We start from the raw sequence: 45,337 nt of genomic DNA on the forward strand, positions 1-45,337 counted from the left end.
CTGGAGAGAAAAGGCGAGAAAAAACAGAAGATTCTGGAGAATAAACTGATAGAAGAGCATCTTGGGGACTTAACGAAAACAGAAGTGGAGTTGGAGAAGCTGCCCGAGGAATAATAGTGAAGATAAAAGTAAGGCTCCTTTCAGGGGGTGTTAAAGAAGAAAACTTGGAGGTTTCACCGGATTCTACATACGAAGAACTGCTTGATTCCCTTCACATTAATCCCGAAATAGTTCTTGTTTTCCGAAGCGGCGCTCCTGTACCTCTGGATGAGAAAGTGTCGCAGGAGGACGTTGAAGTACTGAGGGTTGTGACCGGAGGATAAAGGGCACCCATGCAGTTGACAGACGCCTATGGAAGGACAATAAACAGCCTGCGAATATCCATCACAAACCGCTGCAATCTGAATTGCATTTACTGTCATCGTGAAGGCGAGAGCCGGGATATTAAAACCGAGATGACAGCCGACACTATAACAAATATAGTCGAAGCTTCTAAGACTTTTGGCATAAGCAAGGTAAAATTCTCGGGAGGGGAACCTTTAATGAGGGATGACTTTGAAAATATAATCCAATCCCTTCCTGAGCTAAAGGACATCTCGGCTACGACCAACGGGATTTTTTTATCAAAAAGGGTGCAGAGCCTTGCAAAGAGCGGGCTTTCCCGTATCAATATAAGCCTTCCCTCTCTTTCGCCTGAAAAATACAGAAAAGTCACGGGAGGTGATGTCAGCAGCGTACTGGAAGGGATTGAAGCTGCGGTCGATTGTCTGGCGCCAGTCAAACTCAATATGGTGCTGCTCAAAGGTATAAATGATGACGAAATAGAAAAAATGATGGATTTTATACGCAGGTATGAAGGAAAGGTTATCCTGCAATTGATAGAATTGATGGATTTTCGTAAAGCGGCAAACTACAAGCTCGACATCAATGAAATAGAAAAGTTCCTGGAATCAAAAGCCTCGGATATTAAAGAACGGGCGATGCACAGGAGAAAGAAATACTATATAGATGGGGTTGAGGTCGAACTTGTGCGCCCAATTGATAATTCGCATTTCTGTGCCAATTGCACCAGGCTTCGCGTCACTTCGGATGGGAGGCTGAAGCCCTGTCTTTTCAGGAATGATAATCTTGTGGACGTAAACAATAAAGAGCCTGAAGAGATAGTAGAATTGATGAAGCTGGCAATGGATATGCGGGAGCCGTTTTATAAGGGTTGATTATAATGCTGTTTTTCAGTGTGGACTTTATTGATAAAACTGTATTCAAATATTTCACTTTCGGGTATTTCCTTCAAGATGTATTTTAACCTGTGAAGCACAGGCACAAAAGCCATCGTGGAGGCAACGAACTCATGCGATAGCGCAGCGCAGTATTTTGGTGAGACACGGTACGCTTCAAGAACAAAATCCTCGTCCACGATTCCTGTGAGTTGAGAGACTATTCTTGCAGCATCCAGAGGTTTTTCCCTTATGAAATTACTTGCCATTTCATGCATTTCGAGAAAGCTCAGAATCATATCAGGATACTGCATCAATTCTTTTCTGATAACTATGCCGTAGCTTGGGTTATTCCGCCAGAGAGCATGCGGCGGAATTATAATTTTTGCATTGCAGGCACGCGATGCTGCCACGGCAAGTGAGGGCGTCCCGACTGCTGCTTCTATCTCCCCATCCACCAGCGCCTCAAGCACAAAGTCTGTCCATGCAAAGTTCTTCACCTTGATATCGAGCTTCGCCTTCTCAAGAGCATTGTTAATGATGACATCATGGATAGAGCCTTTTGGAGGAGAGCCGATGATCTTTCCTTTAAACTGCGCCAGCGTGGAGTTGAAATCCCTCAGTTCTTCGAGTGTACTGTAATCCTCCTGAGCAACCAGCACAGTCCCCTCAACATGACCGCCTGCCACGCATATGATCGGAACTCCTCTATCAATGCCTATAATGGCAGGGGGAAGACCGATATAGCCAAGGTCGATTTCCTTATTTTCAAAAGCCTTTACAATATCGGGTCCTGAGGCAAAGAGCTTCCAGTTTGCATGGATGCCTGCTTTTTCAAGCCAGTCTGTGCCCATCAGGATGAAGGAGGTGTGGTACACGGTGGAAAGATGACCGATTGTGACAGTTTTAGAGTTAGGCATGATATTTCATGTGGCAACAAGTCGTGATGCGAAGTTATTATTCATATCTGCCCTCTTAATCTACAAATAATAATGTTAATTCCTCTAATACGCTATAAGCTTGCTCATGTGAACAAATCCTGAATTCCACACGACTCAATAATACCCCACATCCACCACATATTTCTCAGCCAGCGCAAGTATCCTTGCAAGCAATTCGCTCCACTCCATGCTGATTTCCTGTTCGCCTCCCATTAATATCTCGAACACTTCTCTGCCCACGATATCATCAAATCCCGGCTTGACGCGAATTACAACCGAACCCATAGGAACCACCGCATTCCCGAGCACGCCATCCATATCCCCGTCCACAATCCCGATAACTGGAATGCCAAGGCGTGCTAATATGTCAGCCGCAATTGCGGTGGTGTCATCTCCAACTGTGATAACAAGCCCCGCATCCTTTACAAGCTCAAATGTGGACTCTGCGCAGTGGTCGATGATGGCGATTCTGGAACATGGTGTCCTGCACAACATTTTTCGTATCCTGGGTTCGTGCAGGCTTCGCCTGATGTTTCCTGTCTTGACCCTTGCCGTGAAAAGATCAGTTCTCCTGTTTTTTAGTTTTTCAAGACCGTGCGGCTTTGCTTTTATGCCTCTAAGCTCAACAATCCTGCCGTCCCTGCAAACGATTTCAGGTTCATGATGTGTAATCTCCCCCACAACAATTCCATCGAGGCGTATGTTTTCACCCACAAATGCGCCCGATATACGGCGGATAACAAGGTCGCCGTCTGTTCTGATATGCGAGGGTGCCGGGCAGCCTGACTCGATTGGGAGGTCGTATGTTTCACGCAGCATGTGCCTGACATATTCTGCGCAGCGTTTTGCCTCCTGAGTGTAGTAAATTATCCTGCCGCCGCAGTCCGGGCGCTCGATATGGACAAGGGGAATCTGTGAGATTTTCGATGCCACTATTTGCCCGAAAGAGCGTCCGGTATCAAGGGTTTTTCCGTGGTTGAGAAGTACAGCAAGGTCTATGGCGTCCTTTATAGAAAGAATGGTTTCGCTCGGAGTGAGCCCCTTTGATATGCCGATTATGTCTTCAAGACCTGCATCGAGCACTGCAGTCCGTCCCATGGTTCCCCCGAGCTTTGCCGTCACATCGTGCTTCCTCTTGAACATATCGATTATCCGCTTTGCTGACCCCGTATCGACAATCTCAGGACCGTGGAGTATTATTCCTATGCGCATGCTAACTTGCAGGATAAAGATTTATGTATAGAAAATAATGATGTGTTTATGAAACTCACAGATATTATTATTGCAGTCATTGCTTTAATTCTTGCTTATTTTATAATTCGGATTTTATGGGTGATTACAGTATTTGTTATAGAAATAGTTGTAATTTTAATAGTTGCATATATAGTGTACTTTTTTTTGAAAAAAATATTATGATAAAACTCATATCGTTAATTAGCCATATTGCCTGTTAAGGAAATAATGCACGAGGAAAATAACAATCCAGAAAACAACAGCGCCCAAGAAAGCACCCTGCCAATCCACAACCCTGTTTTGCAGCAGGTATTTTAATATGATATATATGATAAAATATAGTACTGCAGCAGCGGAAGCAGTAAAAAATGGACTCTTTTTTTCCATGATTTCAAGTAGTGAGCTAATACCCCAAATATCTTTCCCTTTTTTCTTTCAAAGGCTGCGAATAATTATTTGAAATAGAAAGATAGGTATTTAACTATCGCTGACCAAAAATTACAGGGAATATCTTGAATAAAGAAAAAGAATCAATATCGATTTTAAGCCGGCGAAGGTTTTTGCTCTATCTTGGCATCTTTCTTGGTATAATACTCGCAGGTTTAAGCCTACTTAAAAATATAGGGATAAATACCATAAACACATTCAGGATACGGAGCATAGAGGAGACACCTACGTTTGACCCTGATACGTGGAAGCTTACAATCGACGGGCTTGTAAGCAAAACACTCACCATCAGCTATGAGGAACTCTTAAAGCTTGAAAGTGAAGAACAGGTTACTGAATTTCACTGCGTGGAAGGCTGGTCTGTGGAAAATGTGAAATGGAAAGGCGTGCGGTTAAAAGTGCTTTTTGAGATGGCAGGTCTTGCTCCAGATGCTGCATTTGCAACATTCCACTCTGCAAGCGGCATATACAAAGACAGCCTCTCGATAAAAGAAGCTCTTGAACCTTATGTCATGCTGGCTTACATGCTGAACGATGAAGCATTGCCGCAGGAGCAGGGCAGGCCGTTGCGCCTTGTGATGCCCCGGATGTTCGGATATAAGAATGTGAAATGGGTCAACAGGATAACCCTGACAAATACACAGGAAATAGGCTACTGGGAAAGGTTTGGCTATAAGGTGGATGGAGTGTCTTATCCGTGAGAATATTGAGGTTCGATACCAATACAAGAGTATTACACTGGTCTCATGCCATAATTTTCATCTGGCTCCTTATAACAGGCATCGGTATATTTATCACGCCAAAATCGCTGCTTGGCGACCCTCTGGTAAAAATGGTTCACCTGTATGCTTCCCTTCCTTTTATTTTATTGCCTCCCATGATATATGCCCTCAGCAGCATATCAACCCGGAATGATATTCAAGAACTGATATCATGGACTTATGACGATCTTAGATGGTTCATCGAATTCTTAAGAAAAAAGAAGACCCATGTCGCAGGCAAGTTCAACGGCGGTCAGAAAGTGAATTTACTTGTGACCCTGCTCCTTATCACAGGGCTTTCTATATCGGGTTATGTGGTCTGGATGAAGTCGATGTTCAGCCGCAGTTTTGTGGAATTGAACTTCATTGTGCATGATTTTTTTGCGATAATCTCCATATTGCTGTTGACAGGACATATTATTTTCACGCTGTATTACAGCGAATCGCTGCGCGGCATTATTTATGGTGAAGTGGATGTGAGGTGGGCAAAGGGGCATTACCCCGATTGGTTCTTACGGAAAAGTCCGTGAGGTGGAAAAAGGATATATTTACAGAGGGCATACTAACTTCGATGAAAATAGCAATCCTGATACTTTTTATGGTGTTAGTATCAATGCTCCCGCTTTCAGAGGGAAACCAAAGCCGCCCTTTTGACATCACGTCGCTTGTCATCAATTTCGACAAAAAGGATGCAGTTTTCACCGTGAATTACGACCTTGGCAGAATACCAAGAATGTATATCCTAATGTTCGGCAGTAAAAGCATAGAGCCAAGAATAAAAGCTGTATTCTCGAATTTCGACTACGAGATAATAAAAATGGACCAGGATAAGGCAATTCTCAGGGTTAACAACGTTTCGAGGCTTGAAAAGGGTTTTTATTTACATGATTCGCGCAGGCTTGGAGCCAGCATTAACGCAATAATTGTATATACGCCTGACTCGCCCCGCACCAGCGAATATTCCAACCTGAATTCTACACCCAATACATTCTACCGCTCATGATGCTTCTTTTTCTGGAAAACAGAGGGCAGATGAACGAGATACGTGCCGTCCTCTTTAAGCGCCATGACGATCTCGTCTCTTTCCAGCAATGATTCAAGATTCAATTCGTATGAACCCGGGGATAATATCCTCACAGATTCCACCCTCTCGCCAATTTCCTGCGGTTTCGCTTCGGATTTCGTTTTTGATTCGGGCTCCGTTTTATTGCCGAGAAGCTCATCCACCTCCTTGATAAATTTCGAGGCTGCGGACGGAATTGCTTCAGTCTGTGCTGTTTTTTCAGGCTGTGATTCTGGTGTTATATCCCGCACATAAAGGAACTTGTTCCAGCCGCATTTCGGGCAGCCGTTCAGTATTATGGCTGCGCCGTCCTTGAAAACGTTCTCACATCTGGTACATTTATGCGGCATAATTTAAGGGGCTGAAACAAGGGCGCTTATCAAATCCCTGTCCTTTTTTATGGTCTTTAACTGGGAAGCGAGACCAATGACTGTAAGCCTGGTCTTGAGAGAGGTTTTTCCCAGCAGTTTATTCAAAAAAGTATCGCTCTGCTTTACGGGATAGCTCTCGATCTCAATCCCTGAGAAATCATCCGGTGATATCTCGGTCATGGTCAGCTCTATGAGTTTTGTCTGCTCGTTCGGCGTGAGTCCTTTCTCAAGTATGAGAATTTTCCCGTTTCTTACCTCATCCAAGATCAACCGCACCTTCTCCATCGAGGTCATGCCATCGAGTTTATCCTCTGATATTAGATCCATTTGAATTCCGTTCATAAAGCGACACCTCGCTTTATCCGGTATAGGGTATGCTTCGCATACCCTTCTTTTGATAAAACTTTCTTAAAGTTTTTCATTATTAATCACCCGAAGTGTTCTGCAATCTGTTGATACAGCAGCTCTATGTTCTGTCCCTCAAGAGCGGATATGGGCACAAGGGGATGCTGCGGGAAGGCGCTGTGAATCCTTGCCGGGGAGGAGTTGGGGAGGTCAATCTTGTTGGCAGCTATCAAAAGCGGTAGTTTCCGCGCCTCCATGTTGCCTATTACGACCACATTCACCTGCGTGTACGGGTCTTCCGTAGCGTCCATCACGAGTATCACGCCATCGAGGTCATCGAGCCATTTGACGGCTTCAATCACCCCTTCGGTGGCTTCTTTAGCACGTCTTTTGGATTCCTCCTCGCTAAGACCGAACGCCATAAAATCGTGAAAATCAATCTTGGTAGCAAGCCCGGGGGTATCTATGATGTCAAGCGTCACAGACGAACCGTTGCATTCAATGGTAACGCCTTCCCGCCTTCTTGCCCTTCTCGTTTCATGCGGGATATGTGATACCGAGCCCATGGCATCGCCAGTCCAGTCCCTCACAATCCTGTTTGCAAGCGTGGTTTTCCCGGCGTTGGGAGGACCGTATATTCCGATTCTCGCCTTCCTTTTCTTGAATAATTTTTTAAACCAGGTAAAATTCAGCCCCAGCCTTTTTATTATGCCCATAGTTAGTATGCCTCATTATTTAATATCGGTTCTCTCTTTTTTAGTTTTCCCTCAGTTATTTCATCATAATATGTTTAATCTTAAATATTTTTCCATGAAAATAATGACGCTATTGCAGTCTTACTAACTCAATTTCAACATTGTTTTACATCAGCCACTTTCTATCACAGCCAGACCTGGAATTTTCCAGACACCCTTTTCTATTTTGGTAGCATGCAGGCTTTTGAGATTTTTTCCAAAACTGTTCAATAATTGCGTAAAGAAGTTATCTTTTTCGTAAATTATCTCATTAGCTTCGTAAATTTCAAGCATTAATGGAGCAACTGAATCTATTGCATGTGAAATTTCATCCTTGCTTACAAGAGCCATATGAATTGAAGTAGCGTATTTTAATTCTATGTCTTCTGTAAGTTCCAGAGTCATTTTATCGTGCGCTCGCCAGTCTTTTATGAGAGTTTCGCAGACTACAAGGACATCTATGTCGGAGGTGTTTGTAAAGTTGCCTTTGACGATGGAGCCGAATAATACGACGGCTAAGAGGTCTTGGTTGAACTTTTGTTTTAGTACGTCTGTCAATACTGAGATGAGTTTAGCGCGCTTTTGCATGTTCCCTTAAATCTGATGAACCAAGGATATCTGTTCTTTTTTCACGGGTTCATCAAACTCCGACAGCTTCAACTGCCTCCTGGAGCAGCGCTCACCCGGAATTTCAACAGGATAAATACCGCTCAAACATCCCACGCATAGGTCATCCATGGGAATTCCTATTGATTTCACAAGACCCTCGATACTTAAATATCCCAGGGAGTCGGCGTTAATTAGAGCCTCCACCCCTTTTACGGCTTTATGCGCAGCCACAAGTTCATCACGCGTAGCCATGTCGATTCCAAGATAGCACGGCGAGATAATGGGCGGGCTTGCTACCCTCATGTGCACTTCTCTTGTCCCGGCTTTTCGGATTAAATTTATTATTCTTCGAGAAGTTGTGCCGCGGACTATGCTGTCATCGACAAGCACAATGCTTTTCCCTTCGATATTTGGTTTTATGGTATTGAGCTTCAGCCGCACAGCAGTCTCTCTCATATCCTGACCAGGCATGATGAAAGTCCTTCCGATGTAGCGGTTCTTCATCAGTCCTTCCATATAATCTATGCCTGACTTCTTTGAGAAACCAATTGCATAGGTGATTCCGGAGTCTGGCACCGGGGAAACGATGTCTGCCTTAACCGGATGTTCTTCAAAAAGCGCTTTGCCTATACGAAGCCTCACATCATACACAAGCTGCCCGTCGATGACAGAATCAGGCCGTGCAAAATAGATGTATTCGAAAACGCAGTGGGCGCAATTCTTTGATTTAACAAGCTCGTGGCTTTCGTATGTCCCGTTGGAGAAAATCAGCATCTCCCCTGGAACTACGTCGCGGATGAACTCGCCATTCAGGATATCGATTGCCACGCTCTCGGAAGCCACCACAAAACCATCATCTATTTTTCCAAGGCACAGCGGCTTTACTCCAAGCGGGTCGCGTACGATGACAAGCCTGTTGTCCACCAGAATGGCGAGCGAATAAGACCCGACAAGTTTTTTCATCATATCCCTGACAGCATCGGGAAGCTCGTTGTGCATGAGTTCTTTAACCAGAAGATGCGCAATGACCTCGGTATCGGAATCCGAGAGGAATATTCTTCCTTCCTTTTCAAGCTCATTCCTCAGTTCTTTTGAATTTACAAGATTACCGTTATGCGCAATTGCTATAGTGCCGCTTTTGAAACTCACGAGCAGTGGCTGGCAGTTCTCGATCTTCGAACCCCCGGTGGTGGAATAACGCACATGCCCTATACCCACATAGCCTTTTAGTTTCTGTATATCCGCCTTGTTAAAAACATCAGGCACGAGCCCCATGCCTTTTAAAGTCTGTACATTGGTGCCGTCATGGACTGTTATGCCAGCGGATTCCTGTCCTCTGTGCTGGAGGGCATAAAGTGCATAATAGATTGACAGCGCGGCATGTGCTTCATCTTTAAAAGAGACGCCCACTATGCCGCATTCTTCATGCATATTTTAATAACCGCATTTTTCTTGCCATTTGTACGATCTCATGCGTGCTGTCTTACCGAATCCGCATGATGCGCACATTTTTGTATGGGTATTGAATGAAACGCTTCCGCATCTTCTGCATTTTACATGGGTCTTATGCTGCCGCTTACCCATTGAAGGCGTACCTTTTGACATTTATTATCACCTTTTTATGGAGAAATGAATACTATATTATCCCCTCGGACCACTGCTGTTCCGAGTTTCCGTGTTCCGCTCTCTATTATTTCCTCGGCATTTGCAAGCACGATATTCATATGTATGTCGTAGCCCTGTAACTCGCCTCTGAATTCCCGCGAGCCTTTTAACCGAATCAGTACTGATTTATTCAATGCATTATTTAGAATGTCGAGGGGTCTGTTTCCCATAAAACCTTCCTTAATATTAATAAGCCATTAGTTCAATAGTATTCCAGAGTGGCTCGGAGAATACTTAAAACTATTGGTGACTAATGAAAAACTTTAAGAAAATTTTATCAAAAACTGTTGCGTCAGTTTACACCGCGCACACGTATGGCGAAGACATACGTGGACACGCCCTCCCGAGGCGTGACTCGGGAAGAGTATGCTTTGCATACCCTATACGTCATAAAGGGGCGTAACCCTTTATGAAGATAAAATCGCGGAACGTGCTGAGAAAGACAGACCAAAAAGCCCTCGTCAATGACATAGTGGAAGCCTTCGGGGATGCATCAGCATTTGAGGATAAGAAGCTTGAGTACGTCGAGTCCGATGAGTGTGATTTCATATTCGTGGACGGCGAACCATTATTGTTTAAAATCGAAGGAAAGATATTCCCCACAGTAAAGGGTGCTCTCAAACTGAATCCTGTGAGGCGTAAAGTTGTAGTGGACCCCGGGGCTGTGAAGTTTCTTATAAACGGGGCAGATGTGATGAGTCCTGGAATAGTTGCTGCAGACCCTTCTATAAAAGAGGGCGACCTTGTTATAATTGCAGAAGAGGCACATGGAAAGGCATTAGCTATCGGAAGGGCACTTATGCCGGGCAGGGATATGGTGGGAGGAAAAGGCAAGGCGGTCAAATCCATCCACTATGTTGGAGATGAAATATGGAAGCTTGAACAGAAATAGATAAATAGATATAAACAGTAAGGAGTAAAGGTGATGATTTCATGGCTGCAAAATTTTTAGATAAGTTCCTTGGAAGCGGGAAAAAGGTAAAATCAGAGGCAGAAGATTATCAAGAACTTGATTTATCAGAATTCGAAGAGGGTTTTAAGGGTGAGCCTACAGGCACTTATATCCGCATAGCAGAGCTTTCAGGGCTCGACATGATGCCTGAATTAAAGAAACAGGTTTATAATGGGAATATACTTATGATCGATGTCTCACCTGCAAGAAAGGATAAACTGGTTTTCGACAGGGCGATTAAAGACTTAAAGCAGGTAGTTAACGATGTCCACGGCGACATTGCAATGATAAAAGAAGACCAGGTCATCGTGACCCCGCGCGGAGTGCGCATTGATAGACAAAAATTAAAGTGAACTCTGAACCAATTCACCCATTAACTGTTACCAGAAGCGTTTGCCCGCTCTGTCATAAGGAACTCCTGACAAACTGGGTTCCGAATAATATTCCTTTTTTCGGGGAAGTGATGCATATTACTTCCCTGTGTGAATGCGGATTCCGATATTCGGATACTTTAATACTGGCACAGAGTAAGCCTGTGCGTTACGAATTGAAAATAAAAAACCAGGACGACCTTGACGCGCGGGTGGTGCGTTCCACGTCAGGGACGATAAGGATTCCTGAACTCGGTGTAAACATAGAGCCTGGCCCCGCCTCTGAATCTTTTGTCTCTAATATCGAAGGCGTGCTTGACAGGGTTGAAGAAATACTTGGAATGGTGACACGCTGGGACGAGAAAGAAAAAACAGAGCGCGCACTGGAACTTCTCTCGATTTTGGAAAAAATTAAGGCAGGTAATTATGAGATAACCGTTATCATCGATGATCCTCTTGGAAACAGCGCCATAATTGCAAAAAATGCCAGGAGCAGGGAACTTACTGACGAGGAGACAACTCATATTAAAACCGGCATGATAATTTTTGAGAAATAAAAGCATTTTCATAAGACAAAAAGCGTATTTCGTTATCCTTCAGCTCCTGAATTCAATAATAGCAGGGAAAAAATATCCCGATATGCTGCTTGGCGGGATTTTTAAAAATGAAACTTTTCCATCCGCCGAAAAAGCAACCATCGTAGAGTTCACCTACGGAATCCTGCGCCACAGGGGACGGATTGACTTTATTATCGAACATGCATCAAGAGCCTCGCTTCCCGATATTGATTTAAATATTCTCAACATACTCAGGATTTGCACTTACCAGGCAGTGTTTACCGGGGCATCGAATACCGGTGTTATAAATAACGCGACGGCACTTTGCGTGGATGAGAAAAGGTTCGAAGGTTTTGTAATAAGGACGGTCGAGGGGATAATAAAAAATAACAATAAAATACTCTTCCCGGATAAAGAAAATGCACCTGTAGAATATATTTCGGTTTATCATTCACATCCTGCGTGGATTGTGGATAAATGGTTGAAAGAGTTTCATGAACCAGGGGTGGTGGAAGTGCTATGCTCTGCCAATAATCACGAACCTCCTTTAACAATACGCGCCAATCCCCTGAAAACAAAACGCGAATCTCTCCGGGAGTCTCTTGACCATGGGGGGTATACTTCATCGCCAACTATGTTCTCGCCTTTCGGGCTTGTTGTTGATAAAAAAGAGGATATCTTTAAAACAGATGCCTTTGCGAATGGGGCTTTTGAGGTGCAGGACGAGGGAAGCCAGCTTATTACTTTGCTTACAGGGGCAAAGCCAGGAGAATTTGTTGTGGATGCATGTGCGGGAAACGGCGGAAAGTCCCTGTTCCTTTCAGGACTGATGAAGAATAAAAGCACTGTTATTGCTTTTGAAACCAGCGCTTCAAAGCTTGAAAACCTTCGGCGGAGGGCAGCGAGGGCAGGCGCTTTGAATATCCGGACTGTTCAAGCAGACAGGCTTTTTGAATACAAAGGCCGGGCTGATTGCGTATTGATAGACGCCCCATGCTCAGGGATGGGAGTGTTCAGGAGGAACCCTGATTCGAAATGGAGGTTGACTCAGGAGGATATAATAGAGCTTTCTGCAAAGCAAAAAGAAATAATACGGGAATACAGCGGTCTTGTAAAACCTGGCGGGAGGCTTGTCTATGCAACATGCACCATCAACAGGGAAGAAAATGAGGAGGTTGTGCGAGGGTTTCTTGAGGAGAGAAAAGATTTTTACATAACCCCTGCTTCTGAAATGAACCCTGAAATATTTGGCAGATTTACGGAAGGAAAAGGATTTTTCAGGTCGTTGCCGCATGTTCATGGTACGGATGGTTTTTTCGGGGCTGTGATGAGACGAAATTGAATGGGCATGGACAAATTAATATACCATCTCCCCCTTCAAAAACGCCGCCGACCTCTTATCCGCTGGCGCCATAAAAATCCCTTCAATGCTATTAACTTCAATCAATTCCCCGTTCAACAGGATGCCCACTCTATCGGCGATGCGCTTTACCTGCGGTATGTTATGCGTTGCAATAACAATGGTGGTTCCGAGATCGTTTCTTATGTGCTTGATTATTTCCTCTATCTTTGCCACGTTAGATGGGTCAAGATTCGCAGTGGGCTCGTCAAGAAGAAGTATCTCCGGGTCGTACACTATCGCCCTCGCAAATGCCATGCGCTGCGCCTCACCTCCCGAAAGCGTCCGGGCTATTTGCTTTTCCATGCCAGAAAGCCCCACTATATCCAGGGCGCTGCTGACCTTTTTTTCTATTATCCTTTTATCCATTCCACGTACCTTAAGACCATAAGCCACATTATCAAAAACCGAAATATTAAAAACAGCAGGGGTCTGGAAAAGCAGCGACATCTTTTTCCGAACTTTTTTTCCGTCATGGTCGCCATTTAACAATATTCCTTCAAACACAATCCCTCCACTTTTGGGTTTTTCAAAAAGGTTCAATATCCGAAGAAGAGTTGTCTTGCCCGCGCCGCTCGGTCCGATCAAGGCGAATATCTCAGCCCGGTTAATCACAAGGTTTACGTTTTTCAATACTTCCTTGCTTCCAAAGGATTTGCAGAGGTTCTTTATCCTGATTAATTCCTCAGCCATTTCAATCCTTCCTCTGGAAGAAGTTTGCCAGGAGATTCACAGAAAGGACAAGTGAAATAAGTATAATCCCAAGGGCAATGGATGTTGAAAAATCACCTTTACCTGTCTCTAAGGTTATAGCAGTAGTAAGTGTTCGCGTGCGCGATACTCCTTCCCCTATTCCGCCTATACTTCCTGTTCCAGCTATGTTACCCCCTACAATGAGAATTGCGCCCACCTCTGCAAGCGCCCTCCCGAGTCCGGCAAGTACGGCTGTGATGATGCCGAATCTTGCCTCTCTCAAAATCGCGACCGCAGCGTCTTTTTCGTTGCCGCCGAGCGTATAAACAGTCTCGATTATCGGTTGAGGAACTGCTTTTATTGCAGCAAGGGATATGCCTGTTATTATGGGCGTGACCAGTATGTACTGAGCTAAAATCATGGCTTCCTGCGTATAAAACATTTTAAGGAACCCAAGAGGACCTGCAGGCACAATCATCAAAAAAACAAAGAGTCCAACAAAAACGGATGGCAGCCCCATACCTGTATTGATAAGCGTAATCAGCGCCTGCCTGCCCCTGAAGTGCAAAAAAGTCAATGCAAATGCCAGGGGGATGGCAGTCAGGGTTGCAAGTATGATAGCAGAGCCGGATACTTTTATTGAGACGCCTGTTATGCTCAGGATATATGGATTTGCGCTGAATATCAGCTCAAACGCCTTTGTAATCCCCTCATACAGGAAGTCAGCACTGCTCATTACTCCTTAATACCTGTGGACGGCACGAAAAGCCCTTCCCCGTATTTGTCCTTGCCATAATTCCTTATGATGTCCTGTCCCTGCGGAGATGTCACATAGTTAATGTATTTCATTGCAAGGTCGTATTTCACGTTCGGGAACATGGCAGGGTTCACAGCCATGACGTGATATGGATTGAAAAGAAACGCCTGGTCGGATTCAAAAAGAATCACGAGCTTTATTTTGTCTTTCATCGCAAGGTATGTTCCCCGGTCAGAGAGTGTATAGCCGCCCTTAATGTCGGCAGTTATTATGGTATCGCCCATACCTTTGCCCACCGATTGATACCATGTTCCAGCAGGCGTGATGTTTGCGGCTTTCCAGATTGATAATTCCATTATATTCGTTCCTGATTCATCCCCCCTTGAAATAAAAGGGGACTGCGTGGCAGCGATTCTCCTGAATGCATCCGTGGCATTTGTTGCATTCCTTATTCCCGCAGGGTCGTTCTCAGGTCCGATGATGACGAAGTAATTGTACATCATGTAACTTCGGTTTATGAAACTCCCGTTGGCAACAGCCTGTAATTCCAGTTGGACTGCGTGCACCATCACAACGTCTGCAGCTCCGAGTTCTCCGGTTGCGACAGCCTTCCCTGTCCCTTCACATACGGTTAATATCCTGATATTATTTTCATCTTCGAACTTTTTGTTCAGCACATCGAGCAATCCCGTATCGCAGGTGGAAGTGGTAGTGGCAAGACGTAATTCCTGTGGAGCGGATGCCGTTGATGTTGTATTTCCAGTCGGCGCCTGCTGTACGCAGCCTGCAAATATTGCGAGCAAAACTGAAACTAATATTATCTTTGTAAACATTTTTTTCATATTGTTACCGCCTTATGTTCGCTCAAACATAACGCATGCTAATAAAAGTTTCGAAAAAAATGCAACATATTATTGTAGCTTTCGCTCATGGTGCGTATATCTCCAGTTCTGAGCGGCAATTATTCTTTCCCGATCATCACTTCTGTTGCCTTTACCACTGCCGTCACTTTATCATCTTTTTTGAGATTTAAAGCCTCAACAGCTTCTTTTGTGATGACAGCCGTTATCGTTGCTGGTTCGACTGCAATTTTAACTTTTGCAATTAGACCTTCCTTCTCAACCTCGATTACCTTGCCCTTCATCTGGTTCCTTGCAGATATTTTCAACCCAATCACCTCCCAGAATGTTTTGTCATAAACTGTCTGCGCAAGAATGTTTTGATATATACTGTATTCATCGAGCAGGTTTATCGCTTTTTCGGTCAGGAATGTGCCCTGGGCTTTCCCACCGCGTTTTTTTATTATTACAGGCTCACCCACGCTCTCTTCGATTTCCTTCAGCAGGAGCCAGGCATGCTTGTATGAAATTTTAACTTTCTTACATGCTTTATTGAGCGAACCCTCCTTTTTGATGCTTTCCAGGAGGGCTGCCTTTCCCTCCCCCATGATCGGCTCATCTTTCCTGTTTACAAGCCACAGTTTTGTTTTAGCCTGCGTTCGCTTCATTGTGATATTTAATGACCTGAAAAGGATTAAATATAATGGTCATTCATAAATAATCCTATGGGAAGTATTGATCTCAGAGGTAAAGTATGTCCCTTTGTTTTATTTTATGCAAAGAAAAGACTCGAAACCACACAATCAGGTGAAAAACTGGAAATCGTAACCGACGACCCAACCGCAAAGGAGACCATATCGGGCTGGTGCGGCACACACCACCATGAAATACTGGAAATAGATGAATCCGGCGGTCAGATAAAAATCGTGATTAAAAAACATTAACAAAACTTAAATAGTAAATATTCGTAATATTACTAACGTTATGGATTTCGTAGAGCGCGTAAGGAAAAACCTCGAAGGGAAGCTGCGGATAGAGGACGGCAACTGCGGCACAACCCACAAGGTATTGAGAGAGCTGTCAAGGCTGGGAGGAAAAGCTGTAACATGGGAGAGACCTGACGGCGTTTTCTCACGAATACTTGACGACAAGGGCAATATCGTTGGAGAGGGAGAAGGCATAACATGGCCTCCTGCAATCCTTTTTGCTATGGTAGAAGGGGGTTTCTTCCCGAAAGAGATTGAATCCGAACTCATCAAATCCTTGCAATGCATCATCGACATGGAAAAGGTGGCGGATATCTATGGTTACGGCAGAGTGGTTACACCAGTGGCGGCTGCCTACAACGAGGTCTGGAGGAACGGTGGAAGGGTAGCCATCAGGCGCAATTCCTGGGGTGTGGAAGTGGCATTTATAGACAAGGATGACAACGAGATAGCAGTGGGCCCGATCTCCTACTGTCCCACATGCGGCACTGCCGCAACCATCCCGCGTGCGCCTGAGCTTGCCGCAAAGATAAAGGAAGAACTCAAGGATAAGCGGAACACGGGAAAAGAGAAATACGAGCGCGGGATAGAGAACCGGTTCTTCTATAAGAATGACAGGATGTGCTGCGAGATGGTGGAGAAGGGCGTTGTACTGGGACGGGCTCTGAGATGCTGCATAGCCTATGCAGGCGTGGTAGCTGAGGTGCATGCAGGCATGGCAGGACCTAAATGGGGCGCTCTATTCAAGGAATACTGCAAGGTATGTCCTGTGAAGCTGTGCAAAAAAGGCAAGAATACAGGAGAGGAGGCGAATAACCTTCTAGTTTCGCTGGAAAAAAAGAACATGACGACCGACGTCGGGATAGATACCTATATCACGGCAACGGTGAAAAAGAACGGGGAATTTATGGGGAAGGGCATAGGTACCGTATGCGCATTCTCGTCATTGATGTATGCAGCAGCCAGATGCATCCAGCTCAAATCCGAAATAGAGGTCGTCAAAGAGTGAAGGATGAATGCATGAGATATCGATTGCCGGGGCTATTGTTGATTCTGTGCTTGATGCAGCGAAGAAAAATAATGCAAAAAAAGTGAACGAGGTATTCCTTGAAATAGGGGAGCTTACCGCGCTCAACCCTATGCAATTGAAGTTCATTTTTGAAACGATAACCGCCGGTACTGTGGCAGAGGGAGCGAAGTACAATATCCAGGTTATCAAGACGTTGATAGAATGCAAAAAATGTTCATATAAAGGTCCAATCGAATTCTTTGAGAGGCTTCATTTTTTCCTGCCTGTAATAAAGTGTCCTGAATGCGGGGAAATCGATGTGGATATCATCGCGGGACGGGAGTGCTGCGTCAAGAAAATAAAAATTACCTGAATTCTAATCGGTTTCGCCTTTGCGCAATTCGTTCACCACGTCCTGCGTCCTCAATGTTCCTTCTGCCACCCGCTTGACCATCGGGTAAATGTACTTACAATCCTCCAGCTTTTCCCAGACGTCTGCACCGACTTCTCTTACGACCTGATCCATTATCCTTGTGCATCTATCGCATATTCCCTTTGCGTTTGTCGTGGTTTTTCCACATATATCGCATTTCATATTTTTACCCCCTACGTTATATTATAAACTTGATGGATAAATAGCTATCCTGCAAAACATTTATCATTATTGCAAATAACAGGTAAAACCATGAAACTTTTTGTCCCTTCCCCAGGACACATCAACAGCCTTAAAGAATTGTTGAAAGCAAAAGATAAGATATACTCCATTTTCATGGCAGGCTCTCCGGATTATATAGGCACAGGAAGAAGCAACCTGGCTTCGCCTCAACTGGAGGATATCGCGGCGCAGACAGAGTATGCCCATAAGAACGGCGTAAAGATGGAGCTTGTTCTGAATTCAAGCTGCATGGGAGGGCGGCAGCTCACACCAGAAGGCTACAGGATAAACCACTGGTATATTGAGAAACTGGTGGATATGGGCGTTGACTCAATCGTGGTCGCAGACCCCTATCTTGTTGAAACAATCTCAAGGGATTTCGATGTTGACGTTGTAGTCTCGGTGCTTGCTTTCGTGGATTCGCCGCAGAAAGCGGAATTTTATGTGGACCTGGGCGCAAAATCGATAGTTGTAGACTCAAACGTTAACAGGCATTTTGATGTGCTCCATGCCATAAGGGATTCGGTGGACTGCGAATTAAAGCTGCTGGTGAATGAGGGATGCCTTTACCGCTGCCCTTTCAGGTATGCCCATTTTAACTTTTTCTCCCACGCCTTCGGACCCGAGCCCAGACCAAACGTGCTGGATGACTACTATTACTATAAATGCCTGGAATTGAGGATTGCCAGCCCTGAACTGATTATCAAATCTCCCTGGATAAGACCTGAGGACATCAAGCATTATAAGGATATTACAGACGTTTTCAAGATAGGGGGAAGGACTCATTTTGTGGAGTGGATCCTGAACTGCGTGAACGCATACCATAATGAAAGCTACGATGGGAATCTCATGGACCTCCTCGACTGCCCCAAGGATCTGAAGGACTTATTCTATATACCCAATAAAAGCCTCGACGGCATTTTAGAGCAGCAGTGGAAGAACTGTAAGAAAGTATGCAAGAAATGCGGGTATTGCAAAGCACTTACAAAAAAGGTTACGCAGGTTTATACGAAGGGCGGGACTGAGTTTGAGACCCTTGCGCCCTGGGAAACATTTGCGGTGAAAGCATGAGCACTGCCGGGCTTCTAAAAAACAGGGCTGAATTTGAGGATAAAATCAGGAAACTGATAGGTAGACCCGTACTTTTGATTGAGCTTGATATGTTCGCCCTGCCCTGCGGATGCTCAGGGATAACCGCAAACATGAGGGGGCTTGAGGTGGACGACCTTGAGGTGTTCGAGCCGCAAATTCTGCCTTACCTCAAGGAAATGTCAGCAAACCTTGATGTCAAGCCCTCGGTGATATTTGCGCGGCTTGTGCCAGGGAGTTCTATCGTGGCTTCGCTCAACTGGCGCACGCTTTGTAATAGATGCTATCCAGAGTTTGCAAGAGGAGAGGGGAAGACGCCGAGACCGGATTTGTATTTATTGCAGTTTGAGAGGAGAAAGTAATTTTATCATACAACTATCTTTCAGGTTCTTATTTTATGGTGTTATTACTCTCTACTAATTGGTTTATAGCAAGTATAATAGATGGTATAATTTATGGAATTTATGGTCTAATGTTTGCGATTTTCTCATTGTTATCATTTTGGATGGCTAATTATTTATATACAAAAAAAATCGATGATGAAATAAATGGGGAAGAATATGTTGCTGTTGTTTTGACAAACAAATCTTTTAATGATAAAATTTTTATTTATTTTTGTGGTGTCATGTTTTTACTGATGTATTTAAAAAAGAATAAGATATCTTATAAGGTGATGAAAGAGTTTGATATCGAGAAATTTAAGGGATTTATTTATGATCCAAATTGCTATGGTTTATATATCATAGGGCATGGCATTCGCCATGGTCTTAGAATTAGCAATAATGAAATATTATATTATTGTTCTTTTAAAGATGCGCCAAAAAAAGAATTTGTCCAACAGTTGCATTGCAATCAGTACGGTGGGGAGTCTCTTGCTGACATAATTGCCTCAAATAAAGAAAAATCATTCGCACCCGATGGTTTCCGATCTGTTTATGCAAATTTAAGCTATTTTATTCACCTATATCGCCTTCCTTTGAAGAAATAATAAGGCATCGTAATGTAAACTATATCAACCAAATCAACCATTATTCCAAATATGCCAATAAACGTCCACCTGCGAAATGTCAATGAAAAGCGGTACAGGCTTTTCAAAAGCGCCGCTGCAAAAAGAAGCGTAAGCCTGAACGAAGCCTTTGAGCAAGCCATCAGCGCATGGGCTTCAAGTTCAGAAGAAGCATCTGAAAAGCAGGCGCAAAACGACTTAACCTACAGAAAAATGAAAAAGCAGTTGGAAAAGCAGTTCTCCGGCAAGTACGCCGTCATTGCTGAGGGCAAATTCCTCGGAGCAGAAGACTCGCTGGAAAATGCATGGGCGCTGGCTTCCCGTTATGAAAATGCGGTGGTGACAAGAATTACAAAAAAGCCCATACGCGCCAGAATACTTGGAAGCTCCCTGAGAATGGCATGAGTAGTATGAAATACGATTATGAAGCTATCAACGATAGACTGCATCCTGTAATAAAAGGTACTTTGATAAGTCCTTCTAAAAGCAAAGAATTGACACTGGTCGTTGATACGGGGTTTGAAGGACATCTCCTCATACCCACAAAGTTATATCGGCAACTTGGTTTTTTGAAATACGAGCATCCTGTTTCGGAATTTCCCATCTTGGAAACTGCCGCAGGAATGGTATTAAAAATCAGGAGCGCACCGGCAAGACTTTCCATCGAAAATCTCAAAATGGATATTGATGTTTGGACAACGCCTGATTGCAATGAAATTTTACTCGGTCTTGAAGTCCTTAATCAATTGCGGCTGATGCTGGATGGACATGAAAAAGTTCTGGAAATTTTATGGACATAACCCCGCTTTTAACAACCTTCGGGCTCATCGCGCTTGCCGAATTTGGCGATAAGACGCAGCTTACTGTGATTGCATTATCAGCAGGATACGACAGGGTCAAAGTTTTCACGGGCGTTGTACTTGCCTTTGCTCTTGTAACAGGGCTTGGGGTAATGGTGGGCGAGGGATTGTTACGAATAGTTCCTGAAACATTGATTAAGATTATAGCAGGTATCATGTTTGTGGCTTTTGGAATCTGGATGCTGTTATCAAAAACGAACTGCGAGAATAATAATACCTCCCCGCTGGGTAATCCGCTGCTTTCGACTTTCAGCATGATAGCTCTGGCAGAGATGGGGGACAAGACCCAGCTCTCTGCCATTACGCTGTCAGCAAAATACAATTCACCATATCTGGTATTTCTTGGAGCTGTCCTTGCCCTTGCCTCGATAAGCCTGCTCGGTATACTTCTAGGCAAAAAGCTGTGCGAAGTGATGCCGCCCTCAAAAATCAAACTGGGCGCAGGCGCAATGTTTATAATCTTTGGAATATTGTTTCTGGCCGGGCTTTAATTTATGAACCTCTTACTTTCCTTGTAATCTCAGCTATTCTCCTGCCGAGGGTTTTCGCAATTTCAAGCTCATTCTCAGTAGGCGCCCTGTCTGCCATTGGTCCTGAAACCGAAGATGCGCCGTAGGGTGAGCCGCCGCTGACAGGATCCATTGCAAACAGCCTTTGCTCAGAATAAGGAATTCCCACGATTATCATGCCAAGATGGAAGAGCGGCACCATGGAGGTTATTATGGTAGTTTCCTGACCGCCGTGCTGGGTGCTCGTGCTTGTGAATATACCTGCCACCTTGTTTTCCAGTGCCCCTTTAAGCCAGAGTCCGCCTGTCTGGTCAATATATTGTTTCATCTGCGCTGACATGTTGCCGTATCTCGTGGGAGTCCCGAATGCTATGCCATCAGCCCAATCCAGGTCATCCATTGTGGCTATTGGAATCTCCTCAAGTTCCTCTTTTACCTTTTTCATCACGTCATTCCACTTTTCTCTCGGAACAAGCTCTTCAACCTGCCTAATCCTTACTTCCGTATCCCTGACGCTTCTTGCTCCTTCCGCTACTGCCTTTGCAAGCTTTGCAACATTCCCCGTCATGCTGTAGAACACTACAAGAATATTCATTTTATTTTTTGCCATAAAAGCTCCCTGATAATAGCAGGGCGAACAAACTATTTAATTATATGGCCTGTTCGATGTTATTCCTTTTTTATTACAGTCCATGCAACCAAGGCATCAAGCAATTCCTTAATTTTTTCCCTGGTTTTCTCGTCTGTTACTCTGCCTTTATCATCAATTTTCTCGCCTGCAAAGGTTACAACGACTTCAGGTCTGTTAACTGCACGTACATCGAGGAAAACGAACGTCTGCCGCAGATGGAACTGCGCTTTCACCCCTCCCAGCATCCCGGGGGAGGCGCTCATAATAGCTGCAGGTTTTCCTTCAAAGGAATTGTCTCCGTATGGACGGGAAGCCCAGTCGATGGCATTTTTAAGAACGCCAGGCATCGAATAGTTATGTTCAGGTGTAGCGATTAATAGCGCGTCAGCCGCTCTAATTTTTGCTTTGAATTCCCTGACTTTTTCCGGCATTCTATTCTCTGTATCCATATTATAAGGGGGAATTCCTTCAAGATCATAGATTTCAAGTTTTGCATTTTCTGGTAATAATTCCAGAGCTGCACGCAACAGCGCTTTATTGTAGGAACCCTTACGCAAACTGCCCGCAAAACCGAGAATTGTTATCTGTTTGTTCATGATTAATCGCATAACCTCCCGATTAATGCATACATTGCAAACTATAAATATTTTGCTTATTACGTTATTACGCATAACTATTCAAAAACCTTATAAGCCTGTTTTGCCTACTATCATATACTTCGGTGGTGAGTATCTTGTTAAGTGTTAACGAAAAGGCAATGGAAATCGCGGAAGAAATGATGGACTGGTCGGATGAGTTAAAAGTAAAAGCTTTTGAACTCAAGAACGGAGGCAAGATAATAGACTGCGGGATAAATGTGGAGGGGGGTTATGAAGCGGGTCTTTTATTTACAGAAATCTGCATGGGAGGATTTGGCGCTGCTTCGATATCTGTGCACAAGATAAGCGAAATACCTCTTGCGTTCATAGACATCACAACAGACCATCCTGCAATAGCCTGTCTTGGCGCCCAGAAAGCAGGATGGAGAGTGAGCGTGGACAAGTACTTTGCCATGGGCTCAGGACCTGCGAGGGCGCTTGCGCTCAAGCCCAAGAAAACCTACGAGCGCATAAAATACGAGGATGATTGCGAGCATGCTGTCATCGCTCTTGAATCAAACCAGCTCCCTGATGAGAAGGTGATCGAGAACATTGCGGAGGCATGCCATGTGGAGCCTGAGAACGTGGTAGCCCTGGTGGCGCCAACCGCAAGTATCGTTGGCTCTGTGCAGGTTTCAGGGCGAGTTGTAGAAACGGCGATATTCAAACTCAACGAACTGGGCTACGATACCACGAAGATAGTGAGCGGCACCGGATGTGCGCCGATTGCGCCTGTGGTGAAGGATGACCTGAAAGCCATGGGCAGCACCAACGACAGCGTGATATACTACGGCTCGGTATTTTTAACGATTAAAGGATTCGAGGAGGAGAAGTTCAAGATGGTGCCTTCAGTCACTTCGAAGGATTACGGCAAGCCTTTTTACAAGACGTTCAAGGATGCAGGGTATGATTTCTTCAAGATAGATGCCAATGTGTTTGCGCCTGCTGAGATTACGGTGAACGATCTTGAGACCGGGAAGACGTATCATACTGGGCATCTGAACGGCGAGGTTATACTGGAGTCGTATGGGATAAGCGGGATATAATTCTATTTTCATCTTCCTTCTGCCGTTATATCCTCTCCGACAGCAAACTCCTCCCTGCCGCCTCCCTGACCTTTTTCTCAAGCTCCAGGAGCTCAAAAAAAGACACCGTCCTTGCCCCCATCTTTTTCCTCGTGTACATCAACTGCCCGCCCTTTTCAAGGAATAAGCTATAAACCTCCTCGAACTGCGCCTTCTCCTCATCCGTAAGCTCGATAGACGACGTTTTTCCCGACAGATGATTTATCGCAATCATCACGTTCACCTCCCTCACCCTCTTGAGCTTCGCTCGCTCCTCTTCATTCTCGATATACACGCTCCTCTTGAGTTCTGGCGACCAGCCCACGAGTTTTCGCCTGAACTCGATGAAGGTTATGGGCACATATTCCCCTTCCCTGGGTTTTGAAAACTGTTTGACTAAATGATACTCGTCCATTTGCAAGCTAAATCAACTTCAGACGATTTAAATCTTCCAGCGAATTCTTTCCGACTTTTCCAATGTGATAGAATACTATTCCTGATAAAAGGGCTATTCCTCCTATTACCCAGGCATCCCTTGCAAGGAAAAACAGCAGTATGATGCTGGTTATTAACCCAAGAACAGGAATTATGCGTGGATACACGGGTTTTTCTATTTTAAGCGCAGCATAGTTCGCAATGGCATAATACAAAAGCATTGCAAAGTTGGAGATGGAAGCTGCCCGCAAGAGGTCTGTAAATGCTGCAAAGATTGTCATGACAAGCCCAAAAACAAGTATTGTGTTGTAGGGAGTGGCTCTTTTCGGATGCAGCTTTGCAAAGAAGGCAGGCAGATCATGGTTTCTTGCCATAGCAAAAGAAATGCGCGATAATCCCAGAAGCGTGGTCAGAAGCACGCTCAGGGTAGCCACGAGTGCACCTATGGAAATAAGCAGGGCAGCATTCTTGCTCTCAGATTGAGCCGCAGAGGCAAGGGGTGAACCAGAAGCTGCAAGCTCATGGTATCCCACAAGACCCACAGCAACAAAACTAACAAGCATGTATATAACAGTCGATATCCCGAGGGCAAGGATTATCGCAAGCGGAATGGTCTTTCTGGGATTCTTCACTTCCTCGCTTATGAGCGTCACCCTCGCAAAGCCTGAATAGGCAAAGAATATGATGGCTGCGCCCTGCATCACCCCGTATCCTCCGTTGGGCATAAAAGGTGAAAAATTGCCAGGCGAAACCGCGCCAATGCCGAGGGCAATAAAAAAAGCCAGGATTAATAGCTTTATCACTACCAGAACATCATTTAAAAGGCTTGATTCGCGGGCGCCAAGATAATTTATCAGCGTTATGACAAGACATGCAAGCGCAGCCGTCGCATTCACGGGAAGGGAGGGAATGAATATTGCAAGGTAGCTTGCAAACCCGAGGCTCACCACTGCGCCTACCACAAGATTGGAAACAAGCCAGAGCCACCCAGAGATAAAGCCTGCAAAAGGCGAGATGAGTTCATGGGCGAACTCATAACCTCCGCCTTCTTTCGGGATTAGCGCCGCCAGTTCTGCAAAACTCAGGGCAGTGAAGCCGGAAATACACGCCCCGATCAGCAGGGATAAAAGAAGCGCAGGACCAGCAAGACCAGCTGATATGCCGGTCACCACGAATATGCCTGCGCCGATGATAGCGCCAATCCCGATAGCCAGCGCGTCGAATAAACCGAGTGACCGCTTGAATTCCATAGGGATTATTCGATTATATACGTCACTTCCACTGATATCGTTAATTTGGACTCTCCAGGCTGGATAGGCGTGGCAGCCTTTTCTGCGATTGCTGAAACGAAAGGAAGCGGCGAGAATACCGGCGGGAATACCTCACTGATCGAAGCTGTTTTAACGCCTGCAATCCTGACACCCAGGCTGTCTGCAAGCTTATTAGCCTTACCTTGCGCGTCCTTCACAGCATCCCCGAGCAGTCCATAGCGTATCAGCCTCTGTTTTTCATCGGATATAACAAAGGATATGCCTCCGACCTGGTTGGCGCCTGCGGCTGTGGATTTGTCCAGGATATCGCCGAGCTTATCCAGCATCATGGTGGTTATTTCTACATTATTGGATGCAGAATAACCCACTATGGTCGGTACACCTCCATAACTGGAATAGTTGTATAGAGGCTGGACTGAAAGGAAGGATGTCCGGATATCCTTATCCTGAAGACCCAGACTCTTGAGCGCATTTATCACCGCGTTCATCGAGGCAGCGTTCTTATCCGAGGCTTCTTTTGCTGTAACCGCCTGCGTGAGAACCCCCAGGCTTATGGATGCTGTGTCTGGTATTACAGAGGTGGATGCTGAGCCTGAGACTGAAATCAATCTTTGCTCAGGCGATGCGGCGGTGTTGAGTAATTTTTCGCCGCTATTACCTACCAAAACAAAACCAAAGAACTGTGCGGCGATTAACACTAAAGCTATCGAAAGAATAACCAGGAGAACATACAGTTTTCTATCGGATGTTTCTTGCGGCATGTTTTCACCTCTCAGTGGCAGCATATATGTTGCAGTATTTTCCAGGCAGGCATCTCTCCAGCAGAACAACCTTGCGGGCAGTTTCCAAATTGTCCGTATTTATTTTTACTTTAAACCACCACTTGTTGCCGCCTTCATCAATGCTTCCCACAGAAACCAGCCAGAATTCCCCGTCTATCTCAGCCAGCCCGTAATCCTCTCCGAACCATTCAACCACCTGCTGTTTTATGCCTTCGGTTTCTTCAAGGGGCAAATCAGTGTATGAGCTTTCATCTCTGTATCTCTCCAGCAACCTTGCTGTATCCTTGCTCCAGATTTCGTCATAGAATGCATCAAACAGCTCCAGGTCGATAAGATACCTCAACCCTTCTTCTATTCGTTTCAATTTGTCGTTTGTGTCTTCTGTTCTTGTATCGAAGTTCATGTTCTTGCCACCCCTGATTAAAGAATAATATGTTACAACGGGGGTATAAAGTTTTTGAAAAGCTAAAGACCGTTACAATTCGTGGTGGAAGTTATGCCAGGATACATATATTGAGGGTTCGATATGAAGGTAAACTGGTTATATCTCTAATTTTCTTTGCAAAGTTTTCTTAATGCCATCAGAATCCCCTCATCCTCAGCTTTCTCTTCTAAATATCTAAAATCGAGCCGATCCCGATAATATCTAATCATAAGCATTGCCTGGTCGCAATCTGTTTCAGACTTCCAATGAACACATGCATTAAGGCGGTCAATTATTAAATCTTCAATTCCAATTACATAGACATTTAGGTTCTCAATTCTTATTACCGTTACTTTATCTTTATCCCCGGCCAGACGATTGCCTGGGATCTCTACAGAAAGTCCTATTTGTTCATTTATCCAATGCCTTCCGCTTGGTTTGAAGTTGAATACGTTTTCCAATATTTCACCGATAATTTTTCTGTTGCTTACAAGATCTATATCATGACTGGGATAAATCCCTTCAGTATAGAAATCCACAGCCGAGCCTCCCACAACAATAGGCTGCACGTTTCTTTTTTCAGCTTCTTGCGTCAGCAGCCCCATGAAATACAGTTTTTTATCAACTAAGTTTTCTATAGATGATATTTTCTGTAATTCTGTAATTATAAACTTCTCTCCATTTCTCTATTTCCCACCCATCTGGTCTTTCCAACATTGATATTGCTTTCTATTTTTGATTTCATTAAATCATAAAATCCGTTGGTTTCATCTTCATTCCGCGGTTTACGTCTGATGGTTTTGCCGGCTACCGGCCTTATAAATATGCCATCTTTAGTTGGGATTATTTCAACAGTCTTGGGATAACCCATTTCTTGTAGAACGTCGCTTGGGATTATAATTCCGCGGCTATTTCCTATTCGTGTGATATTTCTTATCATGTTATAACATTGTTATAACATTCATAGTATATAAGATTTAGGTTTATTGGAAGACCGTTCAATTCATGTTTCAATTCGTACCTGTTTTTTATTAGTTTTGGAATCATGCGCCTCTATGAGTTATGCCCTCCCAGACCCCACGCAGTGCATAACAAACCGCTCCAAAACCTAAACTGACAGCTACAATCTGAATAAACCCACCCGCATAAGGAATTCTGAACAAAAGGCTTAAAATAATGAAGCCAAGGACGAATATCCATATATCAGTTGTCTTAAGTTTAAACAGGTCAAGGATCTTTTTACCAAAGGTAAATGAAACGAAAATGGTGGAGAGCATGAGCGCTATTATAAACAGCATTGCCATAACTGCCGCAAGTGGAAAACCAATAACCGTTACAGCAACCAGGATAATCACAACTGCAGACACGATTATAAGAACAAAACCCACTACCGTCTTTAACAGCGTTGATTTCCTTATTTCCTCTTCAACTTTAAAAAATTGTGCCGGGAATAATTTGAGGATAATCATACCGAGTATCAGGAATCCAAGAGTTATCAGGATTCGAAATGTGCTTATTGCCCGCTGAAAACTTTGCGAAACTTCACTTTTCATGAATTCTACACTGCCAGCACTTCCGGTATTTTGAAAATTTTCCGCTCTTACCGTCAGGTTCCCGTTAATCCTGCCTGCATTGTTTACGCTGCCGCCTGAAATTACTGCATCCCTGCTTATAACAGCGGTGGAGTGAATGTTCACATTGCCCCCTGCAAGTACAACATTTCTTGCATTGCCTCTAATATCTATATTTCCCCCGGCTGCGACGATTTTTCCTTTGACATTGGAATTTACCGATACCTGACCGCCTGCAACGAAAACATCCCCGTTTACAGGTGCATTGATGTTAATTGTCCCGCCTGCTATTACGACCCCATCAACAGGAGCGTTTATATCTATTGCGCCTCCTGCTGCGAAAATATCATCCTCTATCGGTGAATCAACACGTATCTGATCCCCGGATAACATTTTCACTGCCCCAGCATTCGAAGGTAAAAGAAGGATTGATATGAGCGAAAGAATTATTATGCTTTTCATGCCGCCTGACCTGACACTTCTAATTTTGTTAATTGAATTCATCATTGTCACTCCACCTCGGATGCATCATGCCCTGATGATGCGTTTTTGAGCAACCTACACCCAGTATATCTTTAAATGTAAGGCTATAAATACTTTCCTGAGCTGCGTTCTGTTAAGTCTTGGAGGCTCATGGCATGTTCGGGAAGTTTTAAGCTGCTGTATTTGAATATTGCATTGGGAGTTATGGCTTTGTTAAGAGGGATTTTCCCATGATTGAGGAAGAAGCAAAAAAGGCTTCTGTGAATGAGCTGATGCAGAAACTCTCATCAAGTGAAGCGGGTATTTCCTCCCAGGAAGCCCGGATGCGGCTCGCTCAGTACGGCTACAACGAGATATCTGAAAAGAAAAAGAGCCCCATCATCAAGTTCTTACGATATTTCTGGGGACCCATTCCATGGATGATCGAGATTGCAGCTTTCCTTTCTGCAATAATTCGCCACTGGGAGGATTTCGCCATAATCTTTGCACTGCTGGTGATAAATGCCGTGGTAGGGTTCTGGGAGGAACACAAGGCTGAAAACGCCATTGAATTATTAAAGCAGAAGCTTGCGCTCAGGGCGCGGGTGTTGCGCGACAACAAATGGCTCCAGATTCCGGCACGTGAGCTTGTACCCGGAGATGTGGTGCGTGTGCGTCTCGGGGACATAATCCCTGCCGATATTAAACTCATGGAGGGGGATTATCTTCTTGTTGACGAATCCGCATTGACAGGTGAATCCCTGCCTGTGGAAAAGCATGTCCTGGATATCGGATACTCAGGTTCCATAATCAGGCAGGGAGAAATGAACGCACTTGTGGTCAGCACGGGGATGAATACCTATTTCGGAAGGACTGCAAAGCTTGTTGAGGAGGCAAAAACCAGGAGCCATTTCCAGCAGGCGGTCATCAAGATCGGTGATTACCTTATCCGGCTGGACGCAGTGCTGGTGTCTATCGTATTTATTCTTGCGCTTTATCGCCACGAAAGCATACTCGATACACTTCAGTTCGTGCTGATTCTGACCATTGCATCGATACCTGTGGCACTGCCTGCGGTCTTATCTGTCACCATGGCCGTAGGTGCTATGGCACTGGCCAAAAAAGAAGCCATCGTCAGCAGGCTTGTCGCAATTGAAGAACTGGCAGGCATGGATGTTCTATGCGCGGATAAGACAGGCACCATCACCAAAAATGAGTTAACTGTTGCAGAAGTAAAGCCTTTTGAAGGATTCAAGGAAAGCGACGTGCTACTCCTGGCAACGCAGGCATCCAGAGAGGAAGACCAGGATCCTATCGATACTGCGATAATCACAGGGGTCAAAACCCTCAAGTTAATTGCAGGTGTGCCAGCCTATAAAACAATCTCATTTAAACCTTTCGATCCTGTTGCAAAGCGTACCGAAGCCACGATAGAGAGCCCCGATGGCGTCAGACTGAAAGTATCCAAAGGTGCGCCGCAGGTTATTCTATCGCTTGTAGCAAATAAGGATGCCTCCAAGGTTGATGAACTTGTCAGCGTTTTTGCAGCCAGAGGGTATCGTTCTCTCGGGGTAGCATGCACCGATGCAGAGGGGAACTGGCGGTATGCTGGAATTATTGCCATCTACGATGCGCCGCGTGAAGACTCTGCTCTGGTCATAAATACCGCGCAATCCCTTGGCGTTAATGTAAAAATGATAACAGGGGACCATATCGCCATTGCAAAGCAGATTGCATCGCAGGTGAACATGGGCACCAACATCGCACCAGCTTCCGCCTTTCTGGACAAACCTGACAGTGACGCTCAGACCATTGTTGAAAATGCTGATGGTTTTGCCCAGGTTTTTCCCGAGCACAAATACCGCATTGTCGAACTTCTCCAGAGCAAAGGTCATATCGTGGGCATGACCGGGGATGGGGTGAACGATGCCCCGGCGCTAAAAAAGGCGGATGCAGGAATTGCTGTCGCCGGTGCAACGGATGCGGCTAAATCCGCTGCAGACATCGTGCTCACAAGACCCGGGCTTTCGGTCATAATCGATGCCATCAGGGAAAGTCACAAAATATTCCAGCGCATGAACAACTATGCCACTTATCGTATCGCAGAGACCATCCGCGTACTGATATTCCTGACCCTTTCTATCATCATCTTCAACTTCTATCCACTGACCGCAGCGATGATAGTAATTCTGGCGCTGCTGAACGATCTGCCTATAATGATGATTGCCTATGACAACACAAAGCCGCTCCAGAGACCTGCAAGCTGGGAAATGCACAAAGTGCTGACCATAGCAAGCGTGCTTGGTGCTGCCGGGGTTGTTTCCAGTTTCCTGTTGTTCTATTTCAGTGAACAGGTGTTGCACCTGGATAGACCCACAATCCAGACCCTCATGTTCCTGAAACTTGCAGTGGCGGGTCATATCACTATTTATCTGACACGTACCCGAGAGCATCATTTCTGGTCGCGTCCATTGCCGGCTGGCCTTCTATTCTGGACGACTGAGATTACCCAGTTGGCAGGAACACTGCTCGCGGTCTATGGTGTTTTCATGAAACCCCTCGGGTGGAATCTGGCTGCCTTTGTCTGGATATGGGCACTGGCATTTTTTGTAATAAATGACTTTATAAAAATTTATTTTTATAAGCGACTTGAGAAGCGGTGGGGCCCTTCTCCAGAAGGTTTGAAGTTACAAATTCCAGGTCCTGACTGATAACCACTGATGTAATCTCTGCAAGCCGGGTATAGAATGACGCCCCGGCAAAACTTCGAAGCTTATCCCGGAATTCAGGAACCCACCGCACAGGGTGGCGCACAAGAAAATCCTTCTGCGCAAGACGATACCCTTTCAAAAACTCATCGCCCTCATTAAAAGCCGCCGCCTCCCTGAAGGTAAGGAAATGGAGGAACTCAAGCTCAGCCGAGATGTGGTCGGGTAATTCTCGTTTCCCTTCTTTCTGGCTCATTCTCAGCCCGAAATGCCTGTAGAACTCGCTAATCTCAAGCATGACCGAAGTCCGCGGCTCGCGGCTGTACATGCCCTCGTAAGGCGGGCAGGGTGGAAGAGGAGAACCGGTATCAAAGGTCTGTGCGAACTTTACCTCAAACTCGGGAAAAGTAACTCCTTCCAGATTATTGATAAAAAGAGACTTTTCGATCGCAGGGATATGGAGGTGGGGAAGAAGGGATATGTTCTTCTCCAGTTCGGCAAGGAACTCCCCATTCTGGAAAGTTTCGAAAACCAGCGGTGCAGGATAGCGAAATCCTGTATAGAGTAACCTGTATATGTTGCTGCGGGGAAGCGCAAGGGAAGGCAGTAATTCCTGTGGCATATATCACTCCTACTGGAGAGAAAGTAATTCCCACTCCGAGACTATTTTGTGCCCTCCGCGTTCGGCATAAGCTCCGCCCTTCCAGTTGGCAAAGGCTATTCTGTAACTTTTGCCGCGCACGAATGAGACCTGGTTCTCGGAAGCCGCAGCCATCGGCCTTGCGATGATCACATTCCATACTCCTTGCGCCCATCTCTGGTAATGCCTGAGGTTCTGGGATGCTGCGTCGGGGCTTGTCTGCACTGTCCCCATGCCGCCGCCAACGATATTCTCAGGACGAGACAAATCAGCCCTCCAGAAAATGATATTCACAGGCTTGTCCATGGCACCCATCCAGAGGGGACTGTCCTCTGTGAAGAGAGGAATTTCAAGAGCAAAAGCATCCGCAAAAACCGGATAATCGTCCACAGAATTATTTTCTGCTATGGCATTCCACTGGAGGAAGAAAAATATCTCAGTGCCGTTGTGCACCGCTTTAACCTTGACGAGCCTGTTTTCATCGGGTGCGAATGTGATTCTGGCACCCAACTCATTGAGCCTCCTGCTGAAAATGACGGTTGTCGGAGGAGCCTTATGCCAGGCAGGGTCGCCCGGGTCAAGAGCTATTGTCCCTGGTACATATACTGCTGTAATTTCTGCCTGAGGGCTGCTGTCTGCCATAATTTACACCTGGATCCGGTCTGCTTCCGAATGCGGAATCAGGATATCGATCAATTCCGAATATTCGCCTGATGCGGCTTTTTTCCGCTCGTCCTGGATAATCCCGAAGATTTCCTCGATACGCTGAGCACGCTGGTCAAGGGTCTGCTCGGGTGTATCGCCGAACAGTTTTGCCAGCGCCTCAACAGGAATGCGCGGGCGGTTGGTGAGCTGCCCGCTTGATGAATATACTGGCGGGGAAAAGGGCGGAATATAGAACACATTGGGCTGGGTTTTGAATTCGGGGTGCAGCCGCAGAGCCACTTTCCACTTATCGATTAATTTGTACACACCGCTATTCGTGTCCTCGGCATAACCGACATGATGTATCCGCCCGACGCACTGCGTGGCGCAGAAGTTCCCCTGGTGCTTCTCGATCCTGGGATAACAGAAGATGCATTTCTGTGCTATTTTTTCCTCGGGGTTGTAGTATATCTTCTTATAAGGACACCCCTTAATGCAGTAGCGGTAGCCCCTGCACCTTGTCTGGTCGACGAGAACAATGCCGTCCTCCTCGCGTTTATAGACCGCCTGGCGCGGACAGGCATCCACGCACGGCGGGTCGGTGCAGTGGTTGCAGATGCGCGGAAGATAAAAGTAATAGGAATTCGGGAAAATGCCATCGCCCACATCCTCATCCCAGTTGCTGGCATAGGCATCTTTCCCAGAAGGATTTGGCGATGGGACTAACACTCCTGCCGAAGCATCCCCTCCATCTGTTTTCAATACCTCTTCGTAGTTGTATTCCCATGGCGCGCCGTAGCCTTCGTCAATGCCTGGAAGCGGTATGCTGCTTTTATCCTGCCTGTCAAACCAGCCTCCCTGGGTTTCCCAGTCCCTGGGATAACCTTTGCCAGGCCGGGTTTCCACGTTGTTCCAGTACATATGCATCTGTCCCTTGTTCCTGTCTGTCCACATGGTCTTGCACGCCATGGTACAGGTATGGCAGCCCAGGCACTTGTTGAGGTCAGCCACCATCCTGACCTGTCTTTTTACAGGCATATCATCCAGCCTCCGAAGATTTTCGAATCTCCACGCGGGTGTCCTTCTGATTTCCCGTAGGGCCCCAGTAATTGACCTTGAAGTGAAGCTGCCCGTAGCCGCCGACAAGCTGCGTGGGTTTGATACGGATCGTCATGGGGCTCTGGAAGCCGCCCTTTTTGAAGGTGTAGCGCTCCCAGCCCTGGTACATAAGGGCGAAGCTTTCCGGCATCCGCTGCGAAATGCACAGGTGAGCGATTATAGTCCCGCTGTCATTGTAGATTTCAACAGGATCATTATCCGAAAGCCCCCGCGCTCTGGCATCGTCAGGGTTCAGGTACACGATAGGATATCCTCTCTGCAGCCGCAGCTGATACTTTGCATCCCGCCACAGGGAATGTATGCTCCACCGTCCGTGCGGCGTGACGAATCTGAGCGGGTATTTATTCCCGTCCACAGGCGGTTTGTACACAGGCAGTTCTTCATGGAACTCGTTTAAATACCAGTCATGGTCGATGTAGAACTGCTGCCGTCCCGTAAGCGTGGAGAGAGGTCGTTTCAATTCGTACATCCTCTGAAAAGCGTAATAGGCTTCGCCTGCTTTTATATCGCTTGTCCATCCCTTATCCGTAGCCACAAAGCGCCTGGGCTGCTGGTCGAGCATGTCAATTGTCATACCTTTTGTTTCCATTGAATTATCAAGGATGAACTGCCCTGCGCTTTTGTCCTCAAGAGCGCCATTGGCAGTGAAATCATTCACCAGCGTTGAAAAATCACGGGTTATGGTGGAACCGTCAGGCAGCGTATCTTCAAATGAGAACTTTGTATCCGCAAGGGCACGAGCCAGAAGCAAGAATATCTGCCAGTCGGTCTTGCTTTCAAGCTGCGGGGGGATTATTGGAGTGAATGGGGAAATATACGAGTGAAGGTCAGTTGTGCTCAGGTCCCATTTCTCGAACATGCTTGCCGCGGGCAGGATGACATCCGCGTATAAGCCCGTGGTGTTCATGCGAAAGTCAATGTCCACGATAAGGTCAAGCTTGGGCCAGAGATTTTCCAGGATATATTCCGCGCCTTTTGCCTGGTTCAGGTAGTTGGCGCCCCATACGATAAGAACTTTGGGCGTTTTACCGTTTTCCAGTGTACCTCTGGGATATAATGGCATCCAGCCCTTATCCACGCTTTCACGAATGTATTCGCTGATGGGGCGCTGCCAGAGGTCAAGACTTTCAGCGTCCCCTGCAATATTTGAGTGGACGTAAGTCCAGAGCGTGGTAGGCTGGAAGCGCTGTTTTGCATTGCCAAGAGGATAGGCAAGCTTGAAAAACCCCTCTTCGCACCAGAATTTTTCCTGTCCTACATAATGGTCAAAGCCACCTCCCGGTATCCCGACATTGCCTGTCAGGGCGGCGAGCAGGATCATGCTCCTGTTGATAAGGTCGTTGTGGAAATAGTGGTTTACGCCCGCCCCCTCGATAATCCTGGCAGGTTTTATGGCTGCAAACTCGCGGGCGATCCGGGTGATAAGACCAGGGTCCACACCTGTTATGCCGGAAGCACTTACCGGGTCATAGTCTTTGAGTTTCTTTTTGAGCAGTGAAAAAACCGGTGTTACTTCCACTTTACCGGAAAGCGTGTCGACCGTGAAAACCCCTTCAAGAGCCGGACTGATTGCGCCAAGATCCAGCGTTTTGTCCAGGCATCCCATCGTACCCGGGGCAAGTTCAGGCTTTTGTGTGGTCTCATCCCAGAAATAGAGATTACCCGTCTCCCCGTCCGATACCACATCACTTTCCCTGAGGAACTTCCCGTTTTCGGTGCGCACAAGCATCGCCATATCGGTGAACTGTTTTACATAGTTCGCGTCGTAGAGACCCTCGTTCACGATCACGTTCGCCATGCCGAGCGCCAGTGCGCCGTCTGTGCCCGGTTTCACCGGGATGAATATATCTGCATGGATCGAGACGGGGTTGTATTCGGGAAATATGGCTACGATCTTTGTCCCGTGCATCCGGGCTGCGGTCACGAAATGGGCATCAGGGATACGCGTCTCAAGCAGGTTTGAGCCCCAGATAATGATGTATTTTGAGTTGAACCAGTCCGCAGCCTCGCATGTGTCTGTCTGCACACCCCATGTCATTGGCTCGCCGGGAGGCAGGTCAGAAACCCATTCATAGAAGCTGCATACCACGCCGCCGATCAGGTTTGCAAGGCGCGCTCCTGCGGCATACGTGACCAGGAACTTGGCAGGGTTGGCAGAGTAGAAGGTCACCGTGTCGGCGCCGTGGTTGGATATGGCATCCACCATTTTTTTTGCGATGTAACTCAGGGCCTCTTCCCAGGAAGCCCTGCGCCATTTTCCTTCGCCCCGCTCGCCCGTTCGTATCAGGGGATATTTCACGCGCTGCGGACCATAAACATATTCCTTGTAATTCGCCCCTTTCTGGCATCCTCTCGGGTTGTACGTGGGAAGTTTTGTGTTGATGTCGGGATAATCGGCATACTGATCCTCCTTGAAAGCGATATTGTTCCTTACATAAACCTTCCATGTACAGGAGCCCGTGCAGTTAATCGAGTGCGTTGTCCGCCCGAAGGAATCATACTCCCACTGCTCGCGGTACAGCGTTTCCCAGCCGCGATAGGGATACTTGCCTATTGGTTCATGCACCTTCTCCAGCAGGTCCAGCGCCAGAGCATGCTTTGCTGCCAGGGCTGCCCGCTCCATGAGCTGGCGTGCAAGCGCCTGCCTTGCCGCCAAAGCTTCCTCCGATGGTCCTGCTGCAGTTTTTGTAGATTCATTCTGCGTCATGCTCGAGTTCCTATGCTATCCGGATGCTTCCCGTGTCACAACCTGTGATATTCCTTGTCATACTAACCGCCACAAATAATAATATATACAATCAGGCTTAAGGTTTATTGTGGTAACTAAAAGATATAGTGCATAAGGAGGGTGGCTCTAATTATGACTTCTTCAGGAACTTCGAAGGGGATGACATGAACTTCCAGCACGACATACTTATCGTAGGCGCAGGGCTGGCTGGGCTCAGGGCTGCTGTTGAGTGCGTGGATAATGCGGATGTTGCTGTAATAAGCAAGGTCCTTCCCACGCGCTCACATTCAGGCGCAGCACAGGGAGGTATTACGGCATCCATCGGCAATGAGGAAGAGGATCACTGGGACTGGCATATGTTCGATACTGTCAAGGGAAGCGATTACCTTGCAGACCAGGATGCCGTTGAGGTCATGGTGAGGGATGCTCCCCGTGTAATCTATGAACTGGAGCACATGGGCGTGCCGTTCAACCGCAATGCCGAAGGGAAGATAGCGCAGCGCAACTTTGGCGGTCATACGCGGGATTATGGTAAAAAACCAGTGAAGAGAGCCTGTTACGCAGCAGACAGAACAGGAAGGGTGGTGCTTGATACCCTGTATGACCAGTGCCTCCGCCACAATGTGAAATTCTACCCGGAGCACTATGTTCTTTCTCTTGTCCTTGAAGAAGGAAGGTGCGCTGGCGTTGTGACATACGACCTTGCCACAGGGGAAGTCAATCTGCTGCCAGCCAAGGCTGTTCTTCTCGCCACCGGAGGGTGCGGAAGAATCTACAAAACCACATCCAATGGCTTTGCCTCCACAGGGGACGGGTTAAATCTTGCATGTCAATCCGGGATCCCTCTCCAGGACATGGAGTTTGTCCAGTTTCATCCCACAGGGCTCTATCCTCTGGGTATTCTTGTGAGCGAAGCTGCACGGGGGGAGGGGGGGATTTTAAGGAACAGCATTGGTGAGCCATTCATGGTAAGGTACGCACCCACGGTAAAAGATCTGGCAGCCAGGGATGTTGTCTCGCGTGCGATTCTCACCGAGGTAGAGGAAGGCAGGGGTTTTGAAGGGGGATACGTGCATCTTGACCTCACGCATCTTGGAGAGGAGAAAATCCGGGAGAGGCTGTGGGAGATTGCATCGTTTGTGAGGATATACCTTGGCATCGACCCTGTGCAGCAGCCCATTCCTGTGGCGCCCACATGCCATTACATCATGGGAGGGATACCCACGGATATGGACGGAAGGGTACTGGCTGATGAAAACGGTCAGGTAGCCCCTGGATTGTATGCCGCCGGGGAATGTGCATGCGTATCCGTGCACGGCGCAAATCGCCTGGGCTGCAATTCCCTCCTCGATGTACTTGTGTTCGGAAGGAGGAGTGGAATAGCAATGAAGGAAGAGATTTCAAAATATGAACATCACCCTCCTTCAGTTGAGCCATTGAGAATCGAAGAGGAAAGAATTGCAAAACTTTTAAACCGCAATGGCAGGGAAAAAATCGGCGGGATCAGGCAACGTATGCAGTCCCTGATGATGGAGAATTGTTCGGTTTTCAGGAATGAGAAGGGGCTTGGGAAAGGGCTTCTGGAAATTCGTTCCCTGAAAGAGCGATACATGGATATCGAGCTTGAGGATAAGGGTAGGAATTTTAACTTCGAATTGATGGAAGCGATTGAACTTTGGCATCAACTTAACCTCTGCGAGGTGATATGTTTGAGCGCACTCCACAGGAAGGAAAGCCGTGGAGCCCATTTCCGTGAGGATTTCCCGGCAAGGGATGATAAGAACCACCTCAAACATACCCTCGTTTTCCAGACCCAAGAAGGAAAAGAGGTGAGGTATAAGCCCGTGAATATCACACGATTCCAGCCAGAAGCGAGGGTGTATTGATGATGCTGAAATTGAGGATTTTCCGCTACGATCCGAAGAAAGATGCAAAGCCTTACTACCAGACTTTCGAAATCGAGGCAGACCCGAAGGAGCGAATTCTGGATTGCCTGAACAGGATTCGCTGGGAACACGACTCCACACTCTCTTTCCGGATGTCCTGCGGTCATGGCGTGTGCGGCTCGGACGGGATGAGAATTAATGGGATAAGCGCGCTTGCCTGCCAGAAGCTGGTCAAGGATTTCAAGGAGAACGAGGAGATTCTCATCGAGCCCCTGGCGGTTTTCAGGGTGGTCAAGGACCTGATTGTGGACCTTGAGCCTTTTTTTGAGAAATACAATTCTGTCAAACCCTATCTCATCAAAAAAGCTCCTTCACCCGACAAAGAGCAGCGCCAGACCCATGAGGAGCACAGGATATTAGAGGAGGCGATCCGCTGCATCCTCTGCGCCTGCTGCACCGCCTCCTGCCCGGTCAATCAGGATAAAGCCACGCAAGCTTACATTGGTCCTGCTGCCCTTGTAAGAGCATTTCGATATCTTTTCGATTCAAGGGATGAGGGAACTCTGGAGAGAATCGCACTGCTTGACCAGAAGGATGGGGCATGGGGCTGCCAGACCAGGTGGCGGTGCACGAAAGTATGCCCCAAGGAGATTCCTGTCACCAAAGAGATTTTCGAAATCAAGAAACGCATCCTTGAGAGCAAAAAAGGAAAAAAATAGACACTGGTGTTACCTTCTTCTAACCAGTATCGCAACCAGCAGCGCTGAAATTGCTAAAAATGCTTCGAACGCAGGCGTTCCTGGCGTCGCGGTCGGTACCACAGTCGTTGCTATCGGTGTGGGTATTACGGTTGTAGGCACTGGTGTTGAGATCACGGTTGTATCTATAAACCTGTACAAGCCTCCTTTACCATAGTGGCACCTGAAGCACCAGCCGTTAGTGATCGAAACATCAGAGAAGGTCGCAGGCTTGGTGTCCAGGTTGACGTGGCATGTGTTGCAATTACTGTCGGTCCCATTGTAATTAGAGGCGTGGTTGCTTTCGCCCATCATCCATGTCGAGAACGGAGGATTCAAAGTGCTCGGATGATTGGGCATGGTCGGCGTATAACTATTTATTTGCGCTGCTGAGCCCAGTATACGAAATTCGAGTTTCTGGGGGCTTGTCTTGAGGGAAAGTATGACATAGGCATACCGCTCTGGGGTAAGAGTGGCGCCATCGGAATACCCCACGACCGGGGGTGCTCCCTGCCCTCTGGAGAACGTCATGATCTTGTAGGTAGGATCGGAAAGGTTGTTGTCTATCTCCGACACCCGCAACTTCTGCCCCACGGACTGGCTGATAGCGGTACTCGGGTCGTCAATACGCGTGGGCACAAGGTCGTCTGCGAGGTCATTCACACGGATGAAGTAGTCTCCTGGTGCCACGCCGCTCAGATCGAACTGGGCTTTGCCTCCAATTATTGTCGCTGTCCTGACTAATGTGCCATCAGGATTGGACAATTCAGCCTTCGCGATGGAAGTTGCCTTGATGCTCCCGTTTCCGTCCAGACCGGGCTGCAGGGTGAGCGTTAATCTGCCTGCGCCAGAAGATGTCTGGGCAGCCACCAATCCAGTAATTAAAACGAGCCATATCAAAAGACCCATCATAGATTTATTCACTAAACTTATTTTGCATGTATTCATAATCTCCTCCAAAGAACTCACTGGAGACGATACAAACCCTTTTTTTACGCACTCCAATCGCTCTTATATTCTGTATTATTTTTCCTATGCGATATATGTTTTTCCTGTATGTTGATTCAATATTAATAAAATACTGGTTATAGTTTTATATGGAAAATCGTTAAATACAATTAATTAGAATAGTCGGTATGGTAAGTAAAGGGGGAAAATATGGTAAAAGAAACTCAAAAAACGACTTTTGAACAGAATATGGCAGCCATGGGGAAGATGTCTCCCAAAGAGATGGATGCAAAATTGGCTGAATTCACCAAGATGTGCATCTGCGGCGGATGCCCGACGTATGCCGGAACAGGAGAAAAGAGATTATTATTCTGTGCAACCGGAAAAAGCAAGATAATAAAAAAAGAGAAGGGCTGTCTCTGCCCTGGCTGTCCTGTCCAGAATAAACTGGCTCTTCGATGGGACTATTACTGCCTGAAGGGTACTGGTAAAGAGCAGGCTGGAATATAATTTGGTTAAATGGCTATGCGCGGTCTGCAACATCTATGTTTATGATGAGGAGAAAGGCGACCCTCTAACAGGAATAAGCCCTGCAACAGCGGTTTCCGAGTTTCCTGATTCCTGGCGATGCCCTGTTTGCGGAGCAACCAGGGACAGGCTTGTTCAGATCTCAGAAGAGGAATACTGGCAGAAAGCAAAGGCTTATACTGATTTCACCGGGAAAAAGGAGCAGATAAGAAGTATTTTAGTCGGGGTGGATAATCCAGAAACCGCACCGGAATTAAGGCAGGAATATGGAGTACCGCTGGGCTTGCGGGGTATAGGTCAGGGTCTCACCTATCTTAACAACCTTAAAGCTCTCTCAAAATACAGGCTTAAAAATAGGCTGATTACACAGCATGGAGAGCCTGTTATTGAAACCACGTTTCTTGGGAAAAAGATCAGCATGCCCGTGCTCGGGGCTCCGATGAGCGGTCTGAGTTACGTAAGCAACATAACCGAGGAGGATTTTGCTTATAATATCCTGGCAGGGTGTAAAGTTGCCGGTACTATCGGGTTTACAGGAAATACATCTCGGGACTATGAGGTGACGCATCCTGCGATAGCTGCTCTCAAAAAGGTTAAAGGTCACGGGGTGAACATTTTCAAGCCTCAGTCGCAGGATGTTCTCTTGGACTTAATAAGGCAATCCGGAAAAGAAAAAGCAATAGCTGTTGGCATAGATATAGATGGGGCAGGCTCTGTAAATTTCACTCTGGCGGGGAAGCCTGTTTTCAGGAAAACGGTCGATGAACTGAGGGAACTCAAAAAATCAACAAAGCTTCCTTTCATTATTAAGGGGATAATGTGCGAGGAGGATGCACTGGCGGCAGTGGATGCCGGGGCAGACGTGATAGGCATTTCAAATCACGGGGGAAGGGTACTGGATTCAGGTCCAGGGGTCGCGGACGTTCTTCCTGAAATTGTAAAAGCCGTGCGAGAGGCTAAAAAAGGTAAGGAAATTGTGATAACAGCAGACGGCGGGATAAGAACAGGATTTGATGTTGTTAAAATGTTAGCTCTGGGAGCTGATTTTGTCCTCGTGGGAAGACCGCTGGCAAGGGAGGCGGTTTCAAGTGGGGTCGAGGGAGTTAAGAGGATTCTGGAGTATATCAAGACTGATGTAAGGATTGCAATGATAATGACTTCATGCAATAATCTTAAAGACATCAATGAGACTATTCTTGTTAGTTGAGCATTCTGTCGTTATATATGTCAAATCTCAAGGCTTTTATGCGCTTTTATATAAGCCGCAAGCCCTCCTTCCTGCAGTATCCTGTTCATGAAAGGTGGGAGGGGTGGAAAGGCGATTTCTGTTCCTCTGGTTTTATTCTTTATGACGCCTTTTTCCATATCAAGCAGAAGTTCATCCCCCTCGTCTATCTCATCCGTGTTGCAGGTTATGGCGGGAAGCCCTATATTGATGCAGTTCCTGTAGAATATCCTCGCAAAGCTCTTGGCAAGCACAGCCTTTGCGCCTGCCATTTTTATTATGGTAGGAGCATGTTCCCTGCTTGAGCCCAGACCGAAATTTTCTCCTGCCACGACAAAGTCCCCGCTGCGTACCTGTGCAGCAAAATCAGGTCGAGCTCCTTCCAGTACATGTTTTGCAAGCTCAGGAAGATTCGAGCGCAGATGAAAATACCTTCCGGGCGCAATAAGGTCGGTGCTGATGCTATCCCCGAACTTCCATGCCTTTCCCATCACATCACCTCCCTTGGGTCAGCGATTTCACCCTTCAGGGCAGTCGCAGCCGCAACTGCAGGCGAGCCTAAATAAATAAAAGCATTCGGGCTGCCCATCCTTCCTTTAAAATTCCGCGGCTGGGTGGCAAGGCATACGTCGCCGTCTCCCAGAATGCCGAGATGCACACCGTCGCACGCCCCGCAGCCCGGTGAGGTTACCACGGCGCCTGCTTCTACAAAAATTTCTATGGTACCGTCGTGTAAAGCTTCCAGATATACCCTGCGCGAAGCAGGAGTCACAACAACCCGGGTATTCGGGTGAATCTTTTCACCCTTCAGTATAGAAGCTGCAATATGGAGGTCTTCAAGACGTCCATTACAGGAAGTACCTATAAAAACCTCGTTGACCTTAACTCCCTTGAGTTGGCTTATTGGTTTAGTATTATCCACAAGATGCGGACAGGCAATTACAGGCTCAAGCTCCTCTGCGTTAATCTCTATTTTCCTTTCAAAATCAGCATCCTCATCAGACTTCAATTCCCGGAATTTTTCTTCCCTGCCCATTTCCCTCAGGAAATTCCTTGTCTCGCTATCTGGAGGGAATAAGCCCGCCTTCGCTCCCGCTTCCACAGCCATGTTGGCTATCGTGCTCCGCGCTGCCGTACTTAATCCCGCGATCGTGTCGCCTGTAAACTCAAGAGCTTTATAGGTGGCGCCGTTGCTTGTGATTTCGCCTATCAGATGAAGAATTATGTCCTTTGAAAAAACCCCTTTTGGAAGTTTGCCGTTCACCTCCACAAGATACGTCTCAGGCACCTTCATCCATGTCTTTCCGAGTGCTATTGCCGCCGCCACATCTGTACTTCCCATTCCCGTGGCAAATGCGCCTAAGGCGCCGCCGGTACAGGTATGCGAGTCAGCCCCGACTATAATATCGCCTGGGCAGGCGTATTTTTCCAAAACATTGTGATGGGATATGCCGTTTCCAACATCGGATAATAGTATGCCCGTTTTCCTTGCGAACTCCCTTAAAAACTCATGATCGTTGCTTAACTCCATCCTCGGGCTGGGAGAGGCATGGTCAAGGAAAAATATAGTCTTCTCCGGAGCGTAGGCTCTTTCCAGTCCCATCTCTATCATCCTGCGTACCGTGAGAGGACCAGTACCATCCTGCACATAACTCAAATCCACATCAACAACCACAACCTCCCCTGCTCGTACGTCTCTGCCGCAGTGCTCTGCGATTATCTTCTCTGAGAGGGTTTTCCCTGCCATGCTCTAACCTCTGGTTTAACATGAACTATAATCGCTCCAATTAAATAGCTTTTCGGTTTTGGTGTTAAATCTCGCATAAGTAACTTTGCGCTCTTTGAGTGCTTTGCGGTGCAGGATTTTTCACCGCAGAGGCGCAAAGTACGCAAAGGATTTGCTCAACACCAAACTTTTTTACAGTCCCGTTTCGGTTTTGGGCGCAAAAGTTTAATAGCTGCCGAATACTATTAAAATCAGGGTTAGGAACTAATCATGCAGGAAACAAAAGACATAGGATTGCGGGGAATCCCGGTAGCCGATACAAAAATATGTGCCGTAGATGGCGAAAATGGCAAACTGATATATCGGGGATACGACATACAGGAGTTAGCCCAATATTCAACTTTTGAAGAAACCGTTTATTTGCTGCTCTACGAGGCACTTCCAACCAGGAAAGAGCTGGAAATATTCAAGGAAACTCTTGTCTCAGAGAGGCAGCTTCCTGCGGGCATCATCAGGCATCTTAAGAAGAGGAAAAAAACAGCAAACACCATGGATGTACTTCAATCCGTAATACCGATGCTTGTGGATTTTGATGATGATGCAAGAGCCGGGACAAAAGTTTCCAGCATAAATGCATCAATAAGACTTATTGCCAAAATGGCGACTCTGGTTGCTTACTGGGACAGGATCAGAAAGAATCTTGATATTAAGAAACCGGATGGAAAACTCGGACATGCGGCAAACTTCCTGTATATGCTCAACGGAGATGTGCCTGATGCACAGACAGCAAAGGATTTTGATACCTGCCTTGTTCTTCATGCAGAGCACAGCTTCAATGCCTCCACCTTTGCCGCGAGAGTGGTGGCATCAACCAGAGCCCATATGTATGCATGCGCGGGCGCTGCGCTGGGTGCACTCTCTGGCGAACTCCACGGCGGCGCCAATACCGAGGTAATGAAAATGCTTTTTGAGATTGATACTATTGAGAGGGTGGAGAAATGGGTAAATGCAAAATTAGACGCCAAAGAGCGGATTATGGGTATGGGTCATGCGGTCTATAAAACCATGGACCCCCGTGCCAGGATACTCCTGGGTATTTCAGAAAAACTGGCAGAGAGAACAGGAAATATAAAATGGTTTGAGCTCTCCCGCAAAATTGACAGCGCAGCCAGGGTAGAGTTTAAAAAGCGCAAAGGTAAGGACATATACCCCAATGTGGATTTCTACAGCCCTTCAGTCTACTGCGTGATGGGAATTGATCCTGACCTCTTTACTGCGGTTTTTGCAGTTTCAAGAATCGGAGGCTGGTGCGCTCATATTATAGAGGAAAAATTTGCCGAAGCGCAGCCAAAAGCCGTTATCTATAGACCGGAAGCTGATTATGTCGGGAAATACTGCGGGAGCGAAGGATGCAGATATGTGCCCATAGAGAGAAGGGAGCAATAGAAGAAAATCGGAGGAAAATCGATGAAATTAAAAGACGTTGAAATTGTAGTTATGAGTGATGAAGAATACGGGGAGCACCTCGACCAGCTATTTGAAAGGGTCAGGCGCGGCGAGATACATGAGCCAGAGCCACATAAGATAGTGGCACGCACAGCGGAGGATATTGGAAAGATACTGACCCGCGAGCGCCTGCGCTTACTTTCGAAAATCAGGGAAAAAACTCCGGAATCCATAAGCGAACTGGCAAGGATGCTGAAGCGCAAGGAATCGAATGTATATAATGACCTTACTTTCCTTGAAGGCATAGGTCTCCTTGAGCTTAAAGAAGGGAAAAATCACGTCAAGAAAGTGCCTGTTGTTGATTATGATGCGCTGCATATAACGGTTCCACTGACTGCGTAAGTCTCTTTAATAGAAAGCCGTCTTTATTAGTATCATTGAGCCGGTCTTTTAAAACGTGGTTAGTATTGCAACCCGTAGAGGGCAGTCATGAACCTCGTTTTGAAAAACGAGGCATCCCGGGCCCGGATGCTCAGGGGTTTCCTGTTCTATCGGTTTTCTGAAATTCTGTTTTTCTTTTCAGGCGCATGTTAGGAATTTAAAAACAGGAAAGAGTTCAACCAAAAATTTAATAACAAGAATTACCCTTCAATAA

At 46.4% G+C, this 45,337-nt stretch carries 58 protein-coding genes (1 of these 58 cut by a window edge); 27 read left to right on the plus strand and 31 right to left on the minus strand.

What is annotated here, in order from left to right:
- The 3 genes in view from O8C68_02930 to moaA are tightly spaced (at most 9 nt apart) and all read left to right on the plus strand, a layout consistent with a single transcriptional unit that may run on beyond the window.
- Positions 1-114, plus strand: the 3' portion of a protein-coding gene (locus O8C68_02930) for a hypothetical protein (protein ID MCZ7394759.1). 24 nt of this gene lie to the left of the window's left edge; the window shows 114 of its 138 coding nt (coding positions 25-138); its start codon lies beyond the left edge, outside the window; its stop codon occupies positions 112-114.
- 2 nt (positions 115-116) lie between these two features.
- Positions 117-323, plus strand: coding sequence for a MoaD/ThiS family protein (locus O8C68_02935; protein MCZ7394760.1), 207 nt, complete (start codon positions 117-119; stop codon positions 321-323).
- A gap of 9 nt (positions 324-332) precedes the next feature.
- Positions 333-1,217 carry a GTP 3',8-cyclase MoaA gene (gene moaA, locus O8C68_02940; protein MCZ7394761.1) on the plus strand — a complete coding sequence of 295 codons (885 nt, stop codon included), beginning with the start codon at positions 333-335 and terminating at the stop codon, positions 1,215-1,217.
- Here moaA and O8C68_02945 read toward each other — a convergent pair.
- From O8C68_02945 to O8C68_02955, 3 genes are all read right to left on the minus strand, one after another.
- Complete coding sequence (locus tag O8C68_02945) at positions 1,205-2,137, minus strand: ABC transporter substrate-binding protein (GenBank protein MCZ7394762.1); 933 nt, start codon at positions 2,135-2,137, stop codon at positions 1,205-1,207. The two genes, moaA and O8C68_02945, sit on opposite strands and share 13 nt — an antisense overlap.
- Positions 2,138-2,272: 135 nt before the next feature.
- Positions 2,273-3,370: a DUF2117 domain-containing protein gene (locus O8C68_02950; protein ID MCZ7394763.1), complete on the minus strand. Its 1,098-nt coding sequence runs from the start codon at positions 3,368-3,370 to the stop codon at positions 2,273-2,275.
- Between the two features lie 222 nt (positions 3,371-3,592).
- On the minus strand, positions 3,593-3,778 hold the full coding sequence (locus O8C68_02955; GenBank protein MCZ7394764.1) for a hypothetical protein: 186 nt from the start codon (positions 3,776-3,778) through the stop codon (positions 3,593-3,595).
- Between the two features lie 125 nt (positions 3,779-3,903).
- On the opposite strand from O8C68_02955, the gene O8C68_02960 reads away from it, so the two are divergent.
- From O8C68_02960 to O8C68_02970, 3 genes are read left to right on the plus strand one after another with little or no spacing between them, the layout of a single operon-like run.
- A complete protein-coding gene (locus O8C68_02960) occupies positions 3,904-4,539 on the plus strand; it encodes a molybdopterin-dependent oxidoreductase (protein ID MCZ7394765.1) in 636 nt (211 codons plus the stop codon).
- A complete protein-coding gene (locus O8C68_02965; protein ID MCZ7394766.1) occupies positions 4,536-5,129 on the plus strand; it encodes a cytochrome b/b6 domain-containing protein in 594 nt (197 codons plus the stop codon). The genes O8C68_02960 and O8C68_02965 overlap by 4 nt, the downstream gene beginning before the upstream one ends.
- 41 nt (positions 5,130-5,170) lie before the next feature.
- Positions 5,171-5,602, plus strand: a complete 432-nt coding sequence (locus O8C68_02970; GenBank protein MCZ7394767.1) for a hypothetical protein — start codon at positions 5,171-5,173, stop codon at positions 5,600-5,602.
- Here O8C68_02970 and O8C68_02975 read toward each other — a convergent pair.
- From O8C68_02975 to O8C68_03005, 7 genes are all read right to left on the minus strand, one after another.
- Positions 5,590-6,012, minus strand: a complete 423-nt coding sequence (locus O8C68_02975) for a Zn-ribbon domain-containing protein (protein MCZ7394768.1) — start codon at positions 6,010-6,012, stop codon at positions 5,590-5,592. The two genes, O8C68_02970 and O8C68_02975, sit on opposite strands and share 13 nt — an antisense overlap.
- A 3-nt stretch (positions 6,013-6,015) precedes the next feature.
- Entirely contained in the window at positions 6,016-6,375 is a 360-nt protein-coding gene (locus tag O8C68_02980) for a DUF2073 domain-containing protein (protein ID MCZ7394769.1), read from the minus strand.
- Between the two features lie 86 nt (positions 6,376-6,461).
- Positions 6,462-7,094 carry an Era-like GTP-binding protein gene (locus O8C68_02985; protein ID MCZ7394770.1) on the minus strand — a complete coding sequence of 211 codons (633 nt, stop codon included), beginning with the start codon at positions 7,092-7,094 and terminating at the stop codon, positions 6,462-6,464.
- A gap of 150 nt (positions 7,095-7,244) precedes the next feature.
- On the minus strand, positions 7,245-7,700 hold the full coding sequence (locus O8C68_02990) for a nucleotidyltransferase domain-containing protein (protein ID MCZ7394771.1): 456 nt from the start codon (positions 7,698-7,700) through the stop codon (positions 7,245-7,247).
- A 6-nt stretch (positions 7,701-7,706) separates the two neighbouring features.
- A complete protein-coding gene (gene purF, locus O8C68_02995; protein MCZ7394772.1) occupies positions 7,707-9,152 on the minus strand; it encodes an amidophosphoribosyltransferase in 1,446 nt (481 codons plus the stop codon).
- Positions 9,153-9,155: 3 nt separating this feature from the next.
- Positions 9,156-9,326 carry a 50S ribosomal protein L37e gene (locus tag O8C68_03000; protein MCZ7394773.1) on the minus strand — a complete coding sequence of 57 codons (171 nt, stop codon included), beginning with the start codon at positions 9,324-9,326 and terminating at the stop codon, positions 9,156-9,158.
- A gap of 14 nt (positions 9,327-9,340) precedes the next feature.
- Positions 9,341-9,556, minus strand: coding sequence for an LSm family protein (locus O8C68_03005; protein MCZ7394774.1), 216 nt, complete (start codon positions 9,554-9,556; stop codon positions 9,341-9,343).
- Between the two features lie 239 nt (positions 9,557-9,795).
- Between O8C68_03005 and O8C68_03010 the strand changes: the two genes are divergently transcribed.
- From O8C68_03010 to O8C68_03025, 4 genes are read left to right on the plus strand one after another with little or no spacing between them, the layout of a single operon-like run.
- On the plus strand, positions 9,796-10,278 hold the full coding sequence (locus O8C68_03010; protein MCZ7394775.1) for an RNA-binding protein: 483 nt from the start codon (positions 9,796-9,798) through the stop codon (positions 10,276-10,278).
- Between the two features lie 41 nt (positions 10,279-10,319).
- Positions 10,320-10,691, plus strand: a complete 372-nt coding sequence (gene sepF, locus O8C68_03015) for a cell division protein SepF (GenBank protein ID MCZ7394776.1) — start codon at positions 10,320-10,322, stop codon at positions 10,689-10,691.
- Positions 10,688-11,266: a ZPR1 zinc finger domain-containing protein gene (locus O8C68_03020; protein MCZ7394777.1), complete on the plus strand. Its 579-nt coding sequence runs from the start codon at positions 10,688-10,690 to the stop codon at positions 11,264-11,266. Before sepF ends, O8C68_03020 begins: the two co-directional genes overlap by 4 nt.
- The gene (locus O8C68_03025; GenBank protein ID MCZ7394778.1) at positions 11,256-12,608 is read left to right on the plus strand and encodes a hypothetical protein; all 1,353 of its coding nucleotides are present in this window, start codon (positions 11,256-11,258) and stop codon (positions 12,606-12,608) included. The genes O8C68_03020 and O8C68_03025 overlap by 11 nt, the downstream gene beginning before the upstream one ends.
- Before the next feature lie 15 nt (positions 12,609-12,623).
- Here the strand turns inward: O8C68_03025 and O8C68_03030 are convergent, their stop codons facing one another.
- From O8C68_03030 to O8C68_03045, 4 genes are all read right to left on the minus strand, one after another.
- Complete coding sequence (locus O8C68_03030) at positions 12,624-13,358, minus strand: phosphate ABC transporter ATP-binding protein (GenBank protein ID MCZ7394779.1); 735 nt, start codon at positions 13,356-13,358, stop codon at positions 12,624-12,626.
- A 1-nt stretch (position 13,359) separates the two neighbouring features.
- Positions 13,360-14,094 carry an ABC transporter permease gene (locus O8C68_03035; protein MCZ7394780.1) on the minus strand — a complete coding sequence of 245 codons (735 nt, stop codon included), beginning with the start codon at positions 14,092-14,094 and terminating at the stop codon, positions 13,360-13,362.
- A complete protein-coding gene (locus tag O8C68_03040) occupies positions 14,094-14,957 on the minus strand; it encodes a substrate-binding domain-containing protein (GenBank protein MCZ7394781.1) in 864 nt (287 codons plus the stop codon). Before O8C68_03040 ends, O8C68_03035 begins: the two co-directional genes overlap by 1 nt.
- A 119-nt stretch (positions 14,958-15,076) precedes the next feature.
- A complete protein-coding gene (locus O8C68_03045; protein MCZ7394782.1) occupies positions 15,077-15,622 on the minus strand; it encodes a TOBE domain-containing protein in 546 nt (181 codons plus the stop codon).
- 57 nt (positions 15,623-15,679) lie between these two features.
- Here O8C68_03045 and O8C68_03050 point away from each other — a divergent pair, with 57 nt between their 5' ends.
- Genes O8C68_03050 through hypA form a run of 3 tightly spaced genes read left to right on the plus strand, consistent with a single transcriptional unit; the run spans position 15,680 to position 17,322 of the window.
- Positions 15,680-15,898 (plus strand): sulfurtransferase TusA family protein, encoded by a 219-nt coding sequence (locus tag O8C68_03050; GenBank protein ID MCZ7394783.1) that lies wholly within the window; start codon positions 15,680-15,682, stop codon positions 15,896-15,898.
- Between the two features lie 40 nt (positions 15,899-15,938).
- Positions 15,939-16,949, plus strand: coding sequence for a hypothetical protein (locus tag O8C68_03055; protein ID MCZ7394784.1), 1,011 nt, complete (start codon positions 15,939-15,941; stop codon positions 16,947-16,949).
- Positions 16,950-16,956: 7 nt separating this feature from the next.
- A complete protein-coding gene (gene hypA / locus O8C68_03060; protein ID MCZ7394785.1) occupies positions 16,957-17,322 on the plus strand; it encodes a hydrogenase maturation nickel metallochaperone HypA in 366 nt (121 codons plus the stop codon).
- Positions 17,323-17,325: 3 nt separating this feature from the next.
- Here the strand turns inward: hypA and O8C68_03065 are convergent, their stop codons facing one another.
- Positions 17,326-17,544, minus strand: coding sequence for a hypothetical protein (locus O8C68_03065; GenBank protein ID MCZ7394786.1), 219 nt, complete (start codon positions 17,542-17,544; stop codon positions 17,326-17,328).
- A 90-nt stretch (positions 17,545-17,634) separates the two neighbouring features.
- Here O8C68_03065 and O8C68_03070 point away from each other — a divergent pair, with 90 nt between their 5' ends.
- From O8C68_03070 to O8C68_03095, 6 genes are read left to right on the plus strand one after another with little or no spacing between them, the layout of a single operon-like run.
- Positions 17,635-18,675, plus strand: a complete 1,041-nt coding sequence (locus O8C68_03070; GenBank protein MCZ7394787.1) for a U32 family peptidase — start codon at positions 17,635-17,637, stop codon at positions 18,673-18,675.
- A complete protein-coding gene (locus tag O8C68_03075; GenBank protein MCZ7394788.1) occupies positions 18,672-19,055 on the plus strand; it encodes a DUF5402 family protein in 384 nt (127 codons plus the stop codon). The genes O8C68_03070 and O8C68_03075 overlap by 4 nt, the downstream gene beginning before the upstream one ends.
- Positions 19,056-19,090: 35 nt before the next feature.
- Positions 19,091-19,681 carry a hypothetical protein gene (locus O8C68_03080; GenBank protein MCZ7394789.1) on the plus strand — a complete coding sequence of 197 codons (591 nt, stop codon included), beginning with the start codon at positions 19,091-19,093 and terminating at the stop codon, positions 19,679-19,681.
- Between the two features lie 51 nt (positions 19,682-19,732).
- Positions 19,733-20,104, plus strand: coding sequence for a hypothetical protein (locus O8C68_03085; GenBank protein MCZ7394790.1), 372 nt, complete (start codon positions 19,733-19,735; stop codon positions 20,102-20,104).
- Positions 20,101-20,499: a hypothetical protein gene (locus O8C68_03090; protein MCZ7394791.1), complete on the plus strand. Its 399-nt coding sequence runs from the start codon at positions 20,101-20,103 to the stop codon at positions 20,497-20,499. The genes O8C68_03085 and O8C68_03090 overlap by 4 nt, the downstream gene beginning before the upstream one ends.
- Positions 20,490-21,050: a TMEM165/GDT1 family protein gene (locus O8C68_03095; GenBank protein MCZ7394792.1), complete on the plus strand. Its 561-nt coding sequence runs from the start codon at positions 20,490-20,492 to the stop codon at positions 21,048-21,050. The genes O8C68_03090 and O8C68_03095 overlap by 10 nt, the downstream gene beginning before the upstream one ends.
- A 1-nt stretch (position 21,051) precedes the next feature.
- Here O8C68_03095 and wrbA read toward each other — a convergent pair whose 3' ends face one another.
- Entirely contained in the window at positions 21,052-21,678 is a 627-nt protein-coding gene (gene wrbA, locus O8C68_03100) for an NAD(P)H:quinone oxidoreductase (protein MCZ7394793.1), read from the minus strand.
- A gap of 59 nt (positions 21,679-21,737) precedes the next feature.
- Positions 21,738-22,295, minus strand: a complete 558-nt coding sequence (locus tag O8C68_03105) for an NAD(P)H-dependent oxidoreductase (protein ID MCZ7394794.1) — start codon at positions 22,293-22,295, stop codon at positions 21,738-21,740.
- Positions 22,296-22,432: 137 nt separating this feature from the next.
- Here O8C68_03105 and mch point away from each other — a divergent pair, with 137 nt between their 5' ends.
- On the plus strand, positions 22,433-23,383 hold the full coding sequence (mch, locus tag O8C68_03110) for a methenyltetrahydromethanopterin cyclohydrolase (GenBank protein ID MCZ7394795.1): 951 nt from the start codon (positions 22,433-22,435) through the stop codon (positions 23,381-23,383).
- Between the two features lie 25 nt (positions 23,384-23,408).
- On the opposite strand, the gene O8C68_03115 is transcribed toward mch, so the two are convergent.
- The 7 genes from O8C68_03115 to O8C68_03145 form a co-directional block, all read right to left on the minus strand.
- Positions 23,409-23,816 carry a hypothetical protein gene (locus O8C68_03115; GenBank protein MCZ7394796.1) on the minus strand — a complete coding sequence of 136 codons (408 nt, stop codon included), beginning with the start codon at positions 23,814-23,816 and terminating at the stop codon, positions 23,409-23,411.
- 7 nt (positions 23,817-23,823) lie between these two features.
- On the minus strand, positions 23,824-25,086 hold the full coding sequence (locus tag O8C68_03120) for an amino acid permease (GenBank protein MCZ7394797.1): 1,263 nt from the start codon (positions 25,084-25,086) through the stop codon (positions 23,824-23,826).
- Between the two features lie 5 nt (positions 25,087-25,091).
- Positions 25,092-25,868, minus strand: a complete 777-nt coding sequence (locus tag O8C68_03125) for an SIMPL domain-containing protein (protein MCZ7394798.1) — start codon at positions 25,866-25,868, stop codon at positions 25,092-25,094.
- Positions 25,869-25,872: 4 nt separating this feature from the next.
- A complete protein-coding gene (locus O8C68_03130; protein ID MCZ7394799.1) occupies positions 25,873-26,292 on the minus strand; it encodes a hypothetical protein in 420 nt (139 codons plus the stop codon).
- 146 nt (positions 26,293-26,438) lie between these two features.
- Positions 26,439-26,918, minus strand: a complete 480-nt coding sequence (locus O8C68_03135) for a DUF6036 family nucleotidyltransferase (GenBank protein ID MCZ7394800.1) — start codon at positions 26,916-26,918, stop codon at positions 26,439-26,441.
- Between the two features lie 59 nt (positions 26,919-26,977).
- Positions 26,978-27,253 carry an AbrB/MazE/SpoVT family DNA-binding domain-containing protein gene (locus tag O8C68_03140; GenBank protein ID MCZ7394801.1) on the minus strand — a complete coding sequence of 92 codons (276 nt, stop codon included), beginning with the start codon at positions 27,251-27,253 and terminating at the stop codon, positions 26,978-26,980.
- 103 nt (positions 27,254-27,356) lie between these two features.
- Positions 27,357-28,391 carry a polymer-forming cytoskeletal protein gene (locus O8C68_03145; GenBank protein MCZ7394802.1) on the minus strand — a complete coding sequence of 345 codons (1,035 nt, stop codon included), beginning with the start codon at positions 28,389-28,391 and terminating at the stop codon, positions 27,357-27,359.
- Positions 28,392-28,597: 206 nt separating this feature from the next.
- On the opposite strand from O8C68_03145, the gene O8C68_03150 reads away from it, so the two are divergent.
- Positions 28,598-31,057: a plasma-membrane proton-efflux P-type ATPase gene (locus O8C68_03150; GenBank protein ID MCZ7394803.1), complete on the plus strand. Its 2,460-nt coding sequence runs from the start codon at positions 28,598-28,600 to the stop codon at positions 31,055-31,057.
- Here the strand turns inward: O8C68_03150 and O8C68_03155 are convergent.
- Genes O8C68_03155 through O8C68_03170 form a run of 4 tightly spaced genes read right to left on the minus strand, consistent with a single transcriptional unit; the run spans position 30,969 to position 36,165 of the window.
- Positions 30,969-31,676, minus strand: a complete 708-nt coding sequence (locus O8C68_03155; GenBank protein ID MCZ7394804.1) for a molecular chaperone TorD family protein — start codon at positions 31,674-31,676, stop codon at positions 30,969-30,971. The genes O8C68_03150 and O8C68_03155 overlap by 89 nt on opposite strands.
- A gap of 9 nt (positions 31,677-31,685) precedes the next feature.
- Entirely contained in the window at positions 31,686-32,336 is a 651-nt protein-coding gene (locus O8C68_03160; GenBank protein ID MCZ7394805.1) for an ethylbenzene dehydrogenase-related protein, read from the minus strand.
- 3 nt (positions 32,337-32,339) lie between these two features.
- Positions 32,340-33,377, minus strand: a complete 1,038-nt coding sequence (locus O8C68_03165; GenBank protein MCZ7394806.1) for a respiratory nitrate reductase subunit beta — start codon at positions 33,375-33,377, stop codon at positions 32,340-32,342.
- 1 nt (position 33,378) lies between these two features.
- Complete coding sequence (locus tag O8C68_03170) at positions 33,379-36,165, minus strand: molybdopterin-dependent oxidoreductase (GenBank protein ID MCZ7394807.1); 2,787 nt, start codon at positions 36,163-36,165, stop codon at positions 33,379-33,381.
- Between the two features lie 128 nt (positions 36,166-36,293).
- On the opposite strand from O8C68_03170, the gene sdhA reads away from it, so the two are divergent.
- Positions 36,294-38,072 carry a succinate dehydrogenase flavoprotein subunit gene (gene sdhA / locus O8C68_03175; GenBank protein ID MCZ7394808.1) on the plus strand — a complete coding sequence of 593 codons (1,779 nt, stop codon included), beginning with the start codon at positions 36,294-36,296 and terminating at the stop codon, positions 38,070-38,072.
- Complete coding sequence (locus O8C68_03180) at positions 38,072-38,791, plus strand: succinate dehydrogenase iron-sulfur subunit (protein ID MCZ7394809.1); 720 nt, start codon at positions 38,072-38,074, stop codon at positions 38,789-38,791. The genes sdhA and O8C68_03180 overlap by 1 nt, the downstream gene beginning before the upstream one ends.
- Positions 38,792-38,800: 9 nt before the next feature.
- Here the strand turns inward: O8C68_03180 and O8C68_03185 are convergent, their stop codons facing one another.
- Positions 38,801-39,757, minus strand: coding sequence for a hypothetical protein (locus tag O8C68_03185; GenBank protein ID MCZ7394810.1), 957 nt, complete (start codon positions 39,755-39,757; stop codon positions 38,801-38,803).
- Between the two features lie 210 nt (positions 39,758-39,967).
- On the opposite strand from O8C68_03185, the gene O8C68_03190 reads away from it, so the two are divergent.
- Positions 39,968-40,267 (plus strand): DUF2769 domain-containing protein, encoded by a 300-nt coding sequence (locus O8C68_03190; GenBank protein ID MCZ7394811.1) that lies wholly within the window; start codon positions 39,968-39,970, stop codon positions 40,265-40,267.
- A gap of 1 nt (position 40,268) precedes the next feature.
- Entirely contained in the window at positions 40,269-41,492 is a 1,224-nt protein-coding gene (locus O8C68_03195) for an alpha-hydroxy-acid oxidizing protein (protein MCZ7394812.1), read from the plus strand.
- Positions 41,493-41,512: 20 nt separating this feature from the next.
- Here O8C68_03195 and O8C68_03200 read toward each other — a convergent pair whose 3' ends face one another.
- The gene (locus O8C68_03200) at positions 41,513-42,004 is read right to left on the minus strand and encodes a 3-isopropylmalate dehydratase small subunit (protein MCZ7394813.1); all 492 of its coding nucleotides are present in this window, start codon (positions 42,002-42,004) and stop codon (positions 41,513-41,515) included.
- The gene (locus O8C68_03205) at positions 42,001-43,257 is read right to left on the minus strand and encodes a 3-isopropylmalate dehydratase large subunit (GenBank protein ID MCZ7394814.1); all 1,257 of its coding nucleotides are present in this window, start codon (positions 43,255-43,257) and stop codon (positions 42,001-42,003) included. The genes O8C68_03200 and O8C68_03205 overlap by 4 nt, the downstream gene beginning before the upstream one ends.
- A 249-nt stretch (positions 43,258-43,506) precedes the next feature.
- Here O8C68_03205 and O8C68_03210 point away from each other — a divergent pair, with 249 nt between their 5' ends.
- The gene (locus O8C68_03210) at positions 43,507-44,682 is read left to right on the plus strand and encodes a citrate synthase (protein ID MCZ7394815.1); all 1,176 of its coding nucleotides are present in this window, start codon (positions 43,507-43,509) and stop codon (positions 44,680-44,682) included.
- Between the two features lie 21 nt (positions 44,683-44,703).
- Positions 44,704-45,084 (plus strand): hypothetical protein, encoded by a 381-nt coding sequence (locus O8C68_03215; protein MCZ7394816.1) that lies wholly within the window; start codon positions 44,704-44,706, stop codon positions 45,082-45,084.
- Positions 45,085-45,337 lie beyond the last annotated feature (253 nt).

Origin of the sequence: Candidatus Methanoperedens sp., from assembly GCA_027460525.1 — an archaeon.
In the GTDB taxonomy this organism is placed as follows: domain Archaea; phylum Halobacteriota; class Methanosarcinia; order Methanosarcinales; family Methanoperedenaceae; genus Methanoperedens.

Bases quoted from the DNA above. Each gene is read 5' to 3' on its own strand.
- moaA (MCZ7394761.1), top strand. From the start codon at position 333: ATGCAGTTGACAGACGCCTATGGAAGGACAATAAACAGCCTGCGAATA.
- O8C68_02945 (MCZ7394762.1), bottom strand. From the start codon at position 2,137: ATGCCTAACTCTAAAACTGTCACAATCGGTCATCTTTCCACCGTGTAC.
- O8C68_02950 (MCZ7394763.1), bottom strand. From the start codon at position 3,370: ATGCGCATAGGAATAATACTCCACGGTCCTGAGATTGTCGATACGGGG.
- O8C68_02955 (MCZ7394764.1), bottom strand. From the start codon at position 3,778: ATGGAAAAAAAGAGTCCATTTTTTACTGCTTCCGCTGCTGCAGTACTA.
- O8C68_02970 (MCZ7394767.1), top strand. From the start codon at position 5,171: ATGAAAATAGCAATCCTGATACTTTTTATGGTGTTAGTATCAATGCTC.
- O8C68_02975 (MCZ7394768.1), bottom strand. From the start codon at position 6,012: ATGCCGCATAAATGTACCAGATGTGAGAACGTTTTCAAGGACGGCGCA.
- O8C68_02980 (MCZ7394769.1), bottom strand. From the start codon at position 6,375: ATGAACGGAATTCAAATGGATCTAATATCAGAGGATAAACTCGATGGC.
- O8C68_02985 (MCZ7394770.1), bottom strand. From the start codon at position 7,094: ATGGGCATAATAAAAAGGCTGGGGCTGAATTTTACCTGGTTTAAAAAA.
- O8C68_02990 (MCZ7394771.1), bottom strand. From the start codon at position 7,700: ATGCAAAAGCGCGCTAAACTCATCTCAGTATTGACAGACGTACTAAAA.
- purF (MCZ7394772.1), bottom strand. From the start codon at position 9,152: ATGCATGAAGAATGCGGCATAGTGGGCGTCTCTTTTAAAGATGAAGCA.
- O8C68_03000 (MCZ7394773.1), bottom strand. From the start codon at position 9,326: ATGTCAAAAGGTACGCCTTCAATGGGTAAGCGGCAGCATAAGACCCAT.
- O8C68_03005 (MCZ7394774.1), bottom strand. From the start codon at position 9,556: ATGGGAAACAGACCCCTCGACATTCTAAATAATGCATTGAATAAATCA.
- O8C68_03010 (MCZ7394775.1), top strand. From the start codon at position 9,796: ATGAAGATAAAATCGCGGAACGTGCTGAGAAAGACAGACCAAAAAGCC.
- sepF (MCZ7394776.1), top strand. From the start codon at position 10,320: ATGGCTGCAAAATTTTTAGATAAGTTCCTTGGAAGCGGGAAAAAGGTA.
- O8C68_03030 (MCZ7394779.1), bottom strand. From the start codon at position 13,358: ATGGCTGAGGAATTAATCAGGATAAAGAACCTCTGCAAATCCTTTGGA.
- O8C68_03035 (MCZ7394780.1), bottom strand. From the start codon at position 14,094: ATGAGCAGTGCTGACTTCCTGTATGAGGGGATTACAAAGGCGTTTGAG.
- O8C68_03040 (MCZ7394781.1), bottom strand. From the start codon at position 14,957: ATGAAAAAAATGTTTACAAAGATAATATTAGTTTCAGTTTTGCTCGCA.
- O8C68_03045 (MCZ7394782.1), bottom strand. From the start codon at position 15,622: ATGAAGCGAACGCAGGCTAAAACAAAACTGTGGCTTGTAAACAGGAAA.
- O8C68_03050 (MCZ7394783.1), top strand. From the start codon at position 15,680: ATGGGAAGTATTGATCTCAGAGGTAAAGTATGTCCCTTTGTTTTATTT.
- O8C68_03055 (MCZ7394784.1), top strand. From the start codon at position 15,939: ATGGATTTCGTAGAGCGCGTAAGGAAAAACCTCGAAGGGAAGCTGCGG.
- hypA (MCZ7394785.1), top strand. From the start codon at position 16,957: ATGCATGAGATATCGATTGCCGGGGCTATTGTTGATTCTGTGCTTGAT.
- O8C68_03065 (MCZ7394786.1), bottom strand. From the start codon at position 17,544: ATGAAATGCGATATATGTGGAAAAACCACGACAAACGCAAAGGGAATA.
- O8C68_03070 (MCZ7394787.1), top strand. From the start codon at position 17,635: ATGAAACTTTTTGTCCCTTCCCCAGGACACATCAACAGCCTTAAAGAA.
- O8C68_03075 (MCZ7394788.1), top strand. From the start codon at position 18,672: ATGAGCACTGCCGGGCTTCTAAAAAACAGGGCTGAATTTGAGGATAAA.
- O8C68_03080 (MCZ7394789.1), top strand. From the start codon at position 19,091: ATGGTGTTATTACTCTCTACTAATTGGTTTATAGCAAGTATAATAGAT.
- O8C68_03085 (MCZ7394790.1), top strand. From the start codon at position 19,733: ATGCCAATAAACGTCCACCTGCGAAATGTCAATGAAAAGCGGTACAGG.
- O8C68_03090 (MCZ7394791.1), top strand. From the start codon at position 20,101: ATGAGTAGTATGAAATACGATTATGAAGCTATCAACGATAGACTGCAT.
- O8C68_03095 (MCZ7394792.1), top strand. From the start codon at position 20,490: ATGGACATAACCCCGCTTTTAACAACCTTCGGGCTCATCGCGCTTGCC.
- wrbA (MCZ7394793.1), bottom strand. From the start codon at position 21,678: ATGGCAAAAAATAAAATGAATATTCTTGTAGTGTTCTACAGCATGACG.
- O8C68_03105 (MCZ7394794.1), bottom strand. From the start codon at position 22,295: ATGAACAAACAGATAACAATTCTCGGTTTTGCGGGCAGTTTGCGTAAG.
- O8C68_03115 (MCZ7394796.1), bottom strand. From the start codon at position 23,816: ATGGACGAGTATCATTTAGTCAAACAGTTTTCAAAACCCAGGGAAGGG.
- O8C68_03120 (MCZ7394797.1), bottom strand. From the start codon at position 25,086: ATGGAATTCAAGCGGTCACTCGGTTTATTCGACGCGCTGGCTATCGGG.
- O8C68_03125 (MCZ7394798.1), bottom strand. From the start codon at position 25,868: ATGCCGCAAGAAACATCCGATAGAAAACTGTATGTTCTCCTGGTTATT.
- O8C68_03130 (MCZ7394799.1), bottom strand. From the start codon at position 26,292: ATGAACTTCGATACAAGAACAGAAGACACAAACGACAAATTGAAACGA.
- O8C68_03135 (MCZ7394800.1), bottom strand. From the start codon at position 26,918: ATGGGGCTGCTGACGCAAGAAGCTGAAAAAAGAAACGTGCAGCCTATT.
- O8C68_03140 (MCZ7394801.1), bottom strand. From the start codon at position 27,253: ATGATAAGAAATATCACACGAATAGGAAATAGCCGCGGAATTATAATC.
- O8C68_03145 (MCZ7394802.1), bottom strand. From the start codon at position 28,391: ATGATGAATTCAATTAACAAAATTAGAAGTGTCAGGTCAGGCGGCATG.
- O8C68_03150 (MCZ7394803.1), top strand. From the start codon at position 28,598: ATGATTGAGGAAGAAGCAAAAAAGGCTTCTGTGAATGAGCTGATGCAG.
- O8C68_03155 (MCZ7394804.1), bottom strand. From the start codon at position 31,676: ATGCCACAGGAATTACTGCCTTCCCTTGCGCTTCCCCGCAGCAACATA.
- O8C68_03160 (MCZ7394805.1), bottom strand. From the start codon at position 32,336: ATGGCAGACAGCAGCCCTCAGGCAGAAATTACAGCAGTATATGTACCA.
- O8C68_03165 (MCZ7394806.1), bottom strand. From the start codon at position 33,377: ATGCCTGTAAAAAGACAGGTCAGGATGGTGGCTGACCTCAACAAGTGC.
- O8C68_03170 (MCZ7394807.1), bottom strand. From the start codon at position 36,165: ATGACGCAGAATGAATCTACAAAAACTGCAGCAGGACCATCGGAGGAA.
- O8C68_03180 (MCZ7394809.1), top strand. From the start codon at position 38,072: ATGATGCTGAAATTGAGGATTTTCCGCTACGATCCGAAGAAAGATGCA.
- O8C68_03185 (MCZ7394810.1), bottom strand. From the start codon at position 39,757: ATGAATACATGCAAAATAAGTTTAGTGAATAAATCTATGATGGGTCTT.
- O8C68_03190 (MCZ7394811.1), top strand. From the start codon at position 39,968: ATGGTAAAAGAAACTCAAAAAACGACTTTTGAACAGAATATGGCAGCC.
- O8C68_03205 (MCZ7394814.1), bottom strand. From the start codon at position 43,257: ATGGCAGGGAAAACCCTCTCAGAGAAGATAATCGCAGAGCACTGCGGC.
- O8C68_03210 (MCZ7394815.1), top strand. From the start codon at position 43,507: ATGCAGGAAACAAAAGACATAGGATTGCGGGGAATCCCGGTAGCCGAT.
- O8C68_03215 (MCZ7394816.1), top strand. From the start codon at position 44,704: ATGAAATTAAAAGACGTTGAAATTGTAGTTATGAGTGATGAAGAATAC.